This is a genomic window from Pseudomonas ovata, assembly GCF_003131185.1.
In the GTDB taxonomy this organism is placed as follows: Bacteria; Pseudomonadota; Gammaproteobacteria; order Pseudomonadales; family Pseudomonadaceae; genus Aquipseudomonas; species Aquipseudomonas ovata.
Genome location: NZ_QFFU01000001.1, coordinates 227,198 through 282,257, shown reverse-complemented (window position 1 = coordinate 282,257; position 55,060 = coordinate 227,198). Strand labels below are relative to the sequence as shown.

Genomic DNA, 55,060 nt, shown 5'->3' with positions numbered 1-55,060 from the left:
GCCTGAAGACCCGCCCTCACGCCCGGCCCCGAGTGCCTTTGGCGATGCCTTTCACAAGGCTGCTCATTGATGAAACTTCGACTGAGCTTTCAGTCCCGGATTGCCGGCGTGCTGATCGCCTTGCTGGTGGTGGTGATCAGTGCTGTGTTTATTGCGGTCAAGTTCGCTACCAGCGACGCGGTGCGCAGCCAGGCCCAGGCCCAGCTTGAGGTCGGCAGCCGGGTGTTCGAACGCCTGATCGACCTGCGCGGCCGGCGGCTGCGTGATGCGGTGCAATTGTTGTCAGCCGACTTCGGCTTTCGCGATGCGGTGGCCAGTGCCGAAGCTTCGACCATCCGCTCGGTGCTGCTCAACCATGGCGGGCGTATCAATGCCAGCGACATGTTTCTGCTGGGCATGGATGGCAAGGTGATCGCCAGCACCGAGCCCGAAGTGCCCGAAGGCTCGCGTTTCATCTACGATCAGGCGCTGCGCAACGCCAAGCGCAATAACCAGTCAATGCTGATCGTGCCCGGTGGCGGGATTCCGCACCTGCTGGTCGAAAGCACGGTGCTGGCACCCCTGCCGCTGGCACGGGTGGTGATGGGCTTCACCATCGACAGTGACATCGCCGAAGAGCTGCACGCGCTCAGCGGCCTGGAAGTGTCGTTCCTGACCATCGAGAACGGCCGCCCCGGCAAGCTCATCAGCACCCAGCCCGAGGCCATGCATGCCGGGTTGGTGGCCTTGATGCAGGACTCTGCCGGCGGCCAGATGAACATGACCGAACATGCCGACCTCAAGTTTCTCAGCCAGACCCTGACGTTGGCCAATGCCGGCGAAGGGCAGGTACTGGCGCTGTTGCAAAGCCCGCTGGACAAAGCGCTGCAAGCCTTCGTACCGCTCGACCAGAAGATTTTCTGGATCTCGCTGGCCGCCTTGCTGGCTTCGCTGATCGGCACCCTGGCCCTGGCACGCAGCGTGTCGCTGCCGGTGCGGGCGCTGGCGCTGGCGGCCAAGCGTATTGGCGATGGTGATTACCAGACCCCGGTGAGCATGGCGCGCAAGGATGAACTGGGCATGCTGGCCGATGCGATCAACAGCATGCAGCACGGCATTGCCGTACGTGAGGAGCAACTGGCGCACAATGCCTTGCACGACACGGTCACCGGCCTGCCCAACCGGGCACTGGTCATGGAGCGCCTGGGCAGCTCGATCGCTGCGCAGCGGCCAGTGGCGCTGATGTACCTGGGCATCGACAACTTCAGGTCCATCCACGACAGCGTGGGTGTCGAAGCGGTGGACCTGCTGCTGCGCGAGTTGGGCCAGCGCCTGCAGTCGGGTCTGAATGCCGGTGACACCGTGGCACGCCTGACCGCCAACGAATTTCTGCTGTTGCTGGACCACACCGGCAGCGACAGTGCCGTGGGTCGTGGCGATCAATTGCAGCGGCTGCTCAGCGAGCCGCAACATGTCGAGGGTCATGACATTACCCTGGAAAGCTGCATCGGCATTGCCGTCTATCCCGACCACGGTGATGCTGCGCAAGAGCTGCTCAACCGTGCGCAGATTGCGCGCAAGGACGCGGCTGATCAGCCGGGACGCCTGCACATCTATCAAGACGGCCGCGACCTGGCCCACCAGCGCCAGATCAGCCTGATCCGCGACTTGCGCAAGGCGCCAGGCAACGGCGAACTGCACCTGCATTACCAGCCCAAGCTGGACATTCGCCAAGGGCATGTGCGCCAGGCCGAAGCCTTGCTGCGCTGGAACCATCCGCAATTTGGCAACGTCTCGCCGGCTGAATTCATTGTCCTGGCCGAGCGCACCGGCAGCATCCAGTTGCTGACCACCTGGGTGATCGGTGAAGCGGTGCGCCAGTTGGCTGAGTGGCGCCAGCGCAGCCTGCTGGTGCAAGTGTCGGTCAACGTCTCGGCCGATGACCTGCTCGGCGGCGACCTGGTCGGGCACGTCACCCGGATGCTGCGCCTGCATCAGGTGCCGGCCGAGCAATTGATTTTCGAAATCACCGAAAGCGCAATCATGAGCGAGCCTGCGCGCGCGCTGGTGGTGCTCAACCGGCTGCGCGAATGCGGCATCAGCCTGTCGGTGGACGATTTCGGCACCGGGTATTCCTCACTGGCGCACCTCAAGCGCTTGCCGGTGCAGGAGTTGAAGATCGACCAGTCATTCGTGCGCAACCTGGATGAAACCAGCGAGGACGCGGTGATTGTCCGTTCGACCATCGAGATGAGCCACAACCTGGGACTCAAGGTGGTCGCCGAAGGCGTCGAGTACGAACACAGCCTGCGACTGCTCGAACGCTGGCACTGCGATACGGCTCAAGGCTACCTCATCAGCCGCCCGCTCGCCGCGGCCGCGTTCGAGGCCTGGATGACCCGCAGTCCTACCTCCACCGGCCAGATGGTTCATTGATATGCGCTACCCGATTGCCTGTTTTTCAAGTTGTCTGCTGGGTTGCCTGCTCGGGACCGTCGCGCCTCAGGTCGTGGCCGATAATGGTCGTCTGGTCGCCACGGGCGGGGCCGGCAGCATCGAGGGCAGTGCCGGCGGCGGGATCATCCCGTGGGCGGTCATCAGTGGCTATGGCGAGGAGGGCGAGTGGGGCGCGACGGCCTCGGCCACCCACGTCACCTTGCCCGACTACACCCTTGATGTCGCCGGGGTGACGGTGTCGTATGGCAACCGCGTCGAGTTTTCCTACGCGCACCAGCGCCTTGACCTCGGCACCTTGCAGCGCGACCTGAGCCTGCCCGAAGACAACCTGACCCAGGACATCTTCGGCGTGAAGGTGCGATTGTTCGGCGACCTGATCTTCGACGACCTGCCGCAGGTTTCGCTGGGGGTGCAATACAAGCACCAGAACGATTTTCTGATTCCCGGCCTTGTCGGCGCCAAACGTGATGCCGATGTCGAAGGCTACCTGACGGCCAGCCGCTTGTTCATGGGCGCGGCGTTTGGCTACAACCTGCTGCTCAACGGCGGGGTGCGTTACAGCCGGGCCAACGAAACCGGCCTGCTGGGCTTCGGTGGCGACCGCCGTGACCGTCGCAGCCTGCTCAAGGAGGGCTCGGTGGCCGTGCTGCTCAATCCGAACTGGGCGGTGGGCGTGGAGTACCGTGAAAAGCCCGACAACCTGTCATTTGCCGGTGAAAGCGACTGGGCGGATGTGTTTGTCGGCTGGTTCCCCAACAAGCATTTCTCCGTGGTCGCGGCCTACGCGCGCCTGGGCGATATCGCGACGCTGAAAGACCAGAACGGCGTCTATCTGTCTCTGCAGGGAGGCTTCTGATGAAGCGTCTGCTCGGGTGCCTGATGTTCCTGCTGCTGGTCGGGTGCGCCCAGCCCCACAAGCCCGCCAGTGACGACAGCCTGTACCAGGACCTGGGCCAGCGCGCCGGGATCCAGCGCATTGTCGAAGGCATGCTGCTCAATGCCGCGCAGGACGAACGCATCGTCGATCGCTTTCGGCGGGTGCATATCGAGTTGCTGCGTGACCGGTTGGTGGAATATTTCTGCGTCGAGGCCGGTGGGCCGTGCACCTATGGCGGTGACAGCCTGCCTGAGTCGCACAAGGGCCAGAACCTGACGCGCAGCGACTTCAATGCACTGGTGGAAAGCCTGATCAAGTCGATGGACACCCAGCACGTTCCGGTGCCGGTGCAGAACCGCCTGATCAGCCGCCTGGCGGTGCTGCGTGGCGAGGTAATCGGCAAGTAACTGCACCATGATCAACGTGGTCAATCACAAACCCCCGACAGGTAGGGGCGCGCTTGCCCGCGACCGGCTGCGTTAGCAGTCGTAAAATCTGCGAAACGCCACAGATTTACGGCTGTGAACACTTTCAAAATCTGCGAAACGCCACAATTTTACGACTGCTAACGCAGCCGGTCGCGGTGGTCCGGCATTCCGGCAAGCGCGCTCCTACAAGGGGCGTACGGTATCGGGTGTCTGGTCGTGTGACCGGACGCACAGCCGCCAACTGGCCGGCCACGGGCCGCGCGCGTATGATCAAGCCTTCATTTCAAGCTGGACCCGGCCGCCATGAGCGCAACAGAGTTTTCCAGCGACATCGGGGCTGTCAACCGCATTGATGCGGTGCCGATCATCCTGCGCATGGTGAAGCAGATGACCGGCATGCGCTTCGCCGCCGTCGCCCGGGTCACCGACCGTCACTGGGTCGCCTGCGCTGTCGACGACGCACTCGATTTCGGTCTCAAGCCCGGCGGGCAACTGGTGGTCGATTCCACCATCTGCCACGAAATACGCCAGCACCGTCAGCCGGTGGTGTTCGGCCACGCCAGCCAGCATCCTGTCTACTCCAGGCACCCCACGCCACATGGCTACAAGCTGGAGAGCTACATCTCGATCCCCATCATCCAGGCCGACGGGCATTTCTTTGGCACACTGTGCGCCATCGACCCGGCCCCGGCCGAGATCGAGGACCCCGGTTTGCTCGACACCCTGAACCTGTTCGCTCAACTGATCGCCACCAACCTGGACCTGCAGCGCAGTCTTGATCTCAAGACCCACGCCCTGTCGGATGCCGAAGAGGCCGGGCGTTTACGCGAGCAGTTCATTGCCGTGCTTGGCCATGACCTGCGCACGCCCTTGAGTGCCATCCGCATGAGCGCCGACCTGCTGCAGACCCAGGTGGTCGGGCAGCGTCAGCAGCGGCTGGTGCATGCCATTGGCCAGAGTTCACAGCGCATGAGCGCGCTGATCGAAGATGTGCTGGATTTCGCCCGTGGGCGCCTGGGCGATGGCATCACCGTGCGACGTGTCTGGGTCGAGGACCTGCAGGGCTATCTCAGGACCGTGGTCGACGAGGTGCTGGCCTCGCATCCGGGCTGCCGCATCAATGTCGACCTGCAATTGGGGACGGGCATTTATTGCGACCCCGCTCGCATGGGGCAGTTGCTGTCCAACCTGTTGGGCAATGCGGTGACCCACGGCGCACAGCAAGCGCCTGTCGAACTGGTCGTGCGGATCGAGGAGGGGGACGTCATGCTGGCGGTCGCCAACCAGGGCGAACCGATTCCGGAGTCTCTGCTGCCCTTGCTGTTCCAGCCGTTTACCCGGTGCGAGGCCGGTGCTCGTGGTGAAGGGCTGGGGTTGGGGCTGTATATCGCAGCGCAAATCATGCAGGGCCATGAAGGGACACTGAGTGTCAGCTCCGATGCCCGGCATGGCACCTGCTTTGTAGCGCGCTTTCCGGTCAGGCAGACCCCGGCAGCGATCATGTGAACCCGCACAAGGTGGCCGACCGGCCACCTTGTGCCCAAGGTCATTTGGGCAGCTTGTAGGCCACCACGTAATCCCCTTGTTTTGTACCCAGCGACCCATGCCCCCCGGCCATGACCAGCACGTACTGCTGGCCGTCCTTGCCGGTGTAGGTCATGGGCGTGGTCTGTGCACCGGCCGGCAGGCGGCCTTCCCACAGCTGCTTGCCGTTACGCAGGTCGTAGGCGCGCAGGTACTGGTCCAGCGTCCCGCTCAGAAAACCCAGGCCGCTGGCCGTGGTGATGGTGCCACCCAGGCTGGGCACGCCCATGGTCAGCGGGATTGGCACCGGCGAGCTGTCGCGCACCGTGCCGTTCTTGTGCTTCCACAGGGTCTTGTGGGTGGTCAGGTCCACGGCGGCCACGTAACCCCAGGCCGGTGCCTGGCAAGGCAGGCCCATGGGCGACAGCAAGGCTTCGAGGATCACCCCGTACGGCGCGCCCTTGTTGGGCTGCACGCCCTCTGTTTCGCTCTTGCGACCAGGACCGGCCTCGACTTCGGCGGCCGGCACCAGCTTGGACCGGAACGCCATGTAGCTGGGGTTGACGAAGGCGATCTGGCGCACCGGATCGACCGAAATACCGCCCCAGTCGAACACGCCGAAGTTGCCAGGGTACACCAGCGTGCCTTGCAGCGACGGCGGGGTGAACGGACCCTCGTAGCGCAAAGACTTGAAGTCGATGCGGCACAGCAACTGATCGAACGGCGTCACACCCCACATGTCGCGCTCGCGCAGCGGCGGCGGCATGAAGTTCAGCTCCGACTTGGGCTGGGTCGGTGAGGTGCGATCACCTTCGACCGCGCCTTGCGGCACCGGCACTTCATGGATCGGCACGATGGGCTGACCGTTGCGGCGGTCCAGCACGTAGATGCTGCCCTGCTTGGTCGAGGCCAGCACCGCAGGCTTGAGACCGTCAGCGGTCTTCATGTCCATCAGCGTCGGCTGGCCACCGACGTCCATGTCCCAGAGGTCATGGTGGGTGAACTGGTAATGCCAGCGTACCTTGCCGCTGGCGATGTCCAGCGCGACCAGGCCGGCGCTGTATTTCTCGGAGTCCTCGGTGCGGTTGCCGCCCCACTGGTCCGGCATCTGGTTGCCCATCGGCAGATACAGCAGGCCGAGGTTCTCGTCGACGCTGAACATCGACCACATGTTCGGCGAGTTGCGGGTGTAGGTCTGGCCGGGCGCAATAGGCTCGGTCTGTTCCGGGTTGCCGCTGTCCCAGTTCCACACCAGGCGTCCGGTGCGCACGTCATAGGCCCGGATGACGCCGGAAGGCTCGTCGACCGAGACGTTGTCGGTGACATGCCCGCCGATCACCACCAGGTCCCTGGTCACGGCCGGCGGCGAGGTGGAGTAGTAACCGCCCGGTGCGAAGCTGCCGATGTGGGTGGTCAGGTCCACGGCGCCCTGATTGCCGAAGCCTTCGCAGACCTTGCCGGTGTCGGCGTTGAGCGCGATCAGGCGGGTGTCGGCGGTGGGCAGAAAGATCCGTCGCGGGCAGGCATTGGCACTGGCGCTTGTGGTATCTGTGGTGTCCGGTGTCGCCGGGCTGGTGCTGTAGGCGGCTTCATCATGGTAGGCCACGCCACGGCAGGTCATGTGCGCCCAGCCCTTGAAGTCCTTGGCACTCTGGGTGCTGATCTTCGGGTCGTAGCGCCAGATTTCCTTGCCGCTGTCCGGGTCCAGGGCAATCACCTGGCTGTGCGGGGTGCAGACATAAAGCATGCCGTTGACCTTCAGCGGCGTGTTTTCCGCTGTGGTCTCGCCGGGATCGCCCGGGCCCGGAATATCGCCGGTGCGGAAGGTCCAGGCCGGTTCGAGCTTGTGCACGTTTTCTGGCGTGATCTGCGTCAGGGGCGAATAACGGTCGCCATAGGCGGTGCGGCCATAGGACTGCCAGTCACCGTCGGGCATGGCCGGGGCGGTGTTGGTGGTGCCGGCGGTCTCGCGGTCGAGCTGGCCTTCGATGCGCCCCGGATGGGTGAACTGGCTGGCAATCGCCGCAAGGCCCGCCAGTGCCACGGCGATGCCCAGGCCACCGGTGTGCAGGCGCGCCGGTCCGTTGACCAGCAGCGGGCGTCGCACCCAAGGCAGCAGCATGACCAGGCCCAGGGCAAACCACAGGGCCAGGCGTGGCACCAGTTGCCACCAGTCCAGGCCCACCTCCCATAACGACCAGACCGTGCTGGCAAACAGGATCAAGGCATACAGACCCAGCGCTGCGCGATGGCCCTTGAACAGCAGGATCGCGGTCACCACCAGGCCCAGGCCGGTCAGAATGTAATAGGTCGAGCCGCCCAGTTGCAGCAGCCGGACCCCGTAGGCCAGCAGGAACAGCCCCATCAGCAGGACAACCACCCCGAGCAGCCTCGGCAGCAGGCGGTGGCTGCGAACAGCACCTTCAGTGCTCATATTGCGAATCTCCGTGAAGGTTAAGTGAACGACGCCGTCTTCATCATTGTTGAACCGTCTGGCGTCATGCCCTTGAACGCTAGCTGCCCAAGCGCGTGACTGACTGCCATTGGTCAGGCAGTCCGCCCGGTGCGAGCGTCCAGAGGGCGTGCCGGCGCCACTCTTGGCCCGCAGGCCGGCGCGTGCACACTGTGCAGACGTCGCCAGTAACAAAACGTTTCGGCGGGGCGGAAAAAACAGGATGGATGGCCGATTCAGATGCCTTAGGGGCCGGCTTTGCGTTCTACACTCAGGACCGCTACGGCCGGATGTGCGTCTGGCACAGGGCAATACGGGCTTCACGCCGCGCACCGGCTCAGCTAAGGTGCGCTCCTTTTGCGGCCGTCTTTCCAGGGCTGCCCCACGCCAAGGTGAGACATGACGACACCCTCCAACGACCCGCTGCACGGCGTCACGCTGCAAGGCATCCTCGAAGCGCTGGTGGCGCACTATGAATGGTCGGGCCTGGCCGAGCGCATCGATATCCGCTGCTTCAAGAGCGACCCCAGCATCAAGTCGAGCCTGACCTTCCTGCGCAAGACCCCCTGGGCCCGTGAAAAGGTCGAAGCCTTGTACATCAAGCTGCAGCGCAGCAAGCGCCCGGCCTAGGCCGGATTTCGGGTCATGAACCTTACGCTTTCGTCGCCGCCTCCTGTGGCGCGTCGCCTGATAGTGCTTGCGGCCTGCCTGGGCTGGTTTGGCCTGGCCGTGCAGCAGTACCTGATCTTTTATGGCCGCTGGGCCGATCACGCCAGCCTGCTGGGCGGACTGGTGCGGTTCTTCAGCTTCTTTACGGTCTGGACCAATACGCTGGTGGCCGTGGCCTTGACGTGCGCCCTGAGTCGGCGTGACGGGCCGGGCTGGCGCTTCTTTCGTCATCCGGTGGTGTGCAGCGGCATTGCCGTCAGCATCGCGCTGGTGGGCATCGCCTATAACCTGCTGCTGCGGCATTTATGGCAGCCGCAGGGCTGGCAGTGGATTGCCGACGAACTGTTGCACGACATCATGCCGCTGGCGTTCGTGATCTATTGGGGGCTGTGCGTGCCCAGGGCGAAGCTGGACCTGCGCCATGTGCTCTTGTGGATGCTGTACCCCATCGGCTACTTCGGCTATGTGTTGTGGCGCGGCCATGTCGTCGGCGACTACCTGTACCCCTTCATCGATGTCGGCACGATCGGTTTCATGCCAGCGTTGATCAATGCCGGTGGGGTACTGGCCGGTTTTGTGCTGATCGCGCTGCTGGTGCTGGCGGCAGACCGGCTGTTGAAGCACGCCTGAACAGCCCGGCGATCACGCGATCCTGCTCAATGCGCTTCGGCTTCTGACTCATCCAGGCGCCAGTAGCCGGCGGCCTTGACGAATTCGTCGTCCAGCCCCAGTTCGTCAAGCAGCACGCGCCGTGCCTTGCGCGACAGTGCAGCTTCTGTAGCCACCCAGGCGTAGAGCTTGCCGGTGGGCACCTGCACGTTGCGGATGGCATCGAGCAGGTCCTGCTCACCGCGCACCACCCAACTGACCTCTACCTGCGCCTGGCTGGCCAGCGGTTGTTGTTCCTGCAGGCTGGCGACCTCGATCAGCACCCGTGCGCTGCGACCGGCCGGCAGTTCTTCCAGGCGCCGGGCAATGGCCGGGATGGCGGTTTCGTCGCCGATCAGCAGATAGCTGTCGAACATGTCCGGCACCACCAGCGAGCCCCGGGGGCCGGCAATGTACAGCCACTGTCCCGGCTCGACCTGGGCCGCCCAACTGGCCGCCGGGCCATCGCCGTGCAGCACAAAGTCGATGTCCAGTTCGTTGCTGTGCGCATCGAAGCGCCGCGGGGTGTAGTCGCGCATGGCCGGACGCGGGCCTTCGCTGTCGCGGCCCAGTCCCGGATTGTCCAGCGCGGCCTGTTCTTCAGCCGTGCGCGGGAACAGCAGCTTGACGTGATCGTCGGTGCCCAGGCTGATAAAACCGGCCAGGTCTTCGCCGTGCAGGGTGACGCGGCGCATCAGCGGGGTCAGGTCGGTCACTCGCAGCACTTCAAGCTTGCGGCGTTTGATTTCATGCATGACGCGATGGATCGATTGCGGTGAATTCATCAAGGTTTCTCCGAGAGGGAAAAGGAGCCGTCGACAATGGCTTTGGCGGTGTCATTGAGCAGGTTGCGCACCCGCAGGATTTCCTCGGGGGTCCAGCGGCCGTGATGCATGTGCATGGCATGGCGCAGGTTATGCACCGCCTCGTGGATTTCCGGGGGCCGGTCATGGCCGCGCAGCGAGCGCTTGCTGACTTCGATGCGCATGCGCACTCCGTCAATGGCCACCGCCTGTTCGGCCAGCCAGGTGCGGCCGGTGTCGGTCAGGGCATAGCGCTTCTTGCCGGCGGCGGCATCGCCCTGGATCAGCTCGCTTTCTTCGAGAAAGGTCAGGGTCGGGTAGATCACACCAGGGCTTGGGGTGTAGGCGCCGTCGAACATGCTTTCGATCTGGCGGATCAGGTCATAGCCGTGGCAGGGCTGCCCGGCGATCAGGTCCAGCAACAGCAGTTTCAGATCGCCCGGCGCAAACACCCGGGGGCCGCGCCCGCCGCGTTCACGGCCACCGCGTTTGTCGGCAAAAGGTTCGGAAGTGGGACATTCATCGCCCATCAGGAGCTTCTCTTGGTTACGTTTAGATATACCTTAAGATATATCTTTACGTATTCGCAAGCGTTTTGTTGCAAGCTGTTCTCGTTTGAGAATAACGCCTTGATTCGTTTGCAGATTTAAATGGTCGCCGGCGAGCCGCACATGGCCTGCCCATTATTCTCCAGGTACGGCGTCAGGATCGGTGCCATGCCCTTGAGCACTTGCACGGGCAAGGCGGAGGTAAAGCGGTAGCCTTCGGCGGCACGCCCGGGGACGTAGGCGGTGAGGGTGCCGAAGTGATGGTCGCCCAGATAGAACACGAAGGTGGCCGTGCGGTTGATGGCTCGTGACTGCAGGATGCGTCCGCCGGTGCCGACGCTCTGGATGCGGTTATCGCCTGTACCGGTCTTGCCGCCCATGGCCAGGACACTGCCGTCCTCCAGCTTGAAGGTGCCTTGCACGCGTTTGGCGGTGCCGCCATCGACCACTTCCGACAAGGCCTCGCGCATGGCGCTTGCCACTTCCGAGGGCAGCACGCGCTTGCCCAGGTCGGGGTTGATGATCAGGCGGGTCTCATACGGTGTATCGGCGGCAAAGTGCAGGTTGTCGATGCGCACCGTGGGCAGGCGGATGCCGTCGTTCTGGATGATCCCGATCAGTTCGGCCAGCGCCGCCGGGCGGTCGCCGGAGCTGCCGATGGCCGTGGCCAGCGATGGCACCAGATGGTCGAACGGATACCCCAGGCGTTGCCAGCGCTGTTCGATGTCCAGGAACGCCTCGACTTCCATCATGCTGCGGATACGGCTGTCGCGGGCGCCCTTGTGCCGGCTCTTGAACAGCCAGCTGTAGACTTCCTGGCGCTCGTGGACACTGGCCGCCACCGCGTCCTTGAACTGCGCCTGTGGGTTGTTCAGCAAAAAGCCGATCAGCCACAGGTCCAGCGGGTGGACCCGGGCAATGTAGCCCTGGTCCGGCAGGTCGTAGGCACCGGGGCCGTAGTTCTTGTACAGCTCGGCCAGGCGCTTGCTCGTGACCTTGGCCGCTTCGCCATCGGCCAGGTGGTTGCGCACAAAGGTATTGAACGTGGCCTGGTCGGCATTGGGCATCAGGTAGCGATGCACCGCCGCCAGGCGTGAGGCGGTGGGGCGCATGCCGTCCAGGAAGGTCTCCAGGCGCGCCTGGGAAGGCTTGTCCTTGTAGCGTTTCCAGAATCGCAGCAGGAACACCCGGCCCTCACGGTCGGCAAACTCGCTCAGGTATTGCTGGCGGCGCGGGTCGCTGTCGTCCTTGAGCAGTTCGGCACTGTTGCCAGGCGCCTGGTAGGTGCTGTAGCGCACCACATCGCGCATCAGGCGAATGAATGGCAGGTTGATCGACTCGCGCAGCGATTCACGCAGGGTCGGCAGCCGACCGTTGTCCTGGCTGCGAAAGTTGTTGAAGCGGTGCAGGCCGCCACCGGTGAAGAAACTTTCGCCGGGGCTGGCCGAGTAACGCCGGTCCAGGGCGGCGGCGAGCATGGCCGACAGGTTGCGATCCTGATGCTGGAGCAGGTAATCGACCGCCCAGCGGGTCAGCCGGTCGGGCTCTTCGACCGGCACCTTGCGCAGTTCGCTGGCACTCATGTCGCCATAGCGCTGGTGCAGTTCGGCAATCATTTCCAGGTAGGTGGTCAGCACCCGCAGCTTGGCGGTGGAGCCCAGTTCCAGTTTGCTGCCTTCGTTGATGTCGAAGGGCTGGTCGGTACTGTCGGTCTGTACCCGCACGCGAAAGCCGTCCGGGGTGCCTTCGAACAGCGTGAAGCTGTAGCGCACCTGGGCGGTGCTGGCCGGGCTCAGCAGGCGGTCGCCGATCAGCCCGATACTGGCCGCGAAGGCCGGATCCGCCAGGTCGTGCAGGTAGCGGGTGACCTTGTCCTGCAGTTCGCCCTGCAACGTGGTGCTGGCCGACAGATCAAGACGGTCCAGGTCATAGAACGGACGATCAAGCATGTTCGACAACCGGCTGCGGGCCACACTGATGCCCTTGTTGCCTTCGATAGGCTGCCAGGTGGGTTGCTGCTCCCAGTCGCGGTAGGTCAGTTGCCGGGCCAGGGCGGCATCGGCCAGTGGCTGTTCAAGAATGCCGGCACCGGCCAGCACGCGGATATGGCTGTCGATCAGGTCGGCCAGTTCGGCACGGCCCTTGGCCAGGTAGTGCGAGGGCCGGCGCTGAGCGATCACCAGCGCCAGCACTTCTCGCAGGGCCAGGGCTTTTTCGTCGAGGGCCTGGGGCGTGTCGGCGCTGCCCGACAGCACCTGGTTGGTGCGAGCGAAGTCGGCGCCGAACCAGACCCGCAAGCCTTCGGCCAGGCCGTGCACTTCGCCGTGGCCGGGCACCGCCGACAGCGGCACGCTGTTGAGGTAGTCACGCACCACCCGCTGGCGCGCCGGCAGTGTCTGCTCGCCGTTCTGGTAGACCCGCACACTGGCGGAAAACATCTGCCGCAGTTTCTCGGCGCCAGTCTGGGTCAGGCCGTCGGGCGAATGCCGGTACTTTTCCAGTTGCGTGGCCAAGGTACTGCCGCCCGCCGACTGGCCGGGCAAGGACAAACGCTTGGCCACCTGCGACCAGGCCGCCTTGACAAAGCGTGGCCAGTCCACGGCCGGGTTGGCCAGCGGTTGTTCGGGGTCGAGCAGGTTGCGGTTCTCGATGAACAACAGGCTTTGCACCACCAACGGGGGAATGCCGGCAAAGTCGGCATAGAACTGTTGCGGGTAGCTGAACTGGTAGAGCGGCGCGGCGCGGCAGTCCGTGATGGTCAGCCCGGTCTGGATCTTTTCCTGGTAGGGCACGAAAAAACCCATGCGGCCGTAGCGCATCAACCCGGGCGAAAAACGTGTCTGTTCCTTGATCAGGTAGTCGCGCTTGAGCAACCGCTGGGTAAAGGTTTCAAGGGCCGAATACCCCAGGCGTTTGTCGAACGGGCCTTCGCCTGGATAAATGAGCCGGTCGCTGGGCCCTGGTTGCAGTGTCCAGGTCAGGTCGGCCGCCAGGCGCGAAATCTCTTGCGCCTGCAGGCGCGAACTGCGGGCCTCCATGGCGATGGCCACACCCAGTCCCACGCCGCCCATGACCACCAGCACCCAGAACACCCGCCAGCCATAGTGCTTGCCTGGCGGCGGTTGTCGAGGAGGTTGCTGATGATCGGCAAGCGCCACCGCTTGCCCGGTTTCTGAATGCCGTAATACGCCCATAGTCGATTGGCCCCGGTCATCCTGTTGAACCCACTTCAGACAAGCGTAGACCCTGACCGGGGAGGGCAGTGGAAATTGTCAGGCAATCTGCCGCTACGCCAGTTGATGCAGGTTGTAGACCAGCCCTGCCACGGCAATCAGCAGCAACGCCACGCCCGAGCAGCGGCTTATCCAGCGGCTGCCCGCGCGCCTGGCCAGCAGGCCGGCGAACAGGATCCAGATGCCCAGCACCCACAGATCAATGACCACCCACATCAGCGACAACACCGCCAGGCTGGTCTGCAGGGATGAAGTGATGTGCAGAAACTGCGGGAAAAACGCCACGAAGAACACGATGTCCTTGGGGTTGCACACCCCGACCATGAAGCCGCGCCGCCAGCCGCCACGGCCTGTGCCCCGAGCGGGCGCGACGGATGCATGCTCGAGCAACAGCACCCACGCCATCCAGGCAATGTACAGGCAGCCGAGCAGGCTGAGTGCCGTCAGCAGGCGCGGATCCAGAGTGACACTGCCGACGATCAGCCAGGCCGCCACGCCGATCAGCACCAGCGAGCCGGCATTACTGCCCAGTGCGGTGGCTGCGGCCTGGCGGTTGCCGGCGCGGCTGGCGGTATTGACCACCAGCGCCACCACCGGCCCGGGCGTGGCGATCAGCAGCAATACGGTGATGGCATAGGTCAGGGTCAGGGCGGTATTCAAGGCGCAGCGTCCGTGATCAAGGTCGGTGGGGGCGCTGATTCTTGCCTTGGGCCGGTGCATTGTAAAACGGGTTAAGTTCTGCCCTACTATGAGCTTTACTCATCATTGGCAGGCTCATGACTGAACGGATCCCTGCGCTGTATTCATTGCGCGCCTTTGAAGTGGCAGCCCGGCACAGCTCATTCAGCAAGGCGGCGCAGGAGTTGTCGGTGACGCAAAGTGCGGTCAGCCATCACATCAAGAACCTTGAATCGCTGTTTGATTGCGCGCTGTTCGAGCGTCATGGCCCGCGCTTGAGCCTGACCGTGCCGGGTCGGCACCTGGCCGCCGAGCTCAAGACCGGCTTCAAGATCATCGAAAACGCCTGCGCCTTGCTCAAGACCGATCGCCACAGCCTGCGCCTGAAAGCACCCTCGACCCTGACCATGCGCTGGCTGCTCAAGGCCCTCGACCGTTTTCGCCAGATCGATCCTCATTGCCATGTGCAGCTTTCCAGTGTGTGGATGGACATCGACAGCGTCGATCTTTATACCGAGCCCTATGACTGCGCCATCCTGCTGGGCCCCGGTCATTTCGGGTCAGACCTCGACAGCTGCAAGCTCTTCGATGAATTGCTGATCCCGGTCTGCCACCCGCAGTACCTGTCCGACGCCCCGGACCTGTCTGCCCTCAATGACGTCGAGCTGCTGCACCCCAGTGCCGACCGGCGTGACTGGCGCCGCTGGCTGGCAGGCGTACGCGGCCGTCATGAAGTCAACCTGGAGCGTGGCCAGTTGTTCGATACCCTTGACCAAGGCATTGGCGCCGCTCTGCAAGGTCTGGGTGTGTCGGTGGCCGACCGGCTGCTGGTGAGTGCCGAGTTGCGCAACGGTCAATTGCGCCTGCCGTTCAAGCAGGCCGTGGCCACGGGCGATGGGTATTATCTGGTCTGGCTCAAGAGCAGCCTGAAGACAAGGCAGATAGGCACGTTACGTGATTATCTGCTGGGGGCGGTGCCGGCAGTCGAGTAGGGAGAAACGATGAAATCAGGCCAGGTTCGTTAAAGCCTGGCCTGTGGTTGTCCTCACTATTGCGAAGCCGGCCTCAACGTCGTGGACTCGACCACCCCCTTGCCGGCGCCCAGTCGTTTGTTGAGTTCCAGCCCGTTGGCCATCAGCATCATCAGCCCGAGACCGGCGAGGGCCGTGGAGACCTGCATCGGCCAGGTGTCGCCGGCCAGGGCGTTGGCGGCGTCGGCCAGCGGGGCCAGCAGCACGCCCAGGCAGAAGATTTCCAGCGAGTAGCGGCCCATCAGGCACGCCTGGCGGGCTGGCCAGTTGTCCAGCCAGCGGGCGTGAACGGGCAGCAGCCTGGCGGTGACGTACACCAGCGCCACAAAGTGCAGCAGGCGCACCGGTGCCAGGTCGGTCTTGCTGATCGGGTAGAGCGGTTCCAGATGCAGGCTGGCCACCAGCGCAGCGTGCAGGGACGGCCATTTTTCGCTGAAGGTCAGGATGCCGGCGATCAAGACATAGACGGCCGCCAGGGCGAACAGTGGCTGCTGGCTCAAGGGCCGGGTATCGGCCACCCGCGGGCGCTCGTTGTACAGGGCGCAGGCGCCGCCCAAAATGAACACCAGCTGCCAGGCCACCGGATTGAAGTACCAGACGCCGCCCCCTTCGTACGCGCGCAGGTTCCAGCCGTACAGCGGCACCATCATGTACAGCGCGATCGACAGGGCCACGGCCAGCTCGACCTTGCGCAGCATCAACGGCAGGATCAGCGGCAGGGCCAGCAGCAACAGGATGTACAGCGGCAGCGGATCGGTGAGGTTGGGCTTGAAGCGCAACAGCAGCTCATCGGCCAGGGCCTGCTGCGGATTGCCGACAAAATGCTCCAGGCCCATCTGCTGGATCATGTCGCGGGTCTCGACGTAGTTGTTGGCGACAAACACGATGCCCATCAGCAGGGTCAGCAGGAAAATGTGCACCACGTACAGCACCCAGGTGCGCCTGAGGATGCGCACGCTGGCGACCAGCCAGCCGTCACGACGAGAGATGCGACCATAGGCCAGGATCGAGGCGTAGCCGGCCAGGAAGACGAAGATTTCCGCCGCGTCGCTGAAGCCGAAGTTGCGCACGGTCGATTGCGCCAGGGGGTTGTCCGGCACGTGATCCCAGAAAATGAAGATCAGCGCCAGGCCTCGAAAGAAGTCGATTCGATAATCGCGGCCGTTAGTCATAACGGTGGGCTCTTGAAGTAAGTCGGTGAAATAAAGACCGGCGCGTGATGGCCTTGGTTGCCTACCGTCAGTCAGTGTCGCTGCGGCGCGGCAGGGTGGCCGGATTCTACGGCAAATGCAAAAAATGCCCTATTACAGAATGTCTCTGCGCAGGCGTCTGGCCCGGCCTCCAGGCCCTGTGCAAGCGATCGATCCCGCTCAGTTCTCCCTGACCCAGGGTTTGATCTGGCGAATGCGCTCGACCATGCTGTAGACATCCTCGCGCCCCTGCGGGCTGGTCCAGCGCAGGTGCTGGATCAGCTCACGCTCCTTGGGGTTCAGGGCGGCGAAACCGGGCTCGTCGGCCTTGCGCGTGAAGCCCTCTGACGGCTCGGCCGGGGTGCTGGCCGCAATGACCTCCCGCAGCGCGCTTTGCAGCATGGCCACGTAGCCCACCAGCATCGACGGGTTGCACAGCACATCGGTCTTGTTCACGTAGCTGTCGAGCAGGCGCAGCGAGTCGCGCGCCTCGATCAGACGGGCATAGGCGTGCTGGGGAAGGTCATAGTGGCTAGGGGTGTCGGGCATGAACAATCCTGATGATGAAGGTGATGTTGCGCGCCGCGACCCGATACCCCCGGGTGAGCGCAGCCAGATGGCTGGCCGCTATCTGATAGCAGGCGAAACCTTAGCGGCAAGTGTCGGCTCGATCAAGCCGCGTCATGACAGGTGAAGGCAGATTGATAATAGGCTGGAATAACTGATATGTTACTGTATAACATGTCAAATCATCTTCTATCCGGAGCCATCATGAGACCCGACATTCACCCCGCCTACCGCACCGTGCTGTTTCACGACACGGCCGCCGACGTGTTCTTCCTGATCGGCTCGACGGTCGATACGACGCGTACACACGCACACAGCGACGGCCAGACTTATCCGTATGTGGCGCTCGATGTGTCCAGCGCCTCGCACCCGATCTACACCGGCCAGCAGCGCAAGACCACCACCGAAGGTCGCATTGCGGGCTTCAACAAGCGTTTTGCCGGTTTTGGTTCGGCCGTGCTCAAGGATACCCCAGTGGCGCAGTAATCACCGCGCCTCGCTCGTGCGGTCATGCTTGAACCAGGTGACCGCCCGGCATCTTTTTTCCGGCATTTGCCGGCTGCGACAGCCCGCCCTCTGGACTCCCTTCGGTATTGCTCTTATCTTCGCGGCCTGAAAAACAGGAGTACCGCGCTTTGAAAAAATCAGTCGCCATCGTCTTCGGCGGGCAATCGAGCGAGCACGAAGTGTCGCTGCAGTCGGCACGCAACGTCATCAATGCCATCGACCGTGCCCGCTACGAGTTGACCCTGATCGGTGTCGACAAGCTGGGGCGCTGGCTGCGCTTCGATGAACGCGATTATCTGCTCAATGCCAGCGACCCTGCGCGCATCAGCCTGAGCGGCTCGGGACGTCAACTGGCGTTGTTGCCGGGCAGTACCGGCGGGCAGTTCATCGAAGTCGAGTCCGGCCAGACCCTGCCGCGCATCGAAGTGGTCTTTCCATTGATCCATGGTGCCTTCGGGGAAGACGGCGCCTTGCAGGGCCTGCTGCGCTTGCTGGCCATTCCTTTTGTGGGCCCGGATGTACTGGGTTCTGCCGCCTGCATGGACAAGGACGTGACCAAGCGCCTGTTGCGCGATGCCGGTATCGCCGTGGCGCCGTTCGTGGTGCTCGAGCGCGGCCAGACCCTGGACTTTGACCAGGCGGCGGCACAATTGGGCGTGCCGATGTTCGTCAAGCCCGCCAGCCAGGGGTCTTCGGTCGGGGTCAGCAAGGTCGCCGACCTGGCCGGCTGGCAGGCCGCGCTGGCGCTGGCGTTCGAATACGATCACAAAGTGTTGATCGAGCAGGGCATGGTCGGCCGTGAGGTGGAATGCGCGGTGCTGGGCAATCGCCAGCCGCAGGCCAGTGTGTGTGGCGAGGTGATCGCCAACGACGATTTCTATGCCTACGACACCAAGTACCTCAACGATGGCCAGGCACGCACCGTGATCCCGGCCGAACTGTCGCCCGAGCGTGCCTTGCAGGTGCGCGAGGTGGCCTTGCAGGCCTATCGGGTGCTGGGCTGTGCAGGCCTGTCACGGGTGGATTTCTTTGTCAGCGAGCAGTCGATCGTCATCAACGAGATCAACACCATTCCCGGTTTCACCTCCATCAGCATGTACCCCAAGCTCTGGCAGGCCGACGGCCTGACCTACGCCGGGCTGATCGACCGCTTGATCGAACTGGCCCTGGAGCGCGGTGAAGAAGCCCTGCTGCTGAAACGAGAAGTCACGCTGTGAAGGTGATCGACATCGCCGCCGCCTTGTTGGTGGGTGCAGACGACAAGACATTGCTGGTGCGCAAGCGCGGTACGCGGGCCTTCATGCAACCGGGCGGCAAGATCGAAGCCGGTGAGCCTGCCGTGCAGGCGCTGGCGCGGGAGCTGGAAGAGGAGCTGGGTTTGCGCATTGATCCGGCCCAGGCAGTGTTTATGGGCGAGTTCAAGGCGCCGGCAGCCAACGAGCCGGGCTTTGAGGTGCGCTGCCAGCTGTTCCGCGTCGCCTGTCATGACCCGGTGCAGCCGGCCGCCGAGATTGAAGAGGCGGTCTGGGTCGACGCCCGGGCCTGCAGGGCACTGGAGTTGGCGCCGTTGACCGGCGATGTGATCCTGCCGGCCTACTGGCAGAGCCTGCCTAGCGCACCGCGCTGACCCCGTCCAGGGTGGCAAAGGAGGTGTCCTTGGCGGTCAGCAGAAAATCACGCATGTACGGCGCATCGAGCATATCGGTGCGCACGGCCGCGTGCAGGGTCGCAAACAGGCCTTTTTCGCCCAGGCGCTTGCCTTTCACGTACCCGCGCGAGCTGTATTCGTGCAAGGCCCAGTGCGGCAGGCCACACACACCGCGACCGCTGGCCACCAGTTGCATCATCATCACCGTCAGCTCGGAGGTGCGCACCTGCGCCGGCTCTACATCGGCCGGTTCCAGGAAGCGGGTAAACACGTCCAGGCGATCTCGTTCCACCGGGTAGGTGATCAGCGTTTCGGTCAGCAGGTCTTCCGGCACGATGTAGGGCCGGCTGGCCAGCGCATGCTGGTTGGCCACCGCCAGCATGGCCTCGTAGGTGAACAGCGGCACGTAGGTGATCCCCGGCAGGTCCAGCGGGTCTGAAGTCACCACCAGGTCGAGGTCGCCACGGGCCAGGGCCGGCAGCGGCGCGAAGGAAAACCCCGAGGACAGGTCCAGTTCGACTTCCGGCCAGGCATCGCGGAACTGGTCGATGGTTGGCATCAACCACTGAAAACAACTGTGGCACTCGATTGCCATGTGCAGGCGTCCGGCCGTGCCGCCGGCCAGGCGCGCCATGTCACGCTCGGCACTGCGCAACTGCGGCAGCAGCGAGTCGGCCAGTTGCAGCAGGCGCAGGCCGGCACTGGTGAAGCGTACCGGCTTGGTCTTGCGCACGAACAGCGTCATGCCCAGGCGTTCTTCCAGTTCCTTGAACTGATGCGACAGCGCCGACTGGGTCAGATGCAGCCGCTCGGCAGCCTCCACCAGGCTGTCGGCCTCGCGCAAGGCATGCAAAGTCTTGAGATGACGTATTTCCAGCACGGCAAAGGCTCCATGAGCAGAACTTGTGATTTATCCAATGCAGGTGAGTCTGTCTCATGTTCGAGTGGCTGTCGACTTCTACGCAGAACCGAAGTGCACCTCACGCCTGCTTGCTGCTGCCTTACCGCCGATCCCGATTCATCAAAACGTCACGAAAGTGTGGCAGCGCGAACGGCAAAACATCATCAGACTGGGCGCCAACTGGGGATCTGTTTTTTGGTGTTTCTGCAATGCGTGTCTTTCTCTTTCTGGCTGCACTTTTATGCGGCCTGCCGTCTTTCGCTGCCGAAAAATGCGCTGTCGATGTGCCCGTGCAGACGGCTGCACTCGATGACGTACGGATTGCCTATCAGGCCGTAGGCGACGCCTCGGACCCTGCCTTGCTGCTGGTCATGGGCCTGGGTGGGCAATTGATCCACTGGCCCGATGAGGTGGTGGTTGCGCTGTGCAGGCAGGGCTTCCAGGTGATTCGCTATGACAATCGCGATGTCGGCCTGTCCAGCTGGGTACAGCCAGTGGCCGAGGTCAACCTGACGTTCGAAGTGCTGCGCTTCAAGCTTGGCCTGCCGGTGTCGGCGCCGTACTCGCTCAGCGACATGGCCGATGATGCGCTGGGGCTGATGGATCATCTCGGTATTCGCCGTTTTCATGTCCTGGGCGCGAGCATGGGCGGCATGATTGCCCAGCACCTGGCCGACCAGGCGCCCCAGCGGGTCGAGAGTCTGACCCTGATCATGAGCAGTTCCGGCGCCGAAGGGTTGCCGATGCCCAATGCCGCCTTGCTGCAATTGCTCGCCCGGCGCGGTGCGCCCAACCGTGAGCAGGCCCTGGAGCAGCAGGCTGACCTGTTGGCCGCGTTGGGCAGCCCGCGGGTCGAGGATGACCGGCAAGCCTTGTTGCAGCAGGCGGCGATTGCCTATGACCGGGCGTTCAACCCTGAAGGCGTCAAGCGCCAGATCACCGCGATCCTGGCCGAGTCCAGCCGCGTCGAACTGCTCAACCGCCTGCGCGTGCCGACGCTGGTGGTGCATGGCACCGCCGACCCCTTGCTGCCGGTGATGCATGGTGTGCACCTGGCCGCGCATATACGTGGCAGCCAGCTGCGGCTGATCCCGGGATTCGCCCACCGCTTTCAGGAGGCTTTCAAGGCGCCGTTGCTGGCGGCCGTACTGCCTTATCTGAAAGCCCACCATGACGATGAAAAACGGCAGATGGCGCAGTTGTAAAAACACCGGCAGGGAGACTGCCGCCCCATCAAGGGCAGCCATCACCTCGTAGGAGCGCGCTTGCCGGAATGCCGGACCACCGCGACCGGCTGCGTTAGCAGTCGTAAATTTGTGGCGTTTCATAAATCCCGGATGGGATAGCAGTCGTAAATTTGTGGCGTTTCATCAATTTTGTGGCCGCTTCGCGCCCGGTCGCGGGCAAGACGGATGGCCGCCCCGCGCTCCTACTGCCCTGATTGCAGCCCGTATTTCTTGACCTTGTCGAACAGCGTGGTCTTGGCCATGCCCAGTTCCTGGCTGGCCTGGCTGAGGTTGCCGCCACTGCGCTGCAAGGCTTCGTTGAGCAGGTTTCTTTCAAAGGCTTCCACGGCCTCGGCAAAGCTCAGTGCGGGGCTTTCCACGCCACCGGTGACACCCTTGAAGGCTGGCAGGCCCAGGGCGTAGCGCTCGGCGACATTGCGCAGTTCGCGCACATTGCCCGGCCAGTCATGGCTGTTGAGGCTGGCCAGGGTCTGGCGGTCGATGCTGCGCGGCTCGCGGTCGAAGCGCAGCGCCGACAACTGCAGGAAGTGCTCGAACAGTTGCAGGATGTCTTCACGGCGTTCGCGCAGCGGCGGCAGTTCCAGGGTTACCACATTGAGCCGGTAATACAGGTCGCTGCGAAACTGCCCGGCCTTGCTCTCGGCATTCAGGTCCGACTTGGTGGCGGCGATCACCCGGCAATCGACCTCGACGTGCTGATTGGAGCCCAGTCGTTCCAGGGTGCGCTCCTGCAACACACGCAGCAGTTTGATCTGCAAGGGGATGGGCATGCTTTCGACTTCGTCGAGAAACAGCGTGCCCTTGTGCGCATGCTCGATCTTGCCGATCCGGCGTTTGCCGGCGCCGGTAAAGGCATTGGCTTCATGGCCGAAGATTTCCGACTCGAACAGGCTTTCGGCCAGGCCACCACAGTTCAGCGCCACGAACGGGTGGGTGCTGCGCCGGCTGAAGTCATGCAGGCAACGAGCGACCAGTTCCTTGCCGGTGCCGGTTTCGCCTTCGATCAGGACGTTGGCCGAAGTGTCGGCCACGTTGGCAATCAGCTCGCGCAGGTTCTGCATGGCCGGGGAGCGGCCGATGATCTTGCCTTCCAGGCTGTCACGCTCGGCCAGTTGCCGGCGCAAGGCCCAGACCTCGCGAGCCAGGCCGCGTTGCTCCAGGGCCCGGCGGGTCACGTCCACCAGCTTCTCGGGCGAGAAGGGCTTTTCCATGAAGTCGTAGGCGCCGTCGCGCATGGCGTTGACCGCCATGGAAATATCACCGTGGCCGGTGATCAGCACCACCGGCAGGCTGGCATCACGGGCCTTGAGGCGGCTGAGCAGCTCCAGGCCGTCGATGCCCGGCAGGCGGATATCGCTGATGACAATGCCGGCGAACTGCTCGCCCACCCGCTTGAGCGCTTCTTCGGCACTGCCCACGCCTTCGCTGACGATGTCTTCCAGCGCCAGCGCCTGCTGGCAGCCGAGCAAAACGTGGGGGTCGTCTTCGACGATCAGGACCGTCAGGTCATGGTTGATGTTCATGGCGTTGGCCTCATGCAGGCGTGTCCGTACCGGGTGGGTGAGCGCCGACCAGCGGCAGGCTGAGCACAAAGACCGTGCCTGTCCCTTCGGGCTGCTCGGCGCTCAGGCTGCCACCGGCGGCGGCTGCGAGGCTGGCCGACAGAGTCAGCCCCAGCCCCAGGCCCTGTTCGCCCGGCTTGGTGGTGAAGAAAGGTTCGAACAGGTGCTTGCGCGCCTGGTCGTCGAGACCGTGGCCATTGTCGCGCACCCGCAGTTGGTAGCGGTCTTCGCTGTAGTCGCCCACCAGCCACAGCTCCGGCAGCGGTTGCGCCTGCATGGCGTCCAGGGCGTTGCCGATCAGGTTGACCAGGATCTGCTCCAGGCGCGTCTGGTCGATGCCCAGCAAGGTGTCGGTGTACTCATGGTGCAAGGTCAGCGCGCTGCTTTCGACGCGCCCGGCCAGCAATTGCAACGCGGCCTCGACGGCCTTGCCCAGTTGTGCCTGGCCACGGTCGTCGCCGCGCCTGGCGAACGCGCGCAGGCTGGCGGTGATACGGCCCATGCGATCGACCAGGTCATTGATGGTGCGCAGGTTGGTGGTGGCAATGTCCAGCGAGCCACGTTCGATAAACCGAACGGTATTGCCCGACAGCGTGCGCAGCGCTGCCAGCGGCTGGTTCAGCTCATGCGCGATGCTGGTCGACATCTGGCCGATGGCTGCCAGCTTGCCGGCCTGCACCAGTTCGTCCTGGGCCTTGCGCAGGGTTTCTTCGGCCTGGCGCCGCTCGCGAATCTGCGCCTTGAGCCGTTCGTTGCTGGCGCGCAGGTGTTCGGTGCGCTCGGCGATCTTGCGTTCCAGTTCGTCGTTGGCCGCCTGCAAGGCCTCGCGGGCGGCCAGCCGGGTCGAGATCACCTTGCGCCGCTCGTTCCAGGCAATCAGCAGGAAAGTCACCAGCGCACAGACCACGGCCACCAGCATGCCCTGATTGGCCGCTTCACGGCGCAGGTCTTCCAGCGGGGTCAGCAGGGTCAGGTGCCAGGGCGTGTCGTTCAGGGGCCGGGTCTGCGCCAGGTAACTGACCTGGGTGTGCTCCTGATCGACGCTGGCATTGGCCGGGAAGGTCAGTTCCTCGGCGCCCTCGGTCAGGCTCTGGCGCTCGAGCGGTACCAGCTCATTGAGCGGCCACCAGTAGTATTGCAGGCTGCGCGCCAGACGTTCCTTGATGGTCGGGGTCAGCGGACGTACCGATTTCAGCCGCCGGGCCGGGTCGCTGGACAAAATGATGATGCCATTCTCGTCGCTGACAAAGGCTTCCAGGCGCGCGCGTTGCCAGCGCGCCTCCAGGGTGTCCAGGCGCACCTTGACCACGGCTACGCCGATGATCCGGCCTTTTTCTTCCAGGCCATGGGCCAGGTAATAGCCCGACTCGCCCGTGGTGGTGCCGATGCCGTAGAAGCGGCCGGGGGTGCCGCGCACGGCGTCCTGGAAATAGGCGCGGAATGAAAGGTCCTCGCCCTGGTAACTGTCGGTATCGCGCCAGTTGCTGGTGGCCATGACCCGGCCGGTGGTGTCCAGCACATAGATGACCCGGCTCAGGCTGCGCCGGTTGAGGCCTTCCAGATAGCGATTGACCTGCTGCTGGAGTTCGGGATTCGGGCTGTTGAGCAGTTGCCCGACGCTGTCTTCCAGCTCCAGGATGCTCGGCAGGTAGGTGTATTTGCTGATTTCGCTTTCGACGGTGCGGGCGTGCAGCTCAAGCTGGCGTGCGCCGCTCTCGCTCAAGTCGCGAATGCCGTAGTGTTCGCTGATGCGATAGGCACCAAAGCCCAGCGCGATCACCAGGATCAGGAGCAGGGGAGGCAGGAACAGGTGGCGGATCAGGCGAGGTTTCACGGCAAGTGATGGCGGTGCGGCGCGAGACAGGGTGGGGTCGCATTTCATCACAGTCTTTCCGGAGCGAACAGCTGCCCGTGCGCTGGCACGGGCAGCCGGTCGACTTAGTGCTGCAGGATCTTGGCGAGGAACTGCTGGGCGCGTTCGGAGCGCGCCGTGACGTCGTCGAAGAACTCTTCCTTGGCGCAGTCTTCGATGATCTGCCCCTTGTCCATGAAGATGACGCGGTTGGCCACTTTGCGTGCAAAGCCCATTTCGTGGGTCACGCACATCATGGTCATGCCTTCATGGGCCAGTTGCACCATGACGTCGAGCACTTCGTTGACCATCTCCGGGTCCAGTGCCGAGGTCGGTTCGTCGAACAGCATGACGATCGGGTCCATGGCCAGGGCGCGGGCGATGGCCACGCGTTGCTGCTGACCGCCGGAAAGCTGGCCGGGATGCTTGTTGGCATGTGCCGACAGGCCGACACGTTCCAGCAGTTGCAGGCCCTTTTCGGTGGCTTCGGCCTTGCTGCGGCCCAGCACCTTGATCTGGGCGATGGTCAGGTTCTCGACGATCGACAGGTGCGGGAACAGCTCGAAGTGCTGGAACACCATGCCCACGCGCGAACGCAGCTTGGGCAGGTTGGTCTTGGGGTCGGAGATCGAGGTGCCGTCGACGACGATGTCGCCTTTCTGGAACGGCTCCAGGGCGTTGACGCACTTGATCAGTGTCGACTTGCCCGAGCCGGACGGACCGCAGACCACGACCACTTCGCCCTTGCTGACCTCGGTGGTGCAATCGGTCAGTACCTGGAAGTCCCCATACCACTTGTTGACGTTTTTAATGGAAATCATACGGCGAACCTTTTTTGCAGGTGCTTCACCAGGCGCGAGGCGGCAAAGCTGATCGTGAAGTACACAAGACCGGCGAAGATCAGGAATTCATTGGAACGGCCAATGATGTCGCCGCTGGCACGCGAGGCATTGAGGAAGTCGACCAGGCCCACGGTGTAGACCAGCGAAGTGTCCTGGAACAGGATGATGCTTTGCTGCAACAGCAGGGGCGTCATCTTGCGAAAGGCCTGGGGCAGGATGATCAGGCGCATCATCTGACCGTAAGTCATGCCCAGTGCCTTGGCAGCGCCCATCTGGCCCTTGGAAATCGACTGCACACCGGCACGGACGATTTCACAGAAGTACGCCGCCTCGAACATCATGAACGCCACGACGCAGGAGGTGAACGCCCCGATCGGCGTGTCTTCGCCAGTGATCCAGCGCAGCACGAACGGCACCGCCAGGTAGAACCAGGTGATCACCAGCAGCAGCGGGATGGAGCGGAAGTAGTTGACGTAGGCACCGGCGATGTTGGCCAGCAGCTTGCTCGGCGACAGGCGCATCAGCGCCAGCAATGTGCCTAGCACGATACCGCCGACCACGCCCATGACCATCAGCTTCAGGGTCATGACCATGCCGTTCCACAGCCCCGGCAGGGCAGGGATGATTCCAGTAAAGTCGAAGTCCATCATTTACCCCCTACGGAGATCAGGCCGGGCACCGCCACCTTCTTCTCGATGACACGCATGAGCAGCATCAGGCCCATGTTCAGGGTGAAGTAGATCAGTGTTGCCAGGGTAAAAGCCTCGAACAGGTTCGCCGAGAACTCGGCTGTCTGCTTGGTCTGCGCCAGCAGCTCCATCAGGCCGATCAGGGACGCCACCGAGGAGTTCTTGAACACGTTCAGAAATTCCGAGGTCAGCGGCGGAATGATGATTCGGTAGGCTTGTGGCAGCAGCACGTTCCAGTAGATCTGCGACAGGCTGAAACCCATGGCGCGGGCCGCCGATTCCTGGCCGCGTGGCAAGGCTTCGATACCGGTACGCACTTGCTCGCAGACTCGCGCCGCGGTGAACAGGCCCAGGCATACCACCACGCTGAGAAACGCCGAGGTGGTCGGGTTCAGGTCCTGCTTGTACCATTCCTGCAGGCCTTCGGGCAGCAGGTCGGGCACCAGGAAGTACCAGAGGAACAATTGCACCAGCAGCGGCACGTTACGGAAGATTTCCACGTAGGCGGTGGCGATGCCCGACACCACACGGTTGGGCACCGTGCGCATGATGCCCAGCAGCGAGCCCAGCACCAGTGCCACCAGCCAGGCCACCAGGGCGATGGCGATGGTCCAGCCCAGCCCGGAAATGTACCAGTCCAGGTAGGTCTCGTCGCCGACACCGGTGGACTTGAAGAACACAGTCCAGTCCCAGTTGTAATTCATCAGGGTCTACCCCTCTTGTTCGGTATCGATCGAAATGCACGCCTGCGCATGGCTCGAATCCTTTCAGGCTTGCGTCTACGTCAAACCCGCCAGGGGCTCCGCCCGGGCGTTGGATCGTTTGCCAGACGCTTTACGAAAAGTGACATCGCCACTTTTCGTAAAGCATCTGTTGCGTGTGGGTCAAATGCGCCCGGGGCACCGTGCAGGCACCCCGGGCAGACCGTTGCGGATCAGCCCTGCTTGGCTTCAGCCGGCTTGTCGGTCGGTTCTGCGATCAGCTTTTTCAGCTCGTCGCTCATCGGGAAGTTCAGGTTCAGGTCTTTAGGCGGGATCGGCGACTGGAACCACTTGTTGTAGATCTTGTTGATCTCGCCGGACTTGTACACCGCGACGATGGCGTCATCGACGGCTTTCTTGAAGGACTCATCGCCCTTGCGCACCATGCAGCCGTAGATTTCATAGGACTGTGGTGTGCCGGTCACGACCCAGTCGGCAGGCTTCTTGGCCTTGGCCATTTCACCGGCCAGCAGGGCGTCGTCCATCATGAACGCAACGGCACGACCCGATTCGAGCATCTGGAAGGACTCGCCGTGGTCCTTGGCCGAGATGATGTTCATGCCCATCTGCTTGTCGGCGTTCATGGCCTTCAGGATGCGCTCGGAGGTGGTGCCGGCGGTGGTCACCACGTTCTTGCCCTTGAGGTCTTCAAAGTCCTTGTAGGCTGGCTGGCCATCCTTGACCTTGGTCAGCAGGCGCGTACCGATCTCGAAGATACCCACCGAGAAATCGACCTGTTGGCCGCGTTCGGCGTTGTTGGTGGTCGAGCCGCACTCCAGGTCCACGGTGCCATTCTGCACCAGCGGGATACGGGTCTGGGAGGTGACCAGGTTGTAGCGAGCGGTCAGGCCCGGCGCGTCCAGTTGCTTCTTGAGCGCCTCGACGACGGCCACCTGGATGTCATGGGAATAGCCGACCGGCTTGCCGGAAGCGTCAGCAATGTACGAGAACGGAATCGACGCGTCACGGTGGCCGAGGGTAATGGTGCCGGAGTCCTTGATTTTCTTCAGTGTGCCGGTCAGTTCGGCAGCGAAGGCCGGAGTGCTGATCAGAGCGGCAGCGATGGCTGCGCCTAACAACTTGGGAACGATACGCATCGGTGAATCCTCGACTTCATTTTTATTCGGGTGGCCAATCTGTTGTCAGCCCACAAGTGACGAATGCTTCAACGGCGCCTTTGCCAGACACACGCCTTGGGTGTTGAAGCGGTCGGTCATGAGTGTAGAGCATGACTCGTGCCACATCGGTCGTTATGGTTATGTTGTTGATTTAAAAGGGATTAAATTATTATTTCAGCGTCGGGACGCGGACCTGGCGTCCGGTAAGCCGAATCTGGAGCGCACAGGCGTTCGGAAATCCGAATGCTTCAGCCTGCGCGTGAAGGGGCCAAGGGCGTGAGGAGGTCCACAGGGGGGTCAGGCTTTTGCAAGCGCCGGGCGCGGGCGCATGACGTTTTCGATTACACCCTGTGCGCGTGCGCTGCGATCCCGCAGCCAGGCCTGCAATGCCTCCTGTTGCTCAGTGCTGGTAAACAGCCCCAGCTTGGTCCGCCGCCAGAGAATGTCCTGGGCTTGTACGGCCCATTCGTGCTCGCACAGGTACTCGACTTCTCGCGCATAAAGGCCGGCGCCGAAATGCATGCCAAGATCTGCCAGGCTCTGGGCGCCATCGAGCAATTGCCAGCTACGTGTGCCGTAGGTGCGCACCCAGCGGCCGGCCACCTGGGCAGGCAGCCAGTTGTAGCGGGCGATCAGTTCGTGGGCCTCTACAGTGCTTTCGCCACCAGGTAACGGCGCAAGGGCCGTCCAGGCCGGTTTCATGGCTGGAAACTGCACGGCCAGCAAGTCCATCGCGGACTCGGCCAGTTTGCGATAGGTCGTCAGCTTGCCGCCGAACACCGAGAGAATCGGCGCCTCATCACGTTCGCCATTGAGTGACAACGTGTAGTCGCGGGTGATGGCCGAAGGGTTGTCAGACTCGTCATTGCACAGCGGACGCACGCCCGAATAGGTGTGCAGGATGTCGTCAGGCGTCAGTTGCCGGTTGAAGTGGTCATTGGCCACCTTGAGGATGTAGTCCCGCTCGCGTTCCGTGATCTTCACGTCAGCGCGGTCGCCCTGGTACTCCTGATCGGTGGTGCCGACCAGGGTGAACTGTTCCAGGTAGGGAATGGTAAAGACGATGCGTTTGTCTTCGTTCTGCAGGATAAAGGCGTTATCGCCTTCGTAGAGTTTCGGCACGATCAAATGGCTGCCCTGGATCAGGCGAATGCCGTAGGGCGAAGTCTGCTTGAAGTCATCGCGCAGCAAGGTGGCCACCCATGGCCCTGCGGCATTGACCAGTGCCCTGGTGCGAACCGAGAACACCTGGCCGTTGGGACCTTGCAGGTCGACTTGCCACAGACCTTCGATCCGCCTGGCATTCAGGCACCGCGTACGGGTATGGATATGCGCGCCGTTGTCCCGGGCCGCCATGGCGTTGAGCACGACCAGCCGGGCGTCATCGACCCAGCAGTCCGAGTATTCGAAACCTTCGGTGATGGCCGGCTTGAGCGGGCTGCCTGCACCGAAGCGGACCCGGCGCGAGGCTGGCAGTTTTTCGCGTTTGCCCAGATGATCGTAAAGAAACATTCCGGCGCGGATCATCCATGCCGGTCGCAGGTGAGGACGGTGAGGCAGCACAAAGCGCATCGGTTTGACGATGTGCGGCGCCTTGGCCAGCAACACTTCACGCTCGGCCAGCGCTTCGCGCACCAGGCGGAACTCGTAATGCTCCAGATAGCGCAAGCCGCCGTGGATCAGCTTGCTGCTGGCCGAGGAGGTATGGCTGGCCAGGTCGTCCTGCTCGCACAGCAACACCGACAAGCCACGGCCACTGGCGTCGGCGGCAATCCCGGTGCCGTTGATGCCACCACCGATGACTACCAGATCGTAGATGCCGGATGAAACCGGTGCATGCGTCGTCGACATCGAAGAATCCCCTGCTCAAGCCCGCAGCGTGCCATGAATGTTCATATGAACATTAAATGTTCACTTTCGAAAATAATAGACCACAGTCTGATGGAAAACCAATGACGGTTGTATGAACCGCCAGACGGGGCAGATCAATGGCGGCTGTCATGTGTTGTATGCATGAAGTGTGAACGGCGGGCAGGTCTCTGTTCAGGCGATTTCGAGGCGGATTTTCTTCTGGGCCAGCAAGTGTTGCAGCGCAGGCAAAGGCACCTGGTCGGTGACCAGGCAGTCGATCAGGCTGATCGGTCCCAGGCGAACCATGGCATTGCGTCCGAACTTGCTGGAGTCAGCCGCGAGGATGACCTGGCGTGCGTTGCTGATGATGGCCTGTGAGGCACGCACTTCCTGGTAGTCGAAATCGAGCAGGCTGCCGTCTTCGTCGATGCCGCTGATGCCGACCAGGGCAAAGTCGACCTTGAACTGGCTGATGAAGTCCACACAGGCCTGGCCCACCACGCCCCCGTCGCGGCGTACGTTGCCGCCGGCCAGCAGTACGTCGAAGTCGTCCCTGGTACTGAGCGTTGACGCCACATGCAGGTTGTTGGTGATGATCTTCAGGTTGCTGTGCCCCAGCAAGGCATGCGCGATGGCCTCCGTGGTGGTGCCGATATTGATGAACAGCGAGGCGTTGTCCGGTACCTGTGCGGCGACCATGGCGGCGATACGCTGCTTTTCTTCGCGCATCTGGTCGGCGCGCATCGTGTAGGCGGTGTTCTCGACACTTGAATCATGGGCGGCGCCACCGTGATAGCGGCGCAGCAGGTTCATCTGTGCCAGCTGATTGATGTCGCGGCGGATCGTCTGGGGCGTTACGTCAAACCAGATGGCCATTTCCTCGATGCTGACATAGCCGCGTTCACGGACCCGCTCCAGGAGCTGTTTCTGACGAGGTGGCAGGTTCATGGGGTTCCTTGGGACGCCTGTGATAAATGGCGTCCATCATGACCTAGCCCTGCCTCGCCTGTCATGCCACGGTTCAGGGCACCTCGTCGTGGGGTGCCCAGTCGCGGGTACGTTCTACGGCCTTTTGCCAGCCGGCGTAGTGATGTTCCCTTTGCGCCGTGTCCAGGTGTGGCTCGAACACCCGCTCGATACCGCTCTTGTCGCGCAACTCGTCCAGGCTGCTCCAGAAACCGGTGGCCAGGCCGGCCAGGAATGCAGCGCCCAGCGCGGTGGTTTCACGCATGTGTGGGCGTTCGACGCGTGTGCCGAGAATGTCAGCCTGGAACTGCATGAGAAAATTGTTGGCCACAGCACCGCCGTCGACTCGCAGTGAGGTCAGGCGATGGCCGGCATCCTTTTGCATGGCGTCGAGCACGTCGCGGGTCTGGAAGGCGATCGATTCCAGGGTCGCGCGGATGATGTGATCGATCTTCACGCCGCGGGTCAGGCCGAACAGCGCGCCCCTGGCATACGGGTCCCAATAGGGGGCGCCCAGGCCGGTGAAGGCGGGGACCAGATACACCCCGTTGCTGTCCTTCACCTTGCTGGCGAAGTACTCGGTGTCCAGTGCGTCATTGACCACTTTCAGTTCGTCGCGCAGCCACTGCACCGTGGCGCCACCATTGAACACCGCGCCCTCCAGGGCATAGGCCACCTCGCCCCGGGGGCCGCAGGCGAGGGTGGTCAGCAGGCCGTGGACTGACTGGACAGGCTGGCTGCCGGTGTTCATCAGCAAAAAACAGCCGGTGCCGTAGGTGTTCTTGGCCTGGCCCGGTTCGACGCACATCTGGCCGAACAGCGCCGCCTGCTGGTCGCCGGCGATACCGGCAATCGGGATACCGCTTTCGCTGTGGCCATACACTTCGCTGGAGCTTCTGACCTCGGGCAGCATCTGGCGCGGAATGTCCAGCACCTCAAGCATGCGCGCGTCCCACTGCAGGTCATGAATATTGAACAGCAGGGTGCGCGAGGCATTGGTGTAGTCGGTGACATGCACACGGCCTGCGGTGAGTTTCCAGATCAGCCAGGTGTCGACGGTGCCGAACAGCAGTTCGCCCTTTTGTGCGCGCTCGCGGCTGCCTGGCACATTGTCCAGGATCCACTTGAGCTTGGTACCGGAAAAGTAAGGGTCGATGACCAGCCCGGTGGTCTGCCGGATGTAATCTTCCAGGCCTTGCTGCTTGAGTTGCTGGCAGATGGGCGTACTGCGCCGGCATTGCCAGACGATGGCGTTGTGAATGGGGCGGCCGCTGCTCTTTTCCCAGACCAGCGTCGTTTCGCGCTGGTTGGTGATCCCGATCGCGGCAATCTGGTCGTGGTGCAGGTTGGCCTGGGCCAGGGCCTGGGTCATGCAGGCACTCTGGGTGGCAAAGATTTCCATGGGGTCATGTTCGACCCAGCCGGCTTGCGGGTAATGCTGGGTGAATTCGCTCTGGGCGGTACTGATCACATTGGCATCACGGTCGAAAACGATGGCGCGTGAGCTGGTCGTGCCCTGGTCCAGGGCAAGGATGTAGTGCTTGTCGTGTACGTCGGTCATGTCGAGGGGCCTGGAGGTCGGATGTCAGGAACAGGACTGGGTGTTGCTGCCCGGTTTTTCACGGCCTGCCGGTGCGTGGCCGCCGGGCAGGTGACGGGCAATGAGCAGACGATACCCGGCAGCGCCCAGGCAGGCACCGAGAATCGGTGCGAGCAGCGGTACCAGGAAGTACGGCAGGTCACGTCCGCCGCTGAAGACGCCATTGCCCCAGCCAGCCAGAAACGTCATCAGGCGCGGCCCGAAATCACGTGCCGGGTTCATGGCAAAGCCGGTCAGCGGTCCCATGGCGCTGCCGATCACTGCAATCAGTACGCCGATCAGCAGGGGGGCCAGGGCTCCGCGTGGCAGGCCATTGCGGTCGTCGATCAGGGCCATGATCACGCCCATCAATACGGCGGTGATGATCACCTCGACCATGAACGCCTGTTCAACCGAGATCGAGGCATGCGGGTAGGTGGCAAATATCGCCGCCAGTTCCAGGCTCTCAGGGCTGCCGCGCAGCATCAGGCGAGCCTGTTCGAAGTCGACGATCAGACCGTGATACAGCAGATAGACCAGGCTGGCGCCGCACAGTGCGCCGCCCGTTTGGGCCACGATGTAAAAAGGCAGTTTCCGGCGCTCGAAGCCGGCAAACAGGCAAAGGGCAATGCTGACGGCGGGGTTCAGGTGCGCGCCCGAAATGCCGGCGCTCAGGTAGATGGCCAGGCTTACGGCCATGCCCCAGATCAGGCTGATTTCCCACAGCCCGAGGCTGGCGCCTCCCACCTTGAGTGCGGCCACGCAACCGGTGCCGAAGAAGATCATCAGGGCCGTGCCGAGAAATTCGGCCGTGCATTGGCCGGTGAGGGTGGGCGTGTCGAGCGGGAGTTTCATGCAAACCTCGTTTTATTGTTATGGCCTCTTTGTTGAAGAGGCAAAAGGCTGGATACCGCCTATGTCCGGGCGTGTTCGAAAACGAGCACTTGCTGCTCGAACCTGAACCATAGTCCGTGTCAGGCCGGGCCGCGCTTCATGGCGGTCTACTTTTGATGTGGGAAATTTCTGGTTACAGAGTGGCAGCAGCGGCCCGGTTTTTCGCTTAAAGTGGCGACCGCCCTGTCCGCCATGGAGTGCCCGCATGACACCTGCCCTGGATCTGTTGAAGAAAAACCGTATCGAGCATCGCGTCCACAGCTACGAACATGACCCCAAGGCGGCCTCCTATGGTCTTGAAGCCGTCGAGAAGCTGGGGCTGGAAGCGGCGCGGGTGTTCAAGACCTTGCTGGCCAGCAGCGAGAAGGGCGAGTTGCTGGTCGCGGTGGTGCCGGTGACCGGCACGCTGGACCTCAAGGCCCTGGCTCAGGCAGCCGGGGTGAAAAAGGCCGAGATGGCCGATCCTGCCGCGGCGCAACGCAGCACCGGGTATCTGTTGGGTGGCATCAGTCCGCTAGGTCAGAAGAAGCGTTTGCGCACTTTTATCGACCAGAGCGCCGAGCCGTTCGCAACGATTTTCGTCAGTGCCGGACGGCGCGGGCTGGAAGTGGAGTTGCCTGCCGCTGCGCTGGCGCAACAGACCGCCGCCCGCTTTGCCGCGATTGGCCGCGGCTAGCCGGGCAGGGTCTTACCGCTTGGCACTGTGGGTCGCCACGCTGCCGGCCGTGGCGAAGGCCACCAGGTGTTCGGCCTCCACGCGAATACCGACTTCATCGCCGGGCATACGATCGATGTGGCTGGGGAACAAGGCTTCAAGCGGGCTGCCGGTGGCCAGTTGCAGGCTGTAAAGGGTGGAGGCGCCCTGGAAGGTGCGGCCGGTCACTCGCGCCTTGAGCGGACTGCCTGGGGCATGGACGATGTCATCCGGGCGTAGCAGGACATCCACCGCACTGCCTGGCGCGCCGGGGTAGGCACGATTGCCGCGCAGTACCCCCAGTTCGGTGCTGATTGATTCATGGTCGAGCAACTGGCCGCGAATGAAATAACCCTGTCCTATGAAGCTGGCGACATAAGGCGTCAGGGGTTCGTGATAGAGGCTGTAGGGCGTATCCCACTGCTCCAGCCGTCCTTCCTTGAACACACCGATGTGGTCACTGACAGCAAAGGCTTCTTCCTGGTCATGAGTGACCAGGATCGCGCTGGTGCCACGGGCCTTGAGAATGCTGCGCACCTCATGGCTCAGGCGTTTGCGCAGCTCCACATCCAGGTTGGAAAACGGCTCGTCGAGCAGCAGCAGTTGGGGTTCAGGTGCCAGGGCGCGGGCCAGGGCCACGCGCTGCTGCTGGCCACCGGACAGTTCATGCGGGTAGCGTTTGCCCAGGCCGGACAGGTTGACCAGCTCCAGCAGTTCATCGACCACCGTGGCCTGGCGCGGGTGACGGCGAATACCAAAGCCGATGTTCTGCGCCACGGTCAGGTGCGGGAACAGTGCATAGTCCTGAAAAACCATGCCGATTCGGCGCTTTTCCGGTGCCAGGGTAAAGCCCGGGCGCGAGATCACTTCGCCGCCCAGGCGGATCTCGCCGGCGTGCACCGGTTCGAAGCCTGCAATGGCGCGCAAGGTGGTGGTCTTGCCGCACCCCGAGGAGCCCAGCAGGCAACCGATGTCGCCCACGTTCAGGTGCAGGTGCAGATCCTGCACCACGCGCTGGTTCTGATAGCCACACGCGAGGTTGTGCAGCTTCAGCAATAACGGCTGGCTCATGCTGGCACGGACGGCGCGACCAGAAATTCCAGCAGGGCCTTCTGCGCGTGCAAGCGGTTTTCCGCCTGGTCCCAGGCCACGGCGCGCGGGTCGTCGAGCACGTCTTCACTGATTTCTTCGCCGCGGTGAGCCGGCAGGCAATGCATGAACAGGACGTCATCGGCCGCCAGGTCGAGCAGTTCGCGGTTGACCTGGTAAGGCGCGAACAGGGCCATGCGCCGTGCGGTTTCGTCTTCCTGGCCCATGGACGTCCAGACGTCGGTGCTGACCAGATGGGCGCCGGCCACGGCTGCCTTGGGGTCGCGCGTGACGATGACCCGGTCGCCGGCCAGTGCCAGGAACTCAGGGTTGGGCTCGTAGCCGGAAGGGCAGGCAACGCGCAACTGGAAATCGAACTGGATGGCGGCTTCTATATAGCTGTTGCACATGTTGTTGCCGTCACCGACCCAGGCCACGGTCTTGCCCTTGATCGAGCCACGGTGCTCAAGAAAGGTCTGCATGTCGGCCAGCAACTGGCAGGGATGCAGGTCGTCCGACAGGCCGTTGATGACGGGCACCCTGGAATTGGCAGCAAACTCGACCAGGTTGCTGTGGGCGTAGGTGCGGATCATGACCGCATCGAGCATGCGTGACATGACCTTGGCACTGTCGGCAATGGGTTCGCCGCGACCCAGTTGCGTATCGCGATGGGACAGGAAAATGGCCTGGCCACCCAGCTGGATCATGCCGGCCTCGAAAGAAAGACGGGTACGTGTCGAGGACTTCTCGAAAATCATGCCCAGCACACGGTTTTTCAAGGGTTCGAAAAGCACGCCGCGATTTCGCAGGTCTTTGAGCTCTACGCCACGACGGATCAGGCCCAGCAGTTCGTCCGGGGTGTAATCCATCATCGAGAGAAAGTGCCTGGCGCTCATCATTGATTACCTTTTTTGCAACAGACCGCAGGTGCCGGGACCGGTTTTATATCGAGAAAACAGTCATGACCTGCAGCGAAAGCCGATTGAACGACGAATTAGGGAAGGCGCGATGGTATAAAAAAATGTCGCAGCAACACAACGGCGCCGTTGATTTATAAGGGGTTTGGCTTGTTTCAAATGATGCCTGGGCCGGGCCTGGACCAAAAGCCCGACAGGCCTGTGTCTCCGGCCCGGCCCGATCGGACAAGGCGTTGAACAACTTCACCTGGGTCGAAGGCAGCATTTGTACACTGCGCCCCGATTGTTTTGCAATATTTGCAACAACGCTGCAGTGCCCGCCGGCCGCGGCCGACAGCGTTGGGCATGGCGGATGCGATGTGTATCACGCGGCGGCGAAGTCGTTTGTATCTTTAGTATCAACCCTGAGTTATAAAGCATACAGATCTACAGGAGGTTTTTCGGCATGAACTCAAAAGAGCGCCAATTGACGGAGCTTCTAGGACTTACTGCCCGCACCCTCACGCATTTGACGGCCTCGATGACCTCCATGTCTTTTGAGTTGCTGCGCAGTGAGGATGAGGTCACCCGGGCTTCGGGGCGCAGGATGATCGATCGCATGGCAACCATCAGTGCGGGCCTGGACGAGCACTGGCGTCTGATCGGCGAGTTGACCGGTGTGCCGGTGGCTCAGGAGCAGATCGAAACCGTGACCGAGATCCAGATGAAGCGCAAGGTCACGCCTATCGGTACGATTTCCGACATCAGTTGACCCGATGTGCATCACGGTTGCTCGCCGTGGGCATCGGAGCGTGCGGCAGTTCGCCTGGATGAAAGAGCGACAGGCGCAGGCCTTTGGCACGGTACAAGACCGAGCGTCATGCTCGGCTTTCCGTTACAATGCGCCACCGTGCCGACAACAGCGTCGGAAAGTTCAGCCGAGGTGCTTCATGGATATCATCGAAACGATCAAAGAGCAGATTGCCAACAACACGATCCTGCTTTACATGAAAGGTGCTCCCAACGCGCCACAGTGCGGTTTTTCTGCCAAGGCTTCCCAGGCATTGATGGCATGCGGTGAAAAATTCGCCTATGTCGACATTCTGCAGAACCCGGAAATCCGCGCCAACCTGCCCAAGTACGCCAACTGGCCGACCTTCCCGCAACTGTGGGTCGGTGGCGAGCTGGTCGGCGGCAGCGATATCATTGCCGAGATGCATGCGAACGGCGAGCTGCAACCTCTGGTCAAGCAGGCTGTAGAAAAAGCGCAGGAAGCCAGCGCTTCCTGATGCAGGCGGCCTGCAGGATCTGAATCCCGCAGGCGCAGCAGCCAAAAGAAAGCCCCGTCTCTGGTAACAGAGCGGGGCTTTCTGCAGTGTGCTGCGGGTGTGACGGCGTTATCAGCTGTCCATCTGCGACTGCAGGTAGTTCTCCAGGCTGACCTTGCCGATCAGGCCCAGCTGGGTTTCCAGCCAGTCGATGGTTTCTTCCTGGGATTCCAGGATGTCCTCGAGCAGTTCACGGCTGCCGAAATCGCCCACGGTTTCGAAATGGGCAATGGCCGCTTTCAGGTCGGCCAGGCCCTTGTTCTCGATCTTCAGGTCGCACTCCAGCATTTCCTTGGTGTGCTCGCCGATCAGGATCTTGCCCAGGTCCTGCAGGTTGGGCAGGCCTTCAAGGAACAGGATGCGCTTGATGATCTTGTCGGCATCTTTCATGGCCTGGATCGACTCGCGGTACTCGTGCGCGCCGATTTTGGTCAGGCCCCAGTCGTCGTACATACGCGCATGCAGGAAGTACTGGTTGATGGCGACCAGCTCGTTGCCGAGGATCTTGTTGAGGTGCTGGATGACTGTAATGTCGCCTTTCATGTCGTGTTCCTGCCGCAGGCTAATGTCTATAAGCCGCGAGTTTGAGCCGGCACTAAACTGCTGTCAAACCTAAGTTATTGAATAATAAGTGAATTTAAATCTGAATAAGAATGTTTGAGTTCTGCATCTTGACGCTAAGTGGTTGAATTAAAGGCATAAAAAAACCGGACGTTGGGTCCGGTCTCATTAAACAGGGGCTTTTAGGGTATCTCTAAAAACTACCTGCGTTGTCATCGCTGCGTTGAAAACAGGCTCAATGCTCATTTACAACCCGTAAAGTCGGCCGCGACTCCGACCGTTTTTCACCTGTTTTTGTGGGGCCGCCGTCGGTATTGCGCTGACTGCCTCGCCTACGTTTTTAGAGGCCCCCCTTTACGCTGCTGAAAATTCTGCAGGGTAAGCCAGCGACGCCTGTGTCGTTTGCAGTTCGGTCAGGGTTTCACGTACGACCTGCTTGGCAAGGCAGGCGCATTTGCCGCATTGCGTCGCAACACCGAGGGTCTGGCGAACATCCCGATAGCTGCAGCAGCCTTCGAGAATCGACTCGCGGATTTGACCGTCAGTAACACCTAGGCAGAGACAAACGTACATAAGCTTGAACCGTCGCTGTGTATTGCAAGTTGCGAACGAGACTAATGCTAATGAGAATGCTTGTCAAAATTGTTTTGAGCCGGATTCAGCCAGCCCGATGAGTGGTGCGTCGATCAGGAATCGGCGCACTTGCGCGGGGCAAGTGCGCCGGCCGGATCAGTCGTAGTCGCGCCAGCCGCCCATGTCTTTCCAGCGGTTGACGATGCCGCAGAACAGCTCGGCGGTCTTTTCCGTGTCGTAGCGGGCCGAGTGGGCTTCACGGCCGTCAAAGTCCATGCCGGCGGCCTGGCAGGCCTTGGCCAGCACCGTCTGGCCGTAGGCCAGGCCGGCCAGGGTCGCGGTGTCGAAGCTGGAGAAGGGATGAAACGGGTTGCGTTTCATGTCCAGGCGCGCCACGGCGGCGTTGAGAAAGCCCAGGTCGAAGCTGGCGTTGTGGCCGACCAGCACGGCGCGCTTGCAGCCATTGGCCTTGATGGCCTTGCGTACGCCACGAAAGATATCGGTCAGCGCGGTTTCTTCGCTGACCGCCATGCGCAGCGGATGGTCGAGCTTGATTCCGGTGAACTCCAGGGCAGCCGCCTCGATGTTGGCGCCTTCAAAGGGTTCTACCCGAAAGAAATAGGTGTGCTCGGGGTACACAAAACCTTTTTCGTCCATGCCGATGGTCACGGCTGCGATTTCCAGCAGGGCATCGGTGGCCGAGTTGAAGCCGCCTGTTTCGACATCGATCACAACCGGCAGATAGCCGCGAAAGCGCGCGGCCATCGGATGGCGCGAGCCACCGCCATGGTGAATGTCCAGATCGTCGTCGAGATGATCGTCGCTCACGCCTTTTCCTCCAGCACACGCCAGCGCAGTTTTTCACCAGCGCGCAGCGGGATAACGTTCAGTTCGCCAAACGGCAGGCTGGCAGGCGCCGTCCATTCGTCGCGAATCAGAGTGATGGTGTCCTGGTTGGCAGGCAAACCGTAGAAAGCCGGACCGTGCAGGCTGGCAAAACCTTCGAGCCTGTCCAGGGCGTTACGCTGTTCGAACGCCTCGGCATACAGCTCGATGGCAGCATAGGCGGTGTAGCAGCCGGCGCAGCCGCAGGCCGCTTCCTTGGCATGCTGGGCATGGGGTGCCGAGTCGGTGCCCAGGAAGAACTTGCTGCTGGCGCCGGTGGCGGCGTCAAGCAGCGCCACCTGGTGCGTGTTGCGCTTGAGGATCGGCAGGCAATAGAAATGAGGGCGAATGCCACCGACCAGCATGTGGTTGCGGTTGTACAGCAAGTGATGCGCGGTGATGGTCGCCGCCACATTGCCTGATGCCTCGTTGACGAACTGCACGGCGTCAGCGGTGGTGATGTGCTCGAAGACCACCTTGAGGGTCGGGAAGCGCTCCACGACGCGGCGCAGGTGCTCGTCGATGAACAGCTTCTCGCGGTCGAACACGTCGACTTCGCCACGGGTGACTTCGCCATGCACCAGCAGCAGCAGGCCGACGTCGGCCATGGCTTCAAGGGCCGGGTAGATCTTGTCCAGGCTGGTGACGCCGGAGTCGGAGTTGGTGGTCGCGCCGGCCGGGTACAGCTTGGCCGCATGCACAAAGCCACTGGCCTTGGCGTCGCGGATGTCTTCGGCTGTGGTCTGGTCGGTGAGGTACAGCACCATCAAGGGTTCGAAGCGGCTGCCGGCAGGTCGTGCCGCCAGGATACGCTGGCGGTAGGCATCGGCTTGTTGCGCGTTGCGCACCGGAGGCACCAGGTTGGGCATGATGATTGCGCGGCCAAAGGTGCGCGCAGCGTCGGCAACGGTATGAGGCAACACAGCTCCGTCACGGAGATGGATGTGCCAGTCGTCGGGACGCAATAGGGTCAGGCGGTCGGACATTGGGGATTCCAGGCGGTTCGAACTCGCGGAATGCTACCGGAAAAGACAGTCTCAGGCACTCGCTATCAAGTTTTGTGGGAAGTTACCGATAGCAAGCCATCAGGTCGGCATTTTTCTGTTTTGCCGCCAATTTTTCAGGTGGAGCCTCCCGTGCGCCAGCGATATCTAGCCCTGCTCAGCCTCGTCGTCAGCCTGCCGGCAGCGGCGATCAATTTCCAGACACGCCTGGAAAGCATCGAGTGGAAAGTCGAGGGCGATCAGTTCGAATGTCGCCTGAGCCAGCCCATTACCGATCTGGGCGCGGGTGAGTTCGTGCGCCGTGCGGGCGAGCAGGCGATCTTTCGCCTGAAGGCTTCCTACAACACGCTGGGCAACGGCTCGGCCACTCTGCTGGCGGCTGCATCGCCCTGGCAGCCTGGGCGCGGCGATATCAACCTGGGGTCGGTGCGGGTCAGTAACGGCGAAATCCCCTTCAATACCACGCAGGCGCAAGCCGGTCGTCTGATCACAGGCTTGCTCGAAGGCCGCAGCCCGGTGATACGTCACTATGCCCGTGACGGCGGCGGCAATATGGAAGTGCGTCTGTTGCCGGCCAGGTTTCGTGAGGCCTTTGGCGAGTACCAGGCCTGCACGGCCAGGCTGCTGCCAATGAACTTCGACCAGATCAAGCAGGCCGAGGTCGGTTTCCCAGGGGGCGGCATCGAGCTCGATACCAAGGCCAGGGCGCGCCTGGACAATATGCTGGCTTATCTGAAGGCCGATCCGACGGTCAACCATATCGAGCTGGACGGTCACTCCGACAACAGCGGCAACCGTCTGACCAATCGCGACCTGTCACGACGTCGGGCCCTGGCGGTCATGGACTACCTCAAGGCCAATGGTGTGCCTGAAGAGCAGATCACCCTGCGCTTTCACGGTGAGCGCTATCCGCTGGCGGCCAATACCAACAATGCCAACCGCGCCCGCAACCGGCGGGTGAATGTGCATCTGGAGCGTGTGGCGCCCCAGGAACTTCCCGCCCCTGTCGCGCCTGCTGTAGCACCACCGGTCGCTCCGGCGGCTGGTATGCCGGCACCGGCACCGTCCACCACAGGGGCGCCTGCCAAGGCCTCCTGACCCCTGCGAAGGGTACGAGCGCTGTCGCCTGAGGGTCACAAGCTGTCGCGCCACTGTAAATCTGCGGGTTTGAACGGTAGACTCGACGGTTTTCCGTACAACCCGGTGGAGTGATGGCATGGCGGACGTAAACAAGGTCGTTCTGGCGTATTCTGGTGGCCTGGATACTTCAGTGATCCTGAAGTGGCTGCAAGATACCTATAACTGCGAAGTGGTGACGTTCACCGCTGACCTGGGGCAGGGCGAGGAGGTCGAGCCTGCACGCGCCAAGGCACAGGCCATGGGCGTGAAAGAGATCTACATCGACGATCTGCGCGAAGAGTTCGTGCGCGATTTCGTCTACCCGATGTTCCGTGCCAACACTGTCTATGAAGGCGAGTACCTGCTGGGTACGTCCATCGCACGTCCTCTGATCGCCAAGCGCCTGATCGAAATCGCCAACGAGACCGGCGCTGACGCCATCTCCCACGGTGCGACCGGCAAGGGTAATGACCAGGTGCGCTTCGAACTGGGCGCCTATGCGCTCAAGCCTGGCGTCAAGGTCATCGCCCCATGGCGCGAGTGGGACCTGCTGTCGCGCGAGAAACTGATGGACTACGCTGAAAAGCATGCCATCCCGATCGAGCGTCATGGCAAGAAAAAGTCGCCGTACTCCATGGACGCCAACCTGTTGCACATCTCGTATGAAGGCGGTGTGCTGGAAGACACCTGGACCGAACACGAAGAAGACATGTGGCGCTGGACCCGGTCGCCTGAAGATGCCCCCAATACCCCGACCTACCTTGAGCTGACCTACCGCGCCGGCGACATCGTGGCGATCGATGGCAAGGACCTGAGTCCGGCCCAGGTGCTGGCCGAACTGAACCGCATTGGCGGCGAGAACGGTATCGGTCGCCTCGACATCGTCGAGAACCGCTACGTGGGCATGAAGTCGCGCGGCTGCTACGAGACCCCGGGAGGCACCATCATGTTGCGTGCCCACCGTGCCATCGAATCGATCACCCTGGACCGCGAAGTGGCTCACCTCAAGGATGAGCTCATGCCGCGCTACGCCAGCCTGATCTACACCGGCTACTGGTGGAGTCCTGAGCGCCTGATGCTGCAACAGATGATCGATGCTTCCCAGGCACACGTGAATGGCGTGGTGCGCCTGAAGCTGTACAAGGGCAACGTGATTGTCGTAGGGCGCAAGTCCGATGACTCGTTGTTCGATGCCAATATCGCAACCTTCGAAGAAGACGGCGGTGCCTACAACCAGGCCGACGCAGCGGGCTTCATCAAGCTCAACGCGCTGCGCATGCGCATTGCCGCGAACAAGAACCGCAAGCTGTTCTGAGCGGCTTCCTGACCGTGTCCTGCAGCCCCGGCCGGGGCTGCAGGACACGATTCGATGATCCGCCTCACGGTTGGGTGCGTGGTTTGCGGGACTTGCCAGCCTTATAGACGACTGATGGCTCGCACAGGTTGGGCGGTGGCTGTTGCAATGAGCGGGGAATGAAACCCAGCAGTTGTTCGAGGCCCATATTGTGGCGTTTCAACAGCGTCAGCAGTTTTTGCTCAAAAGCCAGTTCCCTGGAAAGTTGTTCATTGTGCTTAAGTGATTCAAGCCTGTCCTGTTGCGTTTGCAAGGCCTGCTCCAATGCTCGGAATTCGTTCAGTATTGACATGATAGTTCCATGGGTATGATCGTATTGGGTGGATTCGGTACATCCCGAATCGATGCGGTGCGCAAGTATTCATGTGTCCTCTCGCGGGTGTGTTTGCAATAGTTTAGTCCTGCCCGTGCGTGAAAACCTCGGGCTGCCGGATGCTGGCAACACGCACGGCGTCGTGTGTAACCCATTATCCAATAATGACTTTCTTAAAGAGCTTACTTCTCAAACAGGTCAATTCAATGTGTTGTGTAGATGATTCCTACATTAACTAAGGTCATTGTCCTGCTCGTGAGGGGCTGCTGAGCATGCCGGGATCAGAGTGTCAGGCTCGGGTTCACAAAGGCTATCGTCCGGCTTGTATTGCTTGAACTCGAACCGATAGGCCTTGCCGATGTTCCATACCTGACGAATGCTCAGGCCCAGGACCTGCGCAATTTCGGGTACGGTGTACCCCAGTGTCGAGTAATGCATGGCATGGCCGGCCAGCACGTCGTCGACGTCGAGCGCCTCGTGCCGGGCGGTGCAGCGTCCTTCCCTGACGGGGCGGCTGAAGGTGATCTTGATGCCATGCGCCAGGGCCAGCTGACGAATCTCCTTCTTGTTCATGCGCAGTGAGTATTGCAGCGACGATACCCCGGCGCCTTTGTCGACCAGCCCCTTGAGCAATTCAAGTTTGGCCTGCTGTTCAAGTTCCGGTTCGCGGTTTTTTTGTTGGGGTTCGGGTGTCGGGGCCGGGCGGGATGAGGAAGTGCCATCGGCAATGACGGCAATGACGCCGCCCTGGGCAACAAAGTCTTCGACGGCCGCCTTCAGGTCCAGCGCAGTGGCGGGGTCGAGCGTCGAGAGTGAGGGTTTGTTATTCATGATCTATTCCTTTTTGAACAGGGTTATACACACGGCCATTCAAAAAGAACCGTCAGGCCGTCGAGGCCGTGACCAAGAGGGATATAGTTGATTGGCCATGTTTATGTTGATCGGGTCCGTTCGACTCCGAAGAGTCCATTAAGAAACACAGTTGTCAGGGCACCATTATCAATGGCGGGCCGCGCCCGGTTGTGCGGCGTGCGCAAACAGGTTTTATCGGTGTTTGGTAAAGGGACGTTGTTAAAAAAGTAACGACTGGTAATAGGTTTTGCAAGTAAAAATTAAAGGGCTACATAAAAGCACTTATTCGTGTGGTAAGTGTCTTACATGTTTCATTGCAACGTCTGTTACTCATGTAGTCCCTTTCCTCTTTCGCCTATTGGGGCTGGATTCGGCGTCGGAGATGGTATTAGCTTCTCGTCGGATGAGCCTGTCATGTCTGTCAGACATATCCGCAGGTTGCCGGTTGCTGGACGATATGTCGACTCGTCCGACCTGAAGCCTGTAAGGTATTTCTGAACATTTTGTGGTCTGACTCCTGAAGTAGATATATGTACGAAAAGAGTGTCAGCTTGCGTGTAGTTTTAAACGGCGCGCTGGCACTTGGCCTTGCGTGGGCTGGCATGAGGGTATTTGCCTGCCGGGAAATACCCGGGCGCGAATGTGCCATCTGTCAGTGTCGAGCCGGGCAGCCAGAGTGTGAGCGACGTGCATGGGTCATAGCGGCAGGGCGCATTCCCGGGGTTTACAGGAGTGGCACTTTGCTAAAGGAGAACTCACTCGTTGCCGCCTGTCCGGTCAGTAACAACAGGAATGTCATGAAATATTCATGTTCATGACGGCCTCGTCTGAAGTCGGGCTTTAGCGCATGTTCGCGCAGCAAGGCGTGCCCCGGATGAAGCAGGCGGCTCTACCACGGCGTTCCGGAAAACAATCACTCCACCGGATTTTGAAGGGATAACTTGTGACGATCATCGATGGCTCGTCAGTTATGGCGAGATTTGTAGGAAAGTTCTCCTCTAAGTGTGGGAATGGTCTTTGGCTGTCGGTCTTAAGGGGGGCGCGCCATGCAAAGCACTAAACGACTAGGCTATTGTGCTGACTCTGAAAATTCGAATAGCAAAAATTGGACTGCCCATGAATAAAGTGCTGATCGTGGATGATCATCCTGTCATTCGCCTTGCCGTACGCATGCTGATGGAGCGCCATGGTTACGAAGTCATCGCGGAGACAGACAATGGCGTGGACGCACTGCAACTGGCGCGTGAGCACTTGCCCGATATCGTGATCCTTGATATCGGCATTCCCAAGCTTGATGGCCTGGAAGTGATTGCCCGGCTTTCGGCCATGTCCCTGCCGTTCAAGGTGCTGATCCTTACCTCCCAGGCGCCCGGGCATTTCTCCATGCGGTGCATGCAGGCAGGCGCGTCAGGGTATGTGTGCAAGCAGCAGGATCTCACGGAGTTACTGAGCGCGATCAAGGCAGTCCTGTCGGGATACAGCTACTTCCCCAACCAGGCTTTGCACACGGTGCGCTCGAGCATGGGCAATGCCAGTGAGGCCGACATGGTCGATCGTCTGTCGGGGCGGGAAATGATGGTGTTGCAGCAACTTGCCCGAGGCAAGACCAACAAGGAAATAGCCGACAGCATGTTCCTGAGCAACAAGACCGTCAGCACCTACAAGACACGCCTGCTGCTCAAGCTCAACGCCCATTCGCTGGTCGACCTTATCGAGCTGGCGCAGCGCAACGGCCTGGTCTGAAAAAGGCGGGAGGGTTTTCAGATATCGAAGTCGTAGTCAGCCAGCTCCCTTTGCAGGCGCCGTTCTTCAAGCATGTTGTCAATGGTGCGGCGTTTGCTCAGATTGGTCTTGGCGGGCTCGACAGGAGGAGGGTCGCTGTCGTCCGCATCCATCACAAAGTCATCTTCAACGTCCAGTTGCTCTTTGCCGGTACTCATGCAATTTGACTCCAGGCTTGGGCTGTCATTGGCGCCCCTTATAGCGCCAATCCCCTGGCGGGTAAAAAAGATTTTTTCAATCGCCCGGGCCTGGATGACTCTATTACTCAATCGTCGCTCGTCTTTTCCTTGTAGTCGCACAGGTCTTCGATACGGCAGCTGCCGCAACGCGGCTTGCGCGCCTGGCAGACGTAGCGCCCGTGCAGGATCAACCAGTGGTGGGCATCGAGCAGGTAGTTTCTGGGCACGAACTTCATCAGTTGCTTTTCCACCTCGACCACATTCTTGCCCGGCGCCAGACCGGTGCGGTTGCTGACGCGAAAAATATGCGTATCCACGGCCATGGCAACCTGTCGAAACGCCGTATTGAGCACCACGTTGGCGGTCTTGCGTCCTACGCCGGGCAGCGCTTCGAGGGCTTCGCGGGTCTGGGGCACTTCGCTGTTGTGCCGCTCGATAAGCAGTCGGCAGGTCTCGATGACATTGCGGGCCTTACTGTTGTACAAACCGATGGTCTTGATGTAGCCGGACAACCCTTCCACGCCCAGGGCATAGATGGCTTCAGGTGTATTGGCCACCGGAAACAGGCGGGCGGTGGCCTTGTTGACGCTGACATCGGTGGCCTGGGCGGACAGGGTGACGGCGACCAGCAATTCGAACGGCGTGGTGTAGGCCAGTTCGGTTTTCGGGTCCGGATTGTCTTCGTGGAGCCTGCGAAAGATCTCCTGGCGTTTGGCGGCGTTCATGGTCGGTCTTGATCCTCATCGGGCCTTCGGATGGGCCCTCATGGCGAGCTGGGGTGTTCGGCGGCGTGCAAGGCCTGTTCGGCTTCCTGTACCTGAGCGTGCAGCGTGCTCAACTGATCCGCCGGGGCACCTGCGACCTGTGCCTTGTTAAGGCTGGCACGGGCCATGGCCAGCTGGATCTTGGCACGCTTGAGCGCCGCTATCGAGGCCTTCGGTTGGGGTTGTGCCGGCGTGTCGGACAGGGCCTGCTGCGTCGGCGCCAGGCCTTGCAGCACCTGTTCGGCGGCATCGACCTGCTGCTGCAGCTGCAGCAGGCGCATGGCCTGTTCCCGGACAGGAGGATGACCGAAGGCCCTAAGCGATTTGTTCAACTGCGCCTGGCACATGTTCAGGGCGATCCTGGCCTGTTTGAGCGCCTGATCTTCAGGTTCCGGGCGCGGTTTCCCTGGCGTGGCGAGCCCGGGCATGGGCGATGCCTGCACCGGCTGTGCAGTTGCTGCAACAGGCGGGCGTGGCGTGCGTGCCAGGCGCTGCTCGCGCTCGCGCTGCAAGCGCTCGTTGCGGCGCTGATAGCGCTGCCTGGCAAGGTCGCGCTTGCCGGTGCGTGCCAGGTGCCGAGCGGTATCCGGCCGTGCGTCGCCCACCATGGCGACACGGGTCGCAGGCAGGGGCAGCATGTCGATGCAATCGACCGGGCAGGGCGCTACGCACAGGTCGCAACCGGTGCATTCATCCACCAGCACGGTGTGCATCAATTTGGCGGCGCCGACGATGGCATCGACCGGACAGGCCTGGATGCACTTGGTGCAGCCGATGCATTCGGCTTCACGAATAAAGGCCACTTGGGCAGGCGCTGCACCTCGCGCAGTGTCCAGGGGAGGCGCCTGGACCTGCAGCAGCCGGGCAAGGGCGTCCAGGGTTTCCTCGCCGCCTGGCGGGCATTTATTGATGGCCTCGCCCCTGGCGATGCCTTCGGCATAAGGCATGCAGCCGGGATGGCCGCATTTGCCGCACTGGGTCTGTGGCAACAAGGCGTCGATGCGTTGAATCAGGTTCATGGCGGGTATCCACAGGCCGCAGCGGCCTGGCGGGGCACAGAAAAGGCCCGATAATCGCCAAGGGCAGTTATCGGACCTTTTATGCGTTGTTACTTGATGCGTTGACCTGGCTTGGCGCCACTGTCGGGGCTGAGCAGGTAGATTTCTTCACCGCCGGGGCCGGCGGCCATGACCATTCCTTCGGATACACCAAAGCGCATTTTGCGCGCCTTCAGGTTGGCGATCATCATGGTCAGCCGGCCTTCGAGCTGGCTCGGGTCCGGGTACGCGCTCTTGATGCCCGAGAACACATTACGCTGTTGGTCGCCGATATCCAGCGTCAGGCGCAGCAGCTTGTCGGCGCCCTCGACGTGCTCGGCCTTGACGATCAGCGCTACGCGCAGGTCGACGGCGGCAAAGGCGTCGAACTCGATTTCCGGCGACAGCGGGTCCTTTTCCAGTTCGCCATTGCCCTTGGGGGCGTCCTGGGTGGCGCTGGCAGCCAGGTCTTCCCTGGACGCCGCTACCATAGCCTCGATCCGGGCCGGGTCGATGCGGGTCATCAGGGCCGAGAACGGATTGAGCTGATGGTTACCCAGCAGGGTCTGGTGATCGTTCCAGGTCAACGGCGCGACATTGAGGAACTGTTCGGCGTCGGCCGCCAGGTTCGGCAGCACCGGCTTGAGGAAAATCACCAGTTGGCGGAACAGGTTGATGCCCAGCGCGCAGACGGCCTGGACTTCATCCTGTTTGCCTTCCTGCTTGGCCAGTGCCCACGGCGCTTTTTCAGCGATAAAGGCGTTGGCGCGGTCGGCCAGGCCCATGATTTCACGCATGGCACGGGAGAAGTCGCGGGCCTCATAGGCTTCGGCGATGCTCGGTGCTGCGTTCTGGAAGGCGTCGGTCAGTTCCGGTGCGGCATTGGCCTGCACCAGTACCCCGGCATTGCCCTTGTGAATGAAGCCGGCGCAGCGGCTGGCGATGTTCACCAGCTTGCCGATCAGGTCGGAGTTGACCTTCTGCACGAAGTCTTCGAGGTTCAGGTCGAGGTCGTCGACGCCGCGGCCCAGCTTGGACGCATAGTAGTAGCGCAGGTATTCCGGCGACAGGTGGTCCAGGTAGGTGCGCGCCTTGATGAAGGTGCCGCGCGACTTGGACATCTTCTGGCCGTTGACGGTCAGGTAGCCGTGCACGTTGATCGCGGTCGGCTTGCGCAGGCCCGCGCCTTCAAGCATGGCCGGCCAGAACAGGGCGTGGAAGTTGACGATGTCCTTGCCGATGAAGTGATACAACTCGGTACTGGAATCCTTGTTCCAGTAGGCATCGAAGTCCAGCTCCGGGCGACGGGCGCAGAGGTTCTTGAAGCTGGCCATGTAGCCAATCGGTGCGTCCAGCCATACGTAGAAGTATTTGCCGGGCTCGTCCGGGATCTCGAAGCCGAAATACGGCGCATCGCGCGAGATATCCCACTGCTGCAGGCCGCTGTCGAGCCATTCGGCCAGCTTGTTGGCCACCGCTTCCTGCAGGGTGCCGCTGCGGGTCCACTGCTGAAGCATGTCCTGGAAGGCTGGCAGGTCGAAAAAGAAATGCTTGGAGTCCTTGAGCACGGGCGTGGCCCCGGAAATCGCCGATTTCGGGTCCTTGAGTTCGGTGGGCGCGTAGGTGGCGCCGCACTTTTCGCAGTTGTCGCCGTACTGGTCCTCGGCGCTGCATTTCGGGCAGGTGCCCTTGATGAAGCGGTCGGCCAGGAACATTTTCTTGTCCGGGTCGAAATACTGGGTCACCGAACGGGTGGCGATATGACCGGCATCGCGCAGGCGCTTATAGATCAGGCTCGACAGCTCGCGGTTTTCATCGCAGTGCGTCGAGTGGAAATTGTCGAAGTCCACCAGGAAGTCGGCAAAGTCGGCGCTGTGCTCGGCCTTGACGTTGTCGATCAGTTGTTCCGGGGTGATGCCTTCCTTTTCGGCGCGCAGCATGATGGCCGAGCCGTGGGCGTCGTCCGCACAGACATAGGTGCACTGGTTGCCGCGGTGCTTCTGGTAACGCACCCACATGTCGGTCTGGATGTACTCGAGCATGTGACCCAGGTGAATGGATCCATTGGCATAGGGCAGGGCGCTGGTAACGAGAATCTTGCGTGGCTCGGACATGGGGCTCGGCTACTTGAAGTCAAACGAAGACCGGCCACTATAAAGGTGTGGGGATTTTTTTTCACCCCGCGCGCACCCGACAAGGTGCCGGGATTTGCAGTGAAAGCATGGCGCGGCCTGCCATAAGGGGTAGGATAGCCGCCTGTTTTACTCAGTTTCTATTTGGAGCCCGTTCATGAGCGCAGTGAGCCGCGCAGCGGTGGAGACCATTCTTCGCCAGTACACCGACCCTTATCTCAACCAGGACCCGGTCAGCGCCGGTTGCGTGCAGGCCATCGATATCGAGGCCGGCAGCGTCAGCGTGCAGATCGAACTGGGGTATGCCGCCGACCTGTTCAGCAAGGGCTGGGCCCAGGTGCTGCAGACCGCCATCGAAGGCCTGGAGGGCGTGACGGCCGCCCGGGTGCAGGTCACCAGCCGGATCCAGCCGCACAAGGCGCAAAGTCAGATTCCGGGGCTGGCCAATGTCAAGAACATCATCGCTGTGGCCTCCGGCAAGGGCGGTGTCGGCAAATCGACCACCGCCGCCAACCTGGCCCTGGCCCTGGCCCGCGAAGGTGCCCGGGTCGGTATTCTCGATGCCGACATCTATGGTCCGAGCCAGGGCATCATGTTCGGCATTGCCGAGGGCACCCGGCCGAGGATCAAGGACCAGAAGTGGTTCGTGCCGATCGAGGCGCACGGAGTCGAGGTGATGTCGATGGCCTTTCTGACCGATGACAACACACCAATGGTCTGGCGCGGCCCGATGGTGTCCGGTGCCTTGCTGCAACTGGTGACCCAGACCGCCTGGAACGACCTGGATTACCTGGTCATCGACATGCCGCCGGGCACGGGTGACATCCAGTTGACCCTGGCGCAGAAAGTACCGGTAGCCGGTTCGGTCATCGTCACCACCCCGCAGGACCTGGCCTTGCTGGATGCCAGAAAGGGCGTTGAGATGTTCCGCAAGGTGAACATTCCGGTGCTGGGCGTGGTGGAAAACATGGCCGTGCACATCTGCTCCAACTGCGGGCATGCCGAGCATCTGTTCGGTGAGGGGGGGGGCGAGAAACTGGCCAGCCAGTACGACGTCGAGCTGCTGGCTTCGTTGCCGCTGTCGATGCTGATTCGCGAGCAGGCCGACGGCGGCAAGCCCACGGTCATCGCCGAGCCGCAAAGCCAGATTGCCATGGTGTATCAGGAGCTGGCCCGCCAGGTGGGCGCGCGCATCGTGTTGCAGGCCGCGGCCAGCCCGGCCATGCCAACCATTTCGGTCAGCGACGACTGATCCAGCCTTTGCAGGCGCTCTTCTTGTGGCGCCTGCAAATAAGGCACTTTTCTACAGGCAATAAAAAACCCCGCTCAAGAGCGGGGTTTTTCGAAGCGAATTAGCGCAAAATCAAGCGATTTGCACTTCTTCAGCCTGCATGCCTTTCTGGCCGCGGGTAGCGACGAAAGAAACTTGCTGGCCTTCTTTCAGGGTTTTGAAGCCGTCGATCTGGATGGCTTTGAAGTGCACGAACAGATCTTCGCCAGATTGTGGGGTGATGAAGCCGAAGCCTTTTTCATCGTTGAACCACTTGACGGTACCGGTTTGGCGATTGGACATGATGCATCTCCTTGGACAAAGTTAACTGCGGATCAGGAAACACCCCGACCGAGACTGAGTGCAAAGAGCTGGAAATTCATGGTGATGGTGATCGGATTCAACATCTTGTAGAGATTCTCAGTGACACAAGCAACACAGTGACGCCACCTTAACCGTTTTTCCCTGAAGTGCCAATGGGCAGGTGAGGATTATTTGCATTACCTTGTCTGACAGTGGCTCACGAAGGCGTTGCCTTTGTAGGAGAGGCCCCGGCCCGGTAAGATGTGCGTATCTTTTTTACCTCGCTATTTCAGGACACCGCCATGAGCATCAAATCGGACAAGTGGATTCGCCGCATGGCGCAAGAGCACGGCATGATCGAACCCTTCGTCGAGCGCCAGGTGCGCGGCGAAGGCGCCGAGCGCCTGATCTCCTACGGTGTGTCGAGCTATGGCTACGATGTGCGCTGCGCCGATGAATTCAAGATCTTCACCAACATCAACTCGGCCACCGTCGACCCGAAGAATTTCGATGCCAACAGCTTTGTCGACGTCAAGAGCGACGTCTGCATCATTCCTCCCAACTCCTTTGCCCTGGCCCGCACCGTCGAGTATTTCCGCATTCCGCGCAACGTGCTGACCATCTGCCTGGGCAAGAGCACCTACGCGCGCTGCGGCATCATCGTCAATGTCACGCCGCTGGAACCGGAGTGGGAAGGCCATGTGACCCTGGAGTTTTCCAACACCACCACATTGCCGGCCAAGATCTACGCCAACGAAGGCGTGGCGCAGATGCTGTTTCTCGAATCCGACGAGGAGTGTGAAGTGTCGTACAAGGACCGTGGCGGTAAATACCAAGGCCAGCGTGGCGTCACCTTGCCACGTGCCTGAAGGGCAACCTGAAATCTATTTCATGCAGGGGCGATTGAATTTATCGCCCGTTTGGCACTCTATTGGTTGACTGTTCTTCCTCACAAGCGACGTGGGTGACCAACGTTCAGGAGTGCCCCATGAAGATCGATTCCAAACACGCCGGACAGCAAGCCGCACCGCTCAACGAGATCGGCCTGCTGGCCTGGTCGCTGATGGCAGACCAGCAATTGAACATGGTCGGCGGTGGCATTCCCGGCCAGCCTGACCCGGATACGCCCCAGCCCAGCGAACCCGGCGTGCCTACAGTACCCGACGAGCCGCCGCCAGCGCCCGTAGCCTGATATAAGCTGCGCATTACCCATTCAAGGCCCAGACCGCACCGTCGCCTGTCACATACAGGCGGCGGCGCGGTCGGGCCTGAATCTTGTAGCCCCCGGTAAACTCGCCGAACGCCGGTAGCAGGCTCACCGCTTCGTCCAGCACGAAGCAGGGCAGGCGCAGGCTTTGGCGTCCGCGTCCATGCAGGGTGAACACCGGGTGCACATGGCCGGCCAGCACATGGTGGGTCGGGTGCGGGTCCGGTTCGTGCTGCAAGGCAAAAGGCCCCAGCAGCAACGGCGCATCCACCACCTCGATATTCAGGTTACCCGGCGGGTCACCGGCGCGGGTGTCGTGGTTGCCGCGAATCAGTACGACTTCAAGCGATGCATGCCGTGTGCGCCACCCGGCCAATGCCGCCAGGGTGGCAGGCGCATGCGATTGCGGCGCATGCAGAAAGTCGCCCAGGAAGATCAGCCGTTGCGTAGGGTAGCGCGCCAGCAGCCGGTCGATGCGCTCAAGGTTCACCTGCGTGGTGCCATGCGGCACCGGTTGGCCCAGCCGACGATAAGCGGCCGCCTTGCCAAAATGCGCATCGGCAATCAACAGGGCCTGTTCGGCGGGGTGGTAGACCGCCTTGTCGGCCAGCAGCCATAGCGTATCGCCAGCCAGTTGCACCGTCAGTTCAGGACTCATGCGCCAGCTTCCGGTCCGGCGGCCTTTTCGAGGTCACGCACCATGCGTGCTATCCGGTCAGCCAGTTTTTCACTGCTCATGCTCTCGCGCAGGCGTTCGACCAGCAGCGGAAACGCCAGCGGCGTGGCACGCTTGAGCGCGTGCAGGTCCAACGGCAGGCCGGCCAGGCGTTGCAAGGTCGTCTGCAGGCGCTGGTAATCCAGCTCCAGGCTCAACACTTCGTCATGGGCCTGGCAGAGCAGCCGGTTCTCGGGATCGTACTGCTTGAACACTTCGAAGAACAGGCCGCTTGAGGCTTGCAGTTGGCGCAGGCTTTTCCCGGCACCGGGGTAGCCGGCAAACACCAGCCCGCCGATCCGGGCGATTTCGCGAAAGCGCCGCTGCGCCAGTTCGCCGGCATTGAGGCTGGCCAGGATGTCTTCGGCCAGGTGCTCGTCACTGAACAGGTCGCCACAGTGGAGCAGGTCGTGCCAGTCCAGCTCGGTGCTGCTGAGCAGCTCCAGGCCGTAATCGTTGACGGCCATGGAGAACGTCAGTGGCTGTTGCCGGCTCAGGCGCCAGGCCAGAAGGCTGGCCAGCCCCAGGTGCACATGGCGTCCGGCAAACGGATAGAGAAACAGGTGCCAGCCTTCGCGTGACTTGAGGGTTTCCGCCAGCAGCCGGTCGCGTTGTGGCAGCGCCGACCACTGCTGTTGCACCTCCAGCAAGGGCCTGACCGCCTGCATGGCGGGGCTTGCGAACACGCCGTGCGCAGCGGCATCGAATTGCGCCACCACCGCCTCCGCCAACTCGTCAGAGAGCGGCAAACGTCCGCCATTCCAGCGTGGCACGGCGGCTTTCTTGCCAGTGGCGCGCTTGACGTAGGCGGTCATGTCCTCGACCCGCACCAGTTCCAGCAGGCGCCCGCCAAACAGAAAGTTGTCGCCAGGGCGCAGGCGCGCGATAAAACCTTCTTCGACGCTGCCCAGCGAGCCGCCGCCCTTTTTCCAGTACTTCACGGTAATACTGGCGTCGCTGACGATGGTGCCGATGCTCATGCGATGCCGCCGCGCCACACGTGCATCCGGCACCCGCCAGACGCCCTGCTCGTCGGGCTCGACGCGGCGATAGTCGGGGTAGGCGGTCAGCGAGTGACCGCCGCTGCGCACAAAGGCCAGCGCCCATTGCCACTGCGACTCGTCCAGGTCGCGGTAGGCCCAGGCACCGCGTACTTCGGCCAACAGCTCATCGGGGATGAAGCCGCCGCCCAGTGCCATGCTCACCAGATGCTGCACCAGTACATCCAGCGGCTGGTACGGCGAGTGACGCGGTTCGATCATGCGCGCCGCCACGGCCACCTGCGCAGCGGCGGCCTCGACCAGCTCCAGGCTGTGGGTCGGCACCAGCGTTACCCGCGAAGTGCGTCCCGGCGCATGGCCGGAGCGTCCCGCACGTTGCATCAGCCGGGCAATGCCCTTGGGCGAGCCAATCTGCAACACCCGTTCGACCGGCAGAAAATCCACGCCCAGGTCCAGGCTGGAGGTGCACACCACTGCCTTGAGCTGGCCGTCCTTCAAGGC

Annotated in this window: 55 protein-coding genes (2 of these 55 cut by a window edge); 22 read left to right on the top strand and 33 right to left on the bottom strand. The window is 62.0% G+C overall.

All coding sequences use genetic code 11. From position 1 onward, the window contains the following. The 5 genes from DGA31_RS01280 to DGA31_RS01260 form a co-directional block, all read left to right on the top strand. Positions 1–70 carry the end of a methylamine utilization protein gene (locus DGA31_RS01280; protein ID WP_109511288.1) on the top strand. It extends 602 nt beyond the left edge of the window, so 70 of the gene's 672 nt are visible here — the last part of the coding sequence; its start codon lies beyond the left edge, outside the window; the stop codon is at positions 68–70. Beyond that, complete coding sequence (locus DGA31_RS01275; protein WP_109511287.1) at positions 70–2,415, top strand: bifunctional diguanylate cyclase/phosphodiesterase; 2,346 nt, start codon at positions 70–72, stop codon at positions 2,413–2,415. Before DGA31_RS01280 ends, DGA31_RS01275 begins: the two co-directional genes overlap by 1 nt. Position 2,416: 1 nt before the next feature. Next, entirely contained in the window at positions 2,417–3,292 is an 876-nt protein-coding gene (locus tag DGA31_RS01270; protein WP_109511286.1) for a DUF3034 family protein, read from the top strand. Beyond that, positions 3,292–3,720 (top strand): group I truncated hemoglobin, encoded by a 429-nt coding sequence (locus tag DGA31_RS01265; protein ID WP_109511285.1) that lies wholly within the window; start codon positions 3,292–3,294, stop codon positions 3,718–3,720. The genes DGA31_RS01270 and DGA31_RS01265 overlap by 1 nt, the downstream gene beginning before the upstream one ends. A 324-nt stretch (positions 3,721–4,044) precedes the next feature. Then, on the top strand, positions 4,045–5,247 hold the full coding sequence (locus DGA31_RS01260) for a GAF domain-containing sensor histidine kinase (RefSeq protein ID WP_109511284.1): 1,203 nt from the start codon (positions 4,045–4,047) through the stop codon (positions 5,245–5,247). A gap of 40 nt (positions 5,248–5,287) precedes the next feature. Here the strand turns inward: DGA31_RS01260 and DGA31_RS01255 are convergent, their stop codons facing one another. Then, complete coding sequence (locus DGA31_RS01255; RefSeq protein WP_109511283.1) at positions 5,288–7,699, bottom strand: glucose/quinate/shikimate family membrane-bound PQQ-dependent dehydrogenase; 2,412 nt, start codon at positions 7,697–7,699, stop codon at positions 5,288–5,290. A 417-nt stretch (positions 7,700–8,116) separates the two neighbouring features. Between DGA31_RS01255 and DGA31_RS01250 the strand changes: the two genes are divergently transcribed. Together DGA31_RS01250 and DGA31_RS01245 are read left to right on the top strand one after the other, a co-directional pair. Continuing rightward, complete coding sequence (locus tag DGA31_RS01250; RefSeq protein ID WP_109511282.1) at positions 8,117–8,347, top strand: VF530 family protein; 231 nt, start codon at positions 8,117–8,119, stop codon at positions 8,345–8,347. 15 nt (positions 8,348–8,362) lie between these two features. Continuing rightward, positions 8,363–9,016, top strand: coding sequence for a Pr6Pr family membrane protein (locus DGA31_RS01245; protein WP_056834618.1), 654 nt, complete (start codon positions 8,363–8,365; stop codon positions 9,014–9,016). A 26-nt stretch (positions 9,017–9,042) separates the two neighbouring features. On the opposite strand, the gene DGA31_RS01240 is transcribed toward DGA31_RS01245, so the two are convergent. The 4 genes from DGA31_RS01240 to DGA31_RS01225 all read right to left on the bottom strand — a co-directional run bounded on the left by DGA31_RS01240 (position 9,043) and on the right by DGA31_RS01225 (position 14,278). Then, positions 9,043–9,819, bottom strand: coding sequence for a siderophore-interacting protein (locus DGA31_RS01240; RefSeq protein ID WP_109511281.1), 777 nt, complete (start codon positions 9,817–9,819; stop codon positions 9,043–9,045). Further along, positions 9,819–10,367, bottom strand: a complete 549-nt coding sequence (locus DGA31_RS01235; protein WP_056834622.1) for a PadR family transcriptional regulator — start codon at positions 10,365–10,367, stop codon at positions 9,819–9,821. The genes DGA31_RS01240 and DGA31_RS01235 overlap by 1 nt, the downstream gene beginning before the upstream one ends. Positions 10,368–10,483: 116 nt before the next feature. Beyond that, a complete protein-coding gene (locus tag DGA31_RS01230) occupies positions 10,484–13,579 on the bottom strand; it encodes a transglycosylase domain-containing protein (RefSeq protein WP_109511280.1) in 3,096 nt (1,031 codons plus the stop codon). Between the two features lie 93 nt (positions 13,580–13,672). Further along, positions 13,673–14,278 (bottom strand): LysE family translocator, encoded by a 606-nt coding sequence (locus DGA31_RS01225; protein WP_109511279.1) that lies wholly within the window; start codon positions 14,276–14,278, stop codon positions 13,673–13,675. 116 nt (positions 14,279–14,394) lie between these two features. Here DGA31_RS01225 and DGA31_RS01220 point away from each other — a divergent pair, with 116 nt between their 5' ends. Continuing rightward, on the top strand, positions 14,395–15,288 hold the full coding sequence (locus DGA31_RS01220) for a LysR substrate-binding domain-containing protein (protein ID WP_109511278.1): 894 nt from the start codon (positions 14,395–14,397) through the stop codon (positions 15,286–15,288). A gap of 56 nt (positions 15,289–15,344) precedes the next feature. Here the strand turns inward: DGA31_RS01220 and DGA31_RS01215 are convergent, their stop codons facing one another. Next, positions 15,345–16,499: an OpgC domain-containing protein gene (locus DGA31_RS01215; RefSeq protein ID WP_056834630.1), complete on the bottom strand. Its 1,155-nt coding sequence runs from the start codon at positions 16,497–16,499 to the stop codon at positions 15,345–15,347. 198 nt (positions 16,500–16,697) lie between these two features. Further along, positions 16,698–17,066 carry a hypothetical protein gene (locus DGA31_RS30115; protein WP_241509505.1) on the bottom strand — a complete coding sequence of 123 codons (369 nt, stop codon included), beginning with the start codon at positions 17,064–17,066 and terminating at the stop codon, positions 16,698–16,700. On the opposite strand from DGA31_RS30115, the gene DGA31_RS29750 reads away from it, so the two are divergent. From DGA31_RS29750 to DGA31_RS01195, 4 genes are all read left to right on the top strand, one after another. Next, positions 17,065–17,211, top strand: coding sequence for a hypothetical protein (locus tag DGA31_RS29750; protein WP_153811664.1), 147 nt, complete (start codon positions 17,065–17,067; stop codon positions 17,209–17,211). The two genes, DGA31_RS30115 and DGA31_RS29750, sit on opposite strands and share 2 nt — an antisense overlap. Before the next feature lie 77 nt (positions 17,212–17,288). After that, positions 17,289–17,570 carry a type B 50S ribosomal protein L31 gene (locus DGA31_RS01205; protein WP_056834634.1) on the top strand — a complete coding sequence of 94 codons (282 nt, stop codon included), beginning with the start codon at positions 17,289–17,291 and terminating at the stop codon, positions 17,568–17,570. A gap of 149 nt (positions 17,571–17,719) precedes the next feature. Beyond that, a complete protein-coding gene (gene ddlA, locus DGA31_RS01200; protein ID WP_109511277.1) occupies positions 17,720–18,808 on the top strand; it encodes a D-alanine--D-alanine ligase in 1,089 nt (362 codons plus the stop codon). Continuing rightward, complete coding sequence (locus DGA31_RS01195; RefSeq protein ID WP_109511276.1) at positions 18,805–19,218, top strand: NUDIX hydrolase; 414 nt, start codon at positions 18,805–18,807, stop codon at positions 19,216–19,218. Before ddlA ends, DGA31_RS01195 begins: the two co-directional genes overlap by 4 nt. On the opposite strand, the gene metR is transcribed toward DGA31_RS01195, so the two are convergent. Further along, positions 19,202–20,119: a transcriptional regulator MetR gene (metR, locus tag DGA31_RS01190; protein ID WP_056834640.1), complete on the bottom strand. Its 918-nt coding sequence runs from the start codon at positions 20,117–20,119 to the stop codon at positions 19,202–19,204. The two genes, DGA31_RS01195 and metR, sit on opposite strands and share 17 nt — an antisense overlap. A gap of 230 nt (positions 20,120–20,349) precedes the next feature. On the opposite strand from metR, the gene DGA31_RS01185 reads away from it, so the two are divergent. Further along, the gene (locus tag DGA31_RS01185) at positions 20,350–21,345 is read left to right on the top strand and encodes an alpha/beta fold hydrolase (protein WP_056834642.1); all 996 of its coding nucleotides are present in this window, start codon (positions 20,350–20,352) and stop codon (positions 21,343–21,345) included. A gap of 224 nt (positions 21,346–21,569) precedes the next feature. Here DGA31_RS01185 and aauR read toward each other — a convergent pair whose 3' ends face one another. The 10 genes from aauR to DGA31_RS01135 all read right to left on the bottom strand — a co-directional run bounded on the left by aauR (position 21,570) and on the right by DGA31_RS01135 (position 33,462). Beyond that, positions 21,570–22,910, bottom strand: coding sequence for a two-component response regulator AauR (gene aauR, locus DGA31_RS01180; protein WP_109511275.1), 1,341 nt, complete (start codon positions 22,908–22,910; stop codon positions 21,570–21,572). Positions 22,911–22,920: 10 nt separating this feature from the next. Beyond that, positions 22,921–24,831, bottom strand: coding sequence for a two-component sensor histidine kinase AauS (gene aauS, locus DGA31_RS01175; RefSeq protein ID WP_109511274.1), 1,911 nt, complete (start codon positions 24,829–24,831; stop codon positions 22,921–22,923). A 56-nt stretch (positions 24,832–24,887) separates the two neighbouring features. Next, on the bottom strand, positions 24,888–25,622 hold the full coding sequence (locus DGA31_RS01170; protein WP_056834648.1) for an amino acid ABC transporter ATP-binding protein: 735 nt from the start codon (positions 25,620–25,622) through the stop codon (positions 24,888–24,890). Beyond that, positions 25,619–26,290, bottom strand: coding sequence for an amino acid ABC transporter permease (locus DGA31_RS01165; protein WP_109511496.1), 672 nt, complete (start codon positions 26,288–26,290; stop codon positions 25,619–25,621). Before DGA31_RS01165 ends, DGA31_RS01170 begins: the two co-directional genes overlap by 4 nt. After that, the gene (locus DGA31_RS01160) at positions 26,290–27,036 is read right to left on the bottom strand and encodes an amino acid ABC transporter permease (RefSeq protein WP_056834650.1); all 747 of its coding nucleotides are present in this window, start codon (positions 27,034–27,036) and stop codon (positions 26,290–26,292) included. The genes DGA31_RS01165 and DGA31_RS01160 overlap by 1 nt, the downstream gene beginning before the upstream one ends. 230 nt (positions 27,037–27,266) lie before the next feature. Further along, positions 27,267–28,190, bottom strand: coding sequence for a glutamate/aspartate ABC transporter substrate-binding protein (locus DGA31_RS01155; RefSeq protein WP_056834652.1), 924 nt, complete (start codon positions 28,188–28,190; stop codon positions 27,267–27,269). A 318-nt stretch (positions 28,191–28,508) separates the two neighbouring features. Next, positions 28,509–30,062 (bottom strand): glycerol-3-phosphate dehydrogenase, encoded by a 1,554-nt coding sequence (glpD, locus tag DGA31_RS01150; protein ID WP_109511273.1) that lies wholly within the window; start codon positions 30,060–30,062, stop codon positions 28,509–28,511. A 192-nt stretch (positions 30,063–30,254) separates the two neighbouring features. After that, positions 30,255–31,010 carry a DeoR/GlpR family transcriptional regulator gene (locus DGA31_RS01145; RefSeq protein WP_109511272.1) on the bottom strand — a complete coding sequence of 252 codons (756 nt, stop codon included), beginning with the start codon at positions 31,008–31,010 and terminating at the stop codon, positions 30,255–30,257. 73 nt (positions 31,011–31,083) lie between these two features. Further along, positions 31,084–32,589 (bottom strand): glycerol kinase GlpK, encoded by a 1,506-nt coding sequence (gene glpK, locus DGA31_RS01140; protein WP_056834656.1) that lies wholly within the window; start codon positions 32,587–32,589, stop codon positions 31,084–31,086. Between the two features lie 24 nt (positions 32,590–32,613). Beyond that, entirely contained in the window at positions 32,614–33,462 is an 849-nt protein-coding gene (locus DGA31_RS01135; RefSeq protein WP_109511271.1) for an MIP/aquaporin family protein, read from the bottom strand. 244 nt (positions 33,463–33,706) lie between these two features. Between DGA31_RS01135 and ybaK the strand changes: the two genes are divergently transcribed. Then, positions 33,707–34,177 (top strand): Cys-tRNA(Pro) deacylase, encoded by a 471-nt coding sequence (ybaK, locus tag DGA31_RS01130; protein ID WP_109511270.1) that lies wholly within the window; start codon positions 33,707–33,709, stop codon positions 34,175–34,177. Positions 34,178–34,189: 12 nt separating this feature from the next. Here ybaK and DGA31_RS01125 read toward each other — a convergent pair whose 3' ends face one another. Both DGA31_RS01125 and argF read right to left on the bottom strand, forming a co-directional pair. Then, positions 34,190–35,266, bottom strand: a complete 1,077-nt coding sequence (locus DGA31_RS01125; protein WP_109511269.1) for an ABC transporter ATP-binding protein — start codon at positions 35,264–35,266, stop codon at positions 34,190–34,192. Further along, positions 35,263–36,180: an ornithine carbamoyltransferase gene (gene argF / locus DGA31_RS01120; protein ID WP_082481254.1), complete on the bottom strand. Its 918-nt coding sequence runs from the start codon at positions 36,178–36,180 to the stop codon at positions 35,263–35,265. The genes DGA31_RS01125 and argF overlap by 4 nt, the downstream gene beginning before the upstream one ends. Before the next feature lie 466 nt (positions 36,181–36,646). Here argF and DGA31_RS01115 point away from each other — a divergent pair, with 466 nt between their 5' ends. Together DGA31_RS01115 and grxD are read left to right on the top strand one after the other, a co-directional pair. After that, complete coding sequence (locus DGA31_RS01115) at positions 36,647–36,952, top strand: type 1 glutamine amidotransferase family protein (RefSeq protein ID WP_056834668.1); 306 nt, start codon at positions 36,647–36,649, stop codon at positions 36,950–36,952. A 178-nt stretch (positions 36,953–37,130) separates the two neighbouring features. Then, complete coding sequence (gene grxD, locus DGA31_RS01110; RefSeq protein ID WP_056834670.1) at positions 37,131–37,469, top strand: Grx4 family monothiol glutaredoxin; 339 nt, start codon at positions 37,131–37,133, stop codon at positions 37,467–37,469. Between the two features lie 111 nt (positions 37,470–37,580). On the opposite strand, the gene bfr is transcribed toward grxD, so the two are convergent. The 4 genes from bfr to pyrC all read right to left on the bottom strand — a co-directional run bounded on the left by bfr (position 37,581) and on the right by pyrC (position 40,513). Beyond that, positions 37,581–38,051 carry a bacterioferritin gene (gene bfr, locus DGA31_RS01105; protein WP_056834672.1) on the bottom strand — a complete coding sequence of 157 codons (471 nt, stop codon included), beginning with the start codon at positions 38,049–38,051 and terminating at the stop codon, positions 37,581–37,583. A 372-nt stretch (positions 38,052–38,423) separates the two neighbouring features. Next, on the bottom strand, positions 38,424–38,642 hold the full coding sequence (locus DGA31_RS01100; protein WP_082481256.1) for a bacterioferritin-associated ferredoxin: 219 nt from the start codon (positions 38,640–38,642) through the stop codon (positions 38,424–38,426). 156 nt (positions 38,643–38,798) lie between these two features. Further along, positions 38,799–39,470 carry a ribonuclease T gene (rnt, locus tag DGA31_RS01095; RefSeq protein ID WP_056834675.1) on the bottom strand — a complete coding sequence of 224 codons (672 nt, stop codon included), beginning with the start codon at positions 39,468–39,470 and terminating at the stop codon, positions 38,799–38,801. Further along, entirely contained in the window at positions 39,467–40,513 is a 1,047-nt protein-coding gene (gene pyrC, locus DGA31_RS01090) for a dihydroorotase (RefSeq protein ID WP_056834677.1), read from the bottom strand. Before pyrC ends, rnt begins: the two co-directional genes overlap by 4 nt. A 150-nt stretch (positions 40,514–40,663) precedes the next feature. On the opposite strand from pyrC, the gene DGA31_RS01085 reads away from it, so the two are divergent. Continuing rightward, a complete protein-coding gene (locus DGA31_RS01085) occupies positions 40,664–41,629 on the top strand; it encodes a flagellar protein MotY (RefSeq protein WP_109511268.1) in 966 nt (321 codons plus the stop codon). A 118-nt stretch (positions 41,630–41,747) separates the two neighbouring features. Next, positions 41,748–42,965, top strand: coding sequence for an argininosuccinate synthase (locus DGA31_RS01080; protein ID WP_056834681.1), 1,218 nt, complete (start codon positions 41,748–41,750; stop codon positions 42,963–42,965). A 64-nt stretch (positions 42,966–43,029) separates the two neighbouring features. Here DGA31_RS01080 and DGA31_RS01075 read toward each other — a convergent pair whose 3' ends face one another. Continuing rightward, positions 43,030–43,296: a hypothetical protein gene (locus DGA31_RS01075; protein ID WP_152034982.1), complete on the bottom strand. Its 267-nt coding sequence runs from the start codon at positions 43,294–43,296 to the stop codon at positions 43,030–43,032. A 252-nt stretch (positions 43,297–43,548) separates the two neighbouring features. Further along, positions 43,549–44,148, bottom strand: coding sequence for a helix-turn-helix domain-containing protein (locus tag DGA31_RS01070; RefSeq protein WP_241509504.1), 600 nt, complete (start codon positions 44,146–44,148; stop codon positions 43,549–43,551). A gap of 1,137 nt (positions 44,149–45,285) precedes the next feature. Here DGA31_RS01070 and DGA31_RS01065 point away from each other — a divergent pair. After that, on the top strand, positions 45,286–45,912 hold the full coding sequence (locus tag DGA31_RS01065; protein ID WP_056834685.1) for a response regulator transcription factor: 627 nt from the start codon (positions 45,286–45,288) through the stop codon (positions 45,910–45,912). A 17-nt stretch (positions 45,913–45,929) separates the two neighbouring features. On the opposite strand, the gene DGA31_RS01060 is transcribed toward DGA31_RS01065, so the two are convergent. From DGA31_RS01060 to metG, 4 genes are all read right to left on the bottom strand, one after another. Next, positions 45,930–46,109, bottom strand: coding sequence for a PA3496 family putative envelope integrity protein (locus DGA31_RS01060; RefSeq protein WP_056834687.1), 180 nt, complete (start codon positions 46,107–46,109; stop codon positions 45,930–45,932). 107 nt (positions 46,110–46,216) lie between these two features. Further along, positions 46,217–46,855, bottom strand: coding sequence for an endonuclease III (gene nth, locus DGA31_RS01055; RefSeq protein WP_056834688.1), 639 nt, complete (start codon positions 46,853–46,855; stop codon positions 46,217–46,219). A gap of 38 nt (positions 46,856–46,893) precedes the next feature. Next, positions 46,894–47,913 (bottom strand): electron transport complex subunit RsxB, encoded by a 1,020-nt coding sequence (gene rsxB / locus DGA31_RS01050; protein WP_056834690.1) that lies wholly within the window; start codon positions 47,911–47,913, stop codon positions 46,894–46,896. Positions 47,914–48,002: 89 nt separating this feature from the next. Further along, positions 48,003–50,045, bottom strand: coding sequence for a methionine--tRNA ligase (gene metG, locus DGA31_RS01045; RefSeq protein WP_056834691.1), 2,043 nt, complete (start codon positions 50,043–50,045; stop codon positions 48,003–48,005). A 175-nt stretch (positions 50,046–50,220) separates the two neighbouring features. Between metG and apbC the strand changes: the two genes are divergently transcribed. Continuing rightward, complete coding sequence (apbC, locus tag DGA31_RS01040; protein ID WP_109511266.1) at positions 50,221–51,315, top strand: iron-sulfur cluster carrier protein ApbC; 1,095 nt, start codon at positions 50,221–50,223, stop codon at positions 51,313–51,315. A gap of 111 nt (positions 51,316–51,426) precedes the next feature. Here apbC and DGA31_RS01035 read toward each other — a convergent pair whose 3' ends face one another. Beyond that, positions 51,427–51,636, bottom strand: a complete 210-nt coding sequence (locus DGA31_RS01035; RefSeq protein ID WP_056834696.1) for a cold-shock protein — start codon at positions 51,634–51,636, stop codon at positions 51,427–51,429. 302 nt (positions 51,637–51,938) lie between these two features. Between DGA31_RS01035 and dcd the strand changes: the two genes are divergently transcribed. Further along, on the top strand, positions 51,939–52,505 hold the full coding sequence (gene dcd, locus DGA31_RS01030; protein ID WP_109511265.1) for a dCTP deaminase: 567 nt from the start codon (positions 51,939–51,941) through the stop codon (positions 52,503–52,505). Positions 52,506–52,624: 119 nt separating this feature from the next. After that, positions 52,625–52,828 (top strand): hypothetical protein, encoded by a 204-nt coding sequence (locus DGA31_RS01025; protein WP_056834700.1) that lies wholly within the window; start codon positions 52,625–52,627, stop codon positions 52,826–52,828. Positions 52,829–52,841: 13 nt separating this feature from the next. Here DGA31_RS01025 and pdeM read toward each other — a convergent pair whose 3' ends face one another. Beyond that, positions 52,842–53,501, bottom strand: a complete 660-nt coding sequence (gene pdeM, locus DGA31_RS01020; protein WP_109511264.1) for a ligase-associated DNA damage response endonuclease PdeM — start codon at positions 53,499–53,501, stop codon at positions 52,842–52,844. Continuing rightward, positions 53,498–55,060 carry the 3' portion of a ligase-associated DNA damage response DEXH box helicase gene (locus DGA31_RS01015; RefSeq protein WP_109511263.1) on the bottom strand. The gene runs 912 nt beyond the window's last position, so only the last 1,563 of its 2,475 coding nucleotides appear in the window; its start codon lies off the right edge, out of view; its stop codon occupies positions 53,498–53,500. Before DGA31_RS01015 ends, pdeM begins: the two co-directional genes overlap by 4 nt.

What these genes read in the sequence shown, in the direction of transcription:
- DGA31_RS01075 (WP_152034982.1), bottom strand. Translation starts at nt 43,296, where the DNA reads ATGTCAATACTGAACGAATTCCGAGCATTGGAGCAGGCCTTGCAAACG.
- DGA31_RS01170 (WP_056834648.1), bottom strand. Translation starts at nt 25,622, where the DNA reads ATGATTTCCATTAAAAACGTCAACAAGTGGTATGGGGACTTCCAGGTA.
- DGA31_RS29750 (WP_153811664.1), top strand. Translation starts at nt 17,065, where the DNA reads ATGAACAATCCTGATGATGAAGGTGATGTTGCGCGCCGCGACCCGATA.
- DGA31_RS01265 (WP_109511285.1), top strand. Translation starts at nt 3,292, where the DNA reads ATGAAGCGTCTGCTCGGGTGCCTGATGTTCCTGCTGCTGGTCGGGTGC.
- pdeM (WP_109511264.1), bottom strand. Translation starts at nt 53,501, where the DNA reads ATGAGTCCTGAACTGACGGTGCAACTGGCTGGCGATACGCTATGGCTG.
- aauR (WP_109511275.1), bottom strand. Translation starts at nt 22,910, where the DNA reads ATGAACATCAACCATGACCTGACGGTCCTGATCGTCGAAGACGACCCC.
- DGA31_RS01035 (WP_056834696.1), bottom strand. Translation starts at nt 51,636, where the DNA reads ATGTCCAATCGCCAAACCGGTACCGTCAAGTGGTTCAACGATGAAAAA.
- DGA31_RS01025 (WP_056834700.1), top strand. Translation starts at nt 52,625, where the DNA reads ATGAAGATCGATTCCAAACACGCCGGACAGCAAGCCGCACCGCTCAAC.
- dcd (WP_109511265.1), top strand. Translation starts at nt 51,939, where the DNA reads ATGAGCATCAAATCGGACAAGTGGATTCGCCGCATGGCGCAAGAGCAC.
- glpK (WP_056834656.1), bottom strand. Translation starts at nt 32,589, where the DNA reads ATGACCGACGTACACGACAAGCACTACATCCTTGCCCTGGACCAGGGC.
- DGA31_RS01260 (WP_109511284.1), top strand. Translation starts at nt 4,045, where the DNA reads ATGAGCGCAACAGAGTTTTCCAGCGACATCGGGGCTGTCAACCGCATT.
- DGA31_RS01220 (WP_109511278.1), top strand. Translation starts at nt 14,395, where the DNA reads ATGACTGAACGGATCCCTGCGCTGTATTCATTGCGCGCCTTTGAAGTG.
- DGA31_RS01255 (WP_109511283.1), bottom strand. Translation starts at nt 7,699, where the DNA reads ATGAGCACTGAAGGTGCTGTTCGCAGCCACCGCCTGCTGCCGAGGCTG.
- aauS (WP_109511274.1), bottom strand. Translation starts at nt 24,831, where the DNA reads ATGAAATGCGACCCCACCCTGTCTCGCGCCGCACCGCCATCACTTGCC.
- DGA31_RS01165 (WP_109511496.1), bottom strand. Translation starts at nt 26,290, where the DNA reads ATGGACTTCGACTTTACTGGAATCATCCCTGCCCTGCCGGGGCTGTGG.
- DGA31_RS30115 (WP_241509505.1), bottom strand. Translation starts at nt 17,066, where the DNA reads ATGCCCGACACCCCTAGCCACTATGACCTTCCCCAGCACGCCTATGCC.
- DGA31_RS01065 (WP_056834685.1), top strand. Translation starts at nt 45,286, where the DNA reads ATGAATAAAGTGCTGATCGTGGATGATCATCCTGTCATTCGCCTTGCC.
- DGA31_RS01235 (WP_056834622.1), bottom strand. Translation starts at nt 10,367, where the DNA reads ATGGGCGATGAATGTCCCACTTCCGAACCTTTTGCCGACAAACGCGGT.
- DGA31_RS01135 (WP_109511271.1), bottom strand. Translation starts at nt 33,462, where the DNA reads ATGAAACTCCCGCTCGACACGCCCACCCTCACCGGCCAATGCACGGCC.
- DGA31_RS01060 (WP_056834687.1), bottom strand. Translation starts at nt 46,109, where the DNA reads ATGAGTACCGGCAAAGAGCAACTGGACGTTGAAGATGACTTTGTGATG.
- DGA31_RS01230 (WP_109511280.1), bottom strand. Translation starts at nt 13,579, where the DNA reads ATGGGCGTATTACGGCATTCAGAAACCGGGCAAGCGGTGGCGCTTGCC.
- DGA31_RS01145 (WP_109511272.1), bottom strand. Translation starts at nt 31,010, where the DNA reads ATGAACCTGCCACCTCGTCAGAAACAGCTCCTGGAGCGGGTCCGTGAA.
- DGA31_RS01205 (WP_056834634.1), top strand. Translation starts at nt 17,289, where the DNA reads ATGAGACCCGACATTCACCCCGCCTACCGCACCGTGCTGTTTCACGAC.
- apbC (WP_109511266.1), top strand. Translation starts at nt 50,221, where the DNA reads ATGAGCGCAGTGAGCCGCGCAGCGGTGGAGACCATTCTTCGCCAGTAC.
- DGA31_RS01270 (WP_109511286.1), top strand. Translation starts at nt 2,417, where the DNA reads ATGCGCTACCCGATTGCCTGTTTTTCAAGTTGTCTGCTGGGTTGCCTG.
- DGA31_RS01275 (WP_109511287.1), top strand. Translation starts at nt 70, where the DNA reads ATGAAACTTCGACTGAGCTTTCAGTCCCGGATTGCCGGCGTGCTGATC.
- DGA31_RS01070 (WP_241509504.1), bottom strand. Translation starts at nt 44,148, where the DNA reads ATGAATAACAAACCCTCACTCTCGACGCTCGACCCCGCCACTGCGCTG.
- DGA31_RS01215 (WP_056834630.1), bottom strand. Translation starts at nt 16,499, where the DNA reads ATGACTAACGGCCGCGATTATCGAATCGACTTCTTTCGAGGCCTGGCG.
- nth (WP_056834688.1), bottom strand. Translation starts at nt 46,855, where the DNA reads ATGAACGCCGCCAAACGCCAGGAGATCTTTCGCAGGCTCCACGAAGAC.
- rsxB (WP_056834690.1), bottom strand. Translation starts at nt 47,913, where the DNA reads ATGAACCTGATTCAACGCATCGACGCCTTGTTGCCACAGACCCAGTGC.
- DGA31_RS01115 (WP_056834668.1), top strand. Translation starts at nt 36,647, where the DNA reads ATGAACTCAAAAGAGCGCCAATTGACGGAGCTTCTAGGACTTACTGCC.
- DGA31_RS01245 (WP_056834618.1), top strand. Translation starts at nt 8,363, where the DNA reads ATGAACCTTACGCTTTCGTCGCCGCCTCCTGTGGCGCGTCGCCTGATA.
- pyrC (WP_056834677.1), bottom strand. Translation starts at nt 40,513, where the DNA reads ATGTCCGACCGCCTGACCCTATTGCGTCCCGACGACTGGCACATCCAT.
- glpD (WP_109511273.1), bottom strand. Translation starts at nt 30,062, where the DNA reads ATGTCGACGACGCATGCACCGGTTTCATCCGGCATCTACGATCTGGTA.
- DGA31_RS01080 (WP_056834681.1), top strand. Translation starts at nt 41,748, where the DNA reads ATGGCGGACGTAAACAAGGTCGTTCTGGCGTATTCTGGTGGCCTGGAT.
- DGA31_RS01240 (WP_109511281.1), bottom strand. Translation starts at nt 9,819, where the DNA reads ATGAATTCACCGCAATCGATCCATCGCGTCATGCATGAAATCAAACGC.
- argF (WP_082481254.1), bottom strand. Translation starts at nt 36,180, where the DNA reads ATGAGCGCCAGGCACTTTCTCTCGATGATGGATTACACCCCGGACGAA.
- DGA31_RS01250 (WP_109511282.1), top strand. Translation starts at nt 8,117, where the DNA reads ATGACGACACCCTCCAACGACCCGCTGCACGGCGTCACGCTGCAAGGC.
- DGA31_RS01160 (WP_056834650.1), bottom strand. Translation starts at nt 27,036, where the DNA reads ATGAATTACAACTGGGACTGGACTGTGTTCTTCAAGTCCACCGGTGTC.
- DGA31_RS01100 (WP_082481256.1), bottom strand. Translation starts at nt 38,642, where the DNA reads ATGTACGTTTGTCTCTGCCTAGGTGTTACTGACGGTCAAATCCGCGAG.
- DGA31_RS01185 (WP_056834642.1), top strand. Translation starts at nt 20,350, where the DNA reads ATGCGTGTCTTTCTCTTTCTGGCTGCACTTTTATGCGGCCTGCCGTCT.
- DGA31_RS01125 (WP_109511269.1), bottom strand. Translation starts at nt 35,266, where the DNA reads ATGAGCCAGCCGTTATTGCTGAAGCTGCACAACCTCGCGTGTGGCTAT.
- metG (WP_056834691.1), bottom strand. Translation starts at nt 50,045, where the DNA reads ATGTCCGAGCCACGCAAGATTCTCGTTACCAGCGCCCTGCCCTATGCC.
- ybaK (WP_109511270.1), top strand. Translation starts at nt 33,707, where the DNA reads ATGACACCTGCCCTGGATCTGTTGAAGAAAAACCGTATCGAGCATCGC.
- bfr (WP_056834672.1), bottom strand. Translation starts at nt 38,051, where the DNA reads ATGAAAGGCGACATTACAGTCATCCAGCACCTCAACAAGATCCTCGGC.
- DGA31_RS01155 (WP_056834652.1), bottom strand. Translation starts at nt 28,190, where the DNA reads ATGCGTATCGTTCCCAAGTTGTTAGGCGCAGCCATCGCTGCCGCTCTG.
- grxD (WP_056834670.1), top strand. Translation starts at nt 37,131, where the DNA reads ATGGATATCATCGAAACGATCAAAGAGCAGATTGCCAACAACACGATC.